This window comes from Pseudomonas sp. NBRC 111143, assembly GCF_001320965.1.
Lineage (GTDB): Bacteria > Pseudomonadota > Gammaproteobacteria > Pseudomonadales > Pseudomonadaceae > Aquipseudomonas > Aquipseudomonas machongensis.
Genome location: NZ_BCBT01000027.1, coordinates 1 through 56,814, shown reverse-complemented (window position 1 = coordinate 56,814; position 56,814 = coordinate 1). Strand labels below are relative to the sequence as shown.

Below are 56,814 nucleotides of genomic sequence, written 5' to 3'. Positions count from 1 at the left end.
TGGCCGGCTTCTTCGACGCCATCGCGGGTGGCGGCGGGCTGATCACCCTGCCGGTACTGTTCGTCGCCGGCATCGACCCGTTGGCGGCCATCGCCACCAACAAATTCCAGGCGGCCTCGGCGACGGTGTCGGCCACCGTCGCCTTCGCCCGCAAGGGCATGATCGACTGGCAACGCGGCCTGCCCATGGCCGCCATGGCCTTCGCCGGCGGCGCCCTCGGCGCGCTGTCTGTGAGCCTGGTGCCCAAGACGTTCCTGCAAGCCTGCGTGCCGGTGCTGCTGATCCTGGTTGCGGCCTACTTCGCTTTCAGCCCCAAGCCCGACGAGCACGAGCGCAAGGCGAAGATCTCCAACGCCGTGTTCTGCCTGACCGCCGCCCCGCTGATCGGCTTCTATGACGGCGTATTCGGCCCTGGGGTGGGTTCGTTCTTCATGCTCGCCTGCGTAATCCTGCTGGGTCAGCACCTGCTGCGCGCCGTGTGCAACAGCAAGCTGCTCAACGCCGCGTGCAACCTGGGCGCCCTCTCGGTATTCTCGCTGAGCGGGGCAATCATCTGGCCCCTGGCCCTGGCGATGGCCTGTGCCGCGTTCATCGGTGCGCAACTGGGCGCACGCTGCGCGGTGCATTTCGGACCCAGGCTGATCAAGCCGTTGCTGGTCTGCGTGTGCTGCATCATGGCCCTCAAGCTGCTGCTTGGCGCAGGCAACCCGCTCGGCGAATGGCTGCAACACCAGTTCCTCTAGGGAGCGCCATGGACTTCGCGAACACCTCCGAGCAACGCGGCAGCTGGCAATACGACGAACCTGCGCCGGGCACCGAATGCTTCATCGACGAAGCATTCGACGGTTATCAACAGCAGGCACGCCTGCTTTTGCCGGACAGCGAGCGCGCTCCGCCACTGTTCGTGGTCGGCGGCGCACGCTCCGACTTCACCCGCCTCAACCCGCTGCTCTATCGCCTGCAACGCCAGGGCATCGGCTCGCTGACCGGCAACCTGTCCGGCCACAGCCAGGCGAGCGAACCCGGCGCCAGCGCACCGACCCTGGCGATCAACCTGCAGGAGGCCCGGCGCTTCCACCGGCATATCGCCGAACGCTGCCGCACCCTGGTCGGCCACAGCCTGGGTGGAGCCATTGCCCTAAAGCTTGCGGCGCAACTGCCAGACATCGACAAGCTGGTGCTGATCTGCCCGGCGGTCTACCCCGATGACGCCCACGACGCGCCATTCGGGCCGGCCTTCAGCGCGGCGATCCGCAAGCCCTACGCCTTTCTCGACTGCGACAGCTACGCCTTCCTGCGCCAGTTCCAGGGGCGGGTACTGCTGGTGATCGGCGAGTACGACGGCCTCAACTCCCAGACCCACGGCCAGGGCGCCGGCACCAGCGCCGGTACCCGAATGCTGCGCGGTGTGCAGCGCTACAGCCCGATACCGGAGGAAGTCACCCATGCGCTGCTGCGCTCGGTGCCGGCACCCCATGTAGAGTGCCTGTTGCTCACCGACTGCGACCACGGCATCGCCGCACACCTGCGCGATGCACCGGAGATTGCCGATCAGGTAGCGGATGCGGTGGCGGCGTTCATTCTCGACCAGGAGTGACTGGTTCGGCACCCCACTTGTCCCGCGAACACGGGCGTAGCGCGTGCCAGGGAGCGCGGTGTCTTTTTCGCGGGCAAGCCCGCTCCCACAGCCCCCATAGCGTCTGAATACGCTGGTGTTACCTGTGGGAGCGGCGGTTCGCCGCTGCGACTTGCCCGCGAAAAAGACGCCGCGCTGGTAGAGCCGAAACCCCTATTCGATCTCGAACAACCCGTTGCTGATCGCGCCGGCGCCGAGCCGGTCGCGAATGTCGTCGTCGATGCGCGGGTCGTCCGGGCGATAGAGCTTCACCTGGCGATAGGCATTGATACGGTTGATCTCTTCACCAAGAAACTCCCACACCACGCGGGTGCAGGCAGGGTTGCGCCGGTCGCCGCTGGAGACCCCGGTCTTGAGCCCGTTGAGGCGGGTGATACGGCTCTTGAAGCTGGGGATGAGCACGGTCTGGCTCATCTCGTTGAGGGTCAGCGACTCGTAGTCGATCAGAAACACCCGATCCTGTAGTTGGAACGCTGCGCCCAGGTAGCGGCAACGCACCTCGGCATGCTGGCTGCCGGCACTGCTGCGCTCCTGGCGTTCCTGGCGCTCGAACAGGAAGCTGCCGCGCTCTTCCCACAGGTGCACCAGCGACACCAGGATCGAGCCTGGTACCGACATGCAGTTGGAATATTCGAAGTAGTAGCCGCAATAGCGAGACAGGTTGCCGGCCTGGGCATGCAAGGGCTTGAACAGCTCGCTGATCGGGTCGTCCTGCGGGCCTGACGACACCGAAGGGTTGCGCGCACCGATCAGCCGGGCGAACTGTTCCGGCGGCAGGTTCAACTCGTAATCCTCGACCCCGAAGAAATCGCCGATGCGCTTGAGGTTGTAGGTCGTCGGCTGGCTCTGCCCGCTCAGGTACTTGTTGAATTGCGCGCGATTTATCGACAGCTGTCGGCAAACCTCTGAAATAGAGCGGTAGTGACTGCAGGCGAGTTTGAGATTGGCGGCTAGAAAATCGGCCATGAACGGCGTTCCAGGTGATGCGAGTGGTGCAAGTCTAGCATCAAGTCGCACCAAAACAGAGCAACCCGCGAAATTGTAACCACAGGTGTCATGACCAACCATGCGCGCCAACGATAGCGCGCGTCTCTGTCGCCGCTGGTCACTCCACACGAAGAATAAGAATCGAGGTCATTTTCCAATGCTCGAAGCACTTAACGATTTCCTTTCAGGAAAACTGCTCATCGTCCTGATCGTCGGGCTCGGTAGCTACTTCACCATTCGTTCCCGGTTCGTCCAGTTCCGCCACTTCGGCCACATGTTCGGCGTGTTCAAGGAGTCCCTGCGCGGCCAGGCTGGCCAACTGAGCTCGTTCCAGGCCCTGATGCTGAGCCTCGCCGGCCGCGTCGGTGCAGGTAACATTGCCGGTGTCGGCATCGCCGTGACCCTGGGCGGCCCAGGCGCAGTGTTCTGGATGTGGGTCACCGCACTGGTGGGCATGTCCAGCAGCTTCTTCGAATGTACCCTGGCCCAGGTCTACAAGCGCGCCGACGGCGACGGCCTGTACCGCGGCGGCCCGGCCTATTACATTCAGCACGGCCTGAAGCTCAAGAGCATGGCGATCGTGTTCTCGATCCTGCTGCTGGTCACCTACGGCTTCGCCTTCATCGGCCTGCAGTCGTACACCGTGACCCATTCGCTGCAGAACGCCTTTGCCTTCGACCCACGCCACACCGGTATCGTCCTGGCAGTGCTGCTGGCCATCACCTTCATCGGCGGCATCAAGCGCATCGCCGCGGTGTCGGACCTGCTGGTGCCGATCAAGACCCTGGCCTACATCGGCGTGACCCTGTACGTGATCGGCACCCAGATCGAACACGTGCCTGCCATGCTGGAAACCATCTTCAAGAGCGCCTTCGGCCTCGACCCAGCCTTTGCCGGCCTGCTGGGCAGCGCCATCGTCATGGGCGTGAAACGCGGCGTGTTCGCCAACGAAGCGGGCCTGGGCAGTGCCCCCAACGTCGCGGCCGTGGCGGCAGTGAAGCACCCGGGCGCCCAGGGCGTGGTGCAGGCCTTCAGCGTGTTCCTCGACACCTTCGTGATCTGCACCTGCACCGCGCTGCTGATCCTGCTGTCGGGCTTCTACACCCCAGGCTTCGAAGGCGACGGTATCGTCCTGACCCAGAACTCGCTGGCCGCCGTGGTCGGTGACTGGGGCCGCATCTTCGTCAGCGTCGCGCTGTCGCTGTTCGTCTTCACCTGCATCCTCTACAACTACTACCTGGGCGAGAACAGCCTGCAGTTCCTGAGCCGCAACCGTGTCGTGCTGATGGCCTTCCGCGGCCTGGTGCTGGCGCTGGTGGTGTGGGGTTCGATGCAAGACCTGTCGACCGTGTTCGCCTTCGCCGACATCACCATGACCTGTCTGGCCTTCGTCAACCTGGTCGCCCTGGCCCTGCTGTTCAAGGTCGGCCTGCGCGTGATGCGCGACTACGACGCACAGCGCAAGGCCGGCATCAAGCAGCCGGTGTTCGACTCCAGCAAATTTGCCGACCTGGACCTGGACCGTGCCGCCTGGCCAGCCAATCCTCAGGCTGAAACAGCCACTGACAAAGCTGCTGGCGAACTTCAGCACCAGCGCTGATACCCTGCCCTGCCCGGCCGCCCCGCTCGTGGGCGGCCGGCTTTCCTTCGCTCCTCGCTTCGGAATCCTTCCATGGGTGCAGTCAAGAATCTCCTCGTTCTCTACACAGGTGGCACCATCGGCATGCTGCAGACCCCCGCGGGCCTGGCGCCGGCGGGTGGCTTCGATGCGCGTATGCGTGCCCACCTCGCACAGCGCAATGACGCGCCGACACTGCAATGGACCTTGCGCGAGCTCAACCCGCTGATCGACAGCGCCAACATGCAGCAGGCCAATTGGCTGGCGATGCGTGACGCCATCGTCGAGGCGGTCGAGCATGACGGCCATGACGGCGTGCTGGTACTGCATGGCACCGACACCCTGGCCTACAGCGCGGCAACGTTGTCGTTCCTGCTGCTCGGCCTGCAGGTGCCGGTCCTGCTTACCGGCTCCATGCTGCCGGCCGGTGCGCCAGGCAGCGACGCCTGGGACAACCTGGTCGGCGCGTTGCGTCAGTTCGAGCAGGGCCTGGGTAACGGCGTGCAGCTTTACTTCCACGGCCGGTTGCTGCACGGCTGCCGCGCCTCGAAACTGCGCAGCGAAGCCTTCGATGCGTTCACCGTGATGGAACGCCACCGCGAAGGCGAGCGCGCTGCACAGATCCCTGCCAGCCTGGACTACCGCCAGGTGCGCCAAGCGGTGAAGCTGGCGGTGCTGCCGGTGTTCCCGGGGCTGTGTGCAGATTACCTGCGCGGGCTGTTCGACGCGGGGGTCCAGGGCTTGCTGCTGGAGTGCTATGGCAGCGGTACCGGCCCGTCCGATGACCAGGCACTGCTCGACGCGCTGCACGGTGCGCGTCAACGCGGGGTGATGATCGTCGCGATCAGCCAGTGCCCCGAAGGCGCGGTGGTGTTCGACACCTATGCCGCCGGCAGCAAGCTGCGCGATACCGGGCTGGTCAGTGGTGGCGGGATGACTCGCGAAGCGGCGCTGGGCAAGATGTTCGCGCTGTTGGGGGCTGGGTTGGATGTGGAGGCCGCAGAGCGGTGGTTTGCATTGGACCTGTGTGGGGAGCGGGCTTAGGTTTCAGCCTGTCATGGCCTCTTCGCGGGCAAGCCCGCTCCCACAGGGATTTCCACATTTCTTGAGAATTGTGCTGTACCTGTGGGAGCGGGCTTGTCCGCGAATGGGCCTGGCGAAAATGGCGGAAGGCAGCGGGAGTCGAACCTGCCCGGGAACGGCTGCCGTCCCCAACCGGGTTTGAAGCCCGGCCGCGCCACCGGGCGCGATTGCCTTCCTTGAACTCAGGGCCTGGCCTGCTGCCGGGCCAGCGCGCTATCGGCGCGGATGTGACGTTGCTCGGCAACCCTGCGGGTCAGGCCGAGCCGGTCGAAGTACTCGAGAATCTGCACACTGCGCTTGCGACCGATGCCCAACATATCGCGAAACGCCGCCACCTGCACTACCGGCGTGTCCTGTGTCTGCCGCAACAACATCTCGGCCATGTGCTGGATCGTCTCCTGCGGGTAGAACAGATCGCGCACCACCTGGTGCAGCACTCCCAGCCGCGCCAGCTTGCGCATCAGCAGGCGCACCTGGGTTTCCTCCACCTGCTCGGCTGCAGCCAGGGTCCTGACCCAGGGCGGATCGAACGCACCTTCCAGCAAACGCGGTTGCAGACGCTCCCAGAGCGCAGTATCGGCGTCACTCAACTGCACCTTGTGATCCGGCAGGTGCAACCATGGGCCGCTGCTGGCGACTGCGCCCTCACCGAGCAACTCGTCCAGCAGGCTGACAAAGGCGGCACGCTCCAGCGGCAAGGCGCAGAAGCGGCGCAGGCGGTCGCGGTCGGGGCCAAGCTGGTCGGGCTCCTGCTCGTGGAACCGCGCCAGTTGCTCGAGCACTTCACGCCTGAGCGCCTGCCATTGCTGACGGTCGAACAGCAACGGCCCCTGGCGGGTGGCAATCACCTGGACGTCATCGGGCAACCGCCAACTGTCACGCAGACGGTTGAACTGTCGCTCCAGGCGCTGCGGGTCGAGCCCGGCGGGAGCCGCCGCCAGCAGGGCCGGCAGGGCCTGCTCCAGATCGCAGGCATCGCGCAGCACCTGCAGTTGGCGCAAGCGCGACTCGCTGCGGCGCTGCCTGCTGGGGGCGAAAGGATCGAGCACCCGACCACCGCCGAGGGTGCGCTGGGCGCGCTGGTCGCGCAGCACCAGGCGATCGCCATGCACGGCCTGCAACGGTGCGTTGAGCAGCAACTGAGCGAACATGCGTTGGCCTGCCGTCAGAGCCTCGCCCTCCAGCAGCGCCACGCGCGCCGTCACGTCCTGGGTACCGAGGTGCACATGCACCGCGCTGAAATGCTCGAAGGTGCGCGTTTCGCCCGGCAACAATGACAACTCGATATCGATACGCGAACTGGGCGCATGCAGCCACTCGGGCACCAGCCAATCCCCACGGTGCACGTGCTCCACGGCCAGGCGCTCGGCACTGATGTTCAGCGCCACGCGCTGCCCGGCCTCGGCCACCAGCGCGGCCTGGTTCTGTGCATGCAGGCCACGCACCCGCACAGCTTTGCCAGCCTTGCCCAGCAACAGGGTGTCGCCCGCGCTCACCTGCCCGGCCAGCGCGGTGCCGGTCACCACCACGCCGGCACCGGAAACGGCGAAAGCACGGTCAATTGCCAGCCGAAAGCCTCCTTGGCTCCCGCGCCGCAGCACCTGCGTGCGTGCCTCGACCAACGCCTGGCGCAGCACTTCGACGCCTTCACCGGTCACGCTGGACAAGACGAACTGCCGAGCCCCGGCATAAGGCCCGGGGGCCAGCAGCGCTTCGACTTCGTGCTGGACTTCCAGCAGTCGCGATGCCTCGACCCGGTCGCACTTGCTGATCGCCACCAGCGCCTGGGGAATGCCCAGCAGCTCGATGATCGCCAGGTGCTCACGGGTCTGCGGCATAACGCCGTCATCAGCGGCCACTACCAGCAACACCAGGTCGATACCGTGGGCGCCGGCGAGCATGTTGTGGATAAAACGCTCGTGACCGGGGACGTCGATGAAACCGGTCAACGGTTCGCCTTCGGCCAGCGCTGCATAGCGATAGCCGAGGTCGATGGTCATGCCCCGGGCGCGTTCTTCCTGACGCTGGTCGCCGGCCTGGCCGGTCAGGGCCTGGAGCAGCGCAGTCTTGCCGTGATCGATATGCCCGGCGGTGCCGACGATCACTGCACCGGCCCCAGCTGCAGCGCCGGCAACTGGGCCAGCCACTGGGTTTCGTCATCCAACTGACGCAGGTCGAGCCACAGGGCATCGTCATCGATGCGTCCGAGCACCGGCACCGGCAACTCGCGCAGTGCGCGCTCCAGCACCCTCAGGCTGCGACCACGCAGCTTCTTCGACACCTGTGGCCGCAAGCACAGCGCCGCGCTTGGCAGCCGCGCTACCGGCTGGCTGCCGCTACCGATCATGCCCAATGCGGGCTCGACCGCGACCGTCCACTGCTCGCCCAGTCGCGCGGCCAGTTCTGGCGCCAGGCGCTGCGCCTGGGTTGCGATCTCGTCCTGGGGCCGGGTCAGCAGGCGCAGGCTGGGCAAGCGTTCGGCCAGGCGGTCGGGGTCACGGTACAGCGCCAGCACCGCCTCAAGCGCCGCCAGGGTGATCTTGTCCACACGCAGCGCGCGCTTGAGCGGGTTCTTCTTGATCCTGGCGATCAGCTCCTTGCGCCCGACGATGATGCCCGCCTGCGGACCACCCAGCAGTTTGTCGCCGCTGAAGGTGACGATATCGGCGCCGTCCGCCAATGCCTGACGCACCGTCGGCTCGGCGGGCAGGCCCCAACGGGTGAGGTCGAGCAGGCTGCCGCTGCCCAGGTCTTCGAGCAGCGGCAGATCATGTTGATGGGCGATGCGCGCAAGATCGGCGGTCGGCACCTGGGTGGTAAAGCCCTGGATGCTGTAGTTGCTGCAATGCACGCGCATCAGCAGGCCGGTGCGCGGATTGATCGCCGCCTCGTAGTCGCGGGCATGGGTGCGGTTGGTGGTGCCGATCTCGTGCAGGCGCACACCGGCACGGGCCATGATGTCGGGGATGCGGAAGGCGCCGCCGATCTCGATCAGCTCGCCACGGGAGATGATCCCTTCCTTGCGCGCACCCAGGCTGTTGAGCGCCAGCAGCACGGCAGCGGCGTTGTTGTTGACCACGGTGACTGCCTCGGCGCCGGTCAACTCGCGGATCAGGCCCTCGATCAGGTCATCGCGGTCACCGCGCTTGCCGGTGGCCAGGTCGAACTCGAGGTTGAGCGGATAACGGGCGGCGGTCTGCATCGCCTGTACGGCCTCTTCCGGCAACAAGGCACGACCGAGGTTGGTGTGCAGCACAGTGCCAGTGAGGTTGAAGACCCTTCGCACCTGGCTGCGCTGCTGGATCGCCAGGCGCTCGCCGGCGCGACCGAGCAGGATTTCAGCAGCCAGTTCGACGGCACTCAACTGGCCAAGGCGAGCGGGTTCGCGCAGGTCGTCGAGCAGTTGACGCAGGCTGGCCAGGGTGGCGTCGCGGCCATGGCGATCGAGCAAGGGCTGGCAGGCGGGGTGGCGTAGCAGGGTGTCGATGGAGGGCAGGCGTGGCGCTTGATTGGCGAGGCTTGACGACATGCGGTACTACCTTGGTTGATCCGGTGTCTGTAATGGCCCTTTCGCGGGCAAGCCCGCTCCTACAGGTTGCCCGTCGTCCGCAAAGGTGGCGGGGTCAGTGCAGGAGCGGCGGTTCGCCGCTGCGACTTGCCCCTCGATAGGGGCGACTCGGTGTAGCAGTGTAGACTCTCATCCTCCTCCAGGCGCCAACATCAGGTTCGGCGCCAACCGATGAAAGCCCTCCTCGTCCAACCGGATATCCAGCGCCAGGCTGGCCAGGTCATCGGCCAACGCCTCGCCCATCGCGTCATTTTCCAGGTAGCAGTGCTTGAGGTAGGTGCTGCAACCAGGGCAGCACTCCGCCCGCAGCGGCGCCTTGCCCGGGGCATGACGATCATCCTCAAGGCTGGAGTAGCGCAAATCCTTGCTCGACTCGCAGTACACACACTTGACCCGCACCACATGCCACTCACAGGCGCACAGCGAACAGGCCAGGTAGCGCAGCCCGTTGTGCTTGCCGCGGTTGCGCACCAGGCCCGCCATCGCTGGCGAGCCGCAGCACGGACATTGCGCGAGGCTGCTGCCGGGCTTGAGCTCATCGCTGGGCAAGCCCCGCCGCCAACTGGCCCAGGCCGCCTGCAACGCAGCGCCGATGAAAGGCACCAGCGCCGCGGGCACGGCATCGTACTGACCGCTCAGCCAGGCGATACCCCAACCTTTGCGCTGGCTCTCTTCGCTGCTGCGCAGAACCTTCAGGGCATCCGCCAGGGCACCCTGCTCCGGTACCTCGAAGCGATCCAGCAGCGCCTGCAGCCAGACCAACCACGGCCCTTCGCGCACCAGGCTGTCGGCCGCCAGCGGCGGCAGGCCGTGGCTGATGCACACGCGCTGACGCTGCTCGGCGACCGGCACGCCGGAGGGTGGATTGTCGAGCAACTGCTGCTGCACCCGGCACAGGCGCGCAACCAGCCTCAGGTAGTCGCCAAGGGCATGGCCCTCGGCAAGCTGCTCCAGTCGCGCCGCGCGCAGTTCGAACAGGTTGTCGGCGGGCTGGTGGAGAAACGGCGGCATTACCGCCGACGCTTCGATCTGCCCGGGTTCGAGAATCGTGCTCAAGCGCTCATCCTTCTTTCCGTCCGGGGTTGTGCGGCGTCTTGTCGCCGGTCACGTCCCGGTACCACAGCTCATGATGTTTGCGTGCCCAGGCGCGGCTGACCCAGCCGTGCAGCATGGCGCCTACCGAGCCCTTGATCCAGATCCCGGCATAGATGTGCACGATGATGCTCAGCACCAGCACGAACGCCGCCAGGGCGTGCAGCAAGGTGGCCAGGCGAATCGCGCCGATGTCGAAGTACTGGCTGAACCAGGCGCGCCAGATCACCACGCCACTGACCAGCAGGATCAGCATGCACACGAGCAAGGTCCAGAACAGCAGCTTCTGCCCGGCGTTGTACTTGCCGATCGGCGGCACGCCTTCTTCCTCGTTGCGCATCACCCGATCGACACGGCGCAGCCACAGGCGGTCGTTGGCGGTGATGAAGTTGGCCCGCCAGAAGCGGATTACCAGCCCCAGGAAGAACACGAACATCGCCACCCCGAGGAAGGGGTGCAGGATGCGTGTCCAGGGGCCGCCACCGAACAGGTTGCTGAGCCAGAACAGTGCCGGATGGAACAGCGCCAGCCCCGACAGCCCGGCCATGAAGAACAGGATCGCGACGATCCAGTGGTTGGTCCGCTCGTTGGCGTTGTAGCGCAGGATAGGCTTGTTGTCGTTCATGGCCGCTGCTCCCCTTGCCCGCCGGGCTTGCCCGGGTCATAGACGTGCACTGCCGGATCCACCTGGTGCACGCTGGTATCGGTCGGAGCGGGATGCTCGTCCTCCTCGACCCGCTGCGGCCCGACCCGCACATAGTGGAAGAACCCGGCCAGGACCGCCGCGCCCATGGCCAGCAGCGCCAGCGGTTTGCTGATGCCCTTCCACAACCCTACCAGCGGGCTGATCACCGGCTGGTCCGGCAGGCCTGCATACAGCCTGGGTGTATCGGCGTGGTGCAGCACGTACATCACGTGGGTGCCACCGACACCGTCCGGGTCGTACAGGCCGGCGTTCTCGTAGCCGCGCGACTTGAGGTCGACGATGCGCTCGTCGGCATGCACTTTCATCTCGTCCTTGCTGCCGAAGACGATCGCCCCGGTCGGGCAGGTCTTCACGCAGGCCGGTTCCAGGCCCACGGCCACGCGGTCGGAACACAGGCTGCACTTGTAGGCCTTGTGGTCTTTCTGCGAGATCCGCGGGATGTTGAACGGGCAGCCAGTGATGCAATAACCGCAACCGATGCAGTGGTCCTGGTTGAAGTCGACGATCCCGTTGGCGTGCTTGATGATCGCGCCGGGGCTCGGGCAGGCCTTGAGGCAGCCAGGGTCGGCACAGTGCATGCAGCCGTCCTTGCGGATCAGCCACTCCAGGTTCCCGTCATCGCGCTCGTGCTCGGTGAAGCGCATCAGGGTCCAGGTGTCGGCGGTGAGGTCCTGCGGGTTGTCGTAGGTGCCGTGGTTGTGGCCGACCTCGTCACGCAGCTCGTTCCACTCCGAGCACGCCACCTGGCAGGCCTTGCAGCCGATGCACTTGGTGGTGTCGATCAGCTTGGCGACCTGCTCCTGCTGGCGTACCGAAGGCGGTACGGTCGTGGTGGCCGAGCGGGCGATGATATCTTGCTGGGCCATCAGATTTTCTCCACGTTGACGAGGAACGACTTGGACTCCGGCGTCTGGGTGTTGCCATCACCGAGGAACGGCACCAGGGTATTGGTCAGGTAGCCATGCCGGGTCGAACCGGTGAAGCCCCAGTGCAGCGGGATGCCGATCTGGTGCACGGTCTGGTTGTTGACCTGCAGCGGACGGATCCGCTTGGTCACCACCGCTACCGCCTCGATATGCCCACGCTTGCTCGACACCCGCACCCGATCTCCCGCCTTGATGCCCTTCTCGCCGGCCAGCACTTCGCCAATCTCGACGAACTGCTCGGGCTGGATGATCGCGTTCAGGCGGCAGTGCTTGCTCCAGAAGTGGAAGTGCTCGGTCAGCCGGTAGGTGGTCGCTGCGTAGGGGAACTCCTCGTGCTTGCCGAGGGTGTCCCACACCGAATCGAAGATCCGGCCTGCCGGGTTGCTGGTGGCCTTCTTGTTGTTCGGGTGCAGCGGGTTGATCCCGATCGGTGTCTCGAACGGCTCGTAGTGCTCGGGGAACGGCCCCTCGGCCATCTTGTCGATGGCGAAGAAGCGCGCCACGCCCTCGGGGTTCATGATGAACGGATTCATCCCCGCTTCAGGCGGCGAGTCGACCTTGAAGTCGGGCACGTCAGTGCCGCCCCAGGCCTTGCCGTTCCACCACACCAGGCGTTTCTTGTGCGGGTCCCACGGGTTGCCCTGCGGGTCGCTGGAGGCGCGGTTGTAGAGGATGCGGCGGTTGGCCGGCCAGGCCCAGGCCCAGTTCTGTACCTGGTGCATGCCGTAAGGGTCGCTGTTGTCGCGCCGGGCCATCTGGTTGCCTTGCTCGGTCCAGCAGCCGGCGAAGATCCAGCAACCGGATGCTGTGCTGCCGTCATCTTTCAACTGGCCGAAGCCCGACAACTGCTGACCGCCCTTGATGGCCAGGCCACTGGCATCGGTCATGTCGCTCACCGCCCAGCCGTTCATTTCCTTGGCGAGCTCTTCGGGGGAAGGCTCCTCGGGGATCTTGTACGGCCAGCTGATGTTGAGCATCGGGTCGGGGTAAGCGCCGCCTTCCGACTTGTAGCGCTCACGCAGACGCAGGAACAGCTCGCTCATGATCTGCACGTCGGTGCGCGTCTCGCCCGGGCCGTCAGCGCCCTTCCAGTGCCACTGCAGCCAGCGGCTGCTGTTGACCAACGAGCCGTCCTCCTCGGCAAAGCAGGTGGTGGGCAGGCGAATCACCTCGGTCTGGATATTGGCCGTGTCGACATCGTTGTACGGCCCGGCGTTGCGCCAGAACTCGGATGTCTCGGTGGCCAGCGGGTCCATGATCACCAGCCACTTGAGCTTGCCCAGCGCCGCGGTGACGCGGTTCTTGTCCGGCAGCGCGGCGATCGGGTTGAAACCCTGGCACATGTAGCCGTTGACCTTGCCCTGGCTCATCATCTCGAACATGCGCAGCACGTCGTAGGCCGCTACATCGAGCTTGGGCAGCCAGTCGTAGCCCCAGTTGTTCTCGGCGGTGGCGTTGGCGCCATACCAGGCCTTCATCAGGCTGACATGGAACTTGCCATAGTTCTGCCAATACGAGAGCTGGCCCGGACGCAGCGGCTTGGAGGCGCGCTTGTCGATGAACGCGGCGTAGTCCTGCTCGGCATCGCCGGCCAGCGTCAGGTACCCCGGCAGCGAGTTCGACAGCAGCCCCAGGTCGGTCAGGCCCTGGATGTTGGAATGCCCGCGCAGGGCGTTGACCCCACCGCCGGGCATGCCGACGTTGCCCAGCAGCAACTGGACCATCGCCGCACTGCGGATGATCTGCGCCCCGATCGAATGCTGGGTCCAGCCCAAGGCGTAGAGGATCGTCATGGTCTTGCCCGGCACGGCGCAGGTGGCGATCTCTTTCCAGACCTTCATCATCTGGTCCTGCGGCATGCCGCAGGTCATGCTGGCGATTTCGGGCGTGTAGCGGCTGTAGTGCTGCTTCATCAACTGGAACACGCAGCGCGGGTGCTGCAGCGTCGGGTCGACCTTGGCGAAGCCGTCCTCGCCCAGCTCGTAGCCCCAGCCGGACTTGTCGGCATAGATCCGCTTGGCCGCGTCATAGCCGCTGAACAGGCCATCTTCGAAGCCATAGTTCTCTTTGACGATGAACGACACGTCGGTGTAGTTGCGCACGTATTCGTGCTGGATCTGGTCGGTCGTCAGCAGGTAGTTGATCAGCCCGCCCATGAAGGCGATGTCGCTGCCGGTGCGAATCGGCGCGTAGTAGTCGGCCACCGAAGCGGTCCGGGTGAAACGCGGATCGACCACGATCAGGCGCGCCTTGTTGTGCGCCTTGGCCTCGGTCACCCATTTGAACCCGCAGGGGTGGGCCTCGGCTGCGTTGCCGCCCATGACCAGCACCAGGTTTGCGTTGGCGATGTCAGACCAGTGATTGGTCATCGCGCCACGGCCGTACGTCGGGGCAAGACTTGCCACCGTCGGGCCGTGTCAGACACGCGCCTGGTTGTCGAACCCCAGCATGCCGAGTGAACGGATGACTTTATGAGTCAGGTAGCCTGCTTCGCTGGACGCTGCCGACGCCGCGAGGAAGCCCGTGCTCAGCCAGCGGTTGACCGTCTGGCCCTGGGCATTCTTCTCGATGAAGTTGGCATCGCGGTCCTGCTTCATCAGCGTGGCGACGCGATCGAGTGCCTCGTCCCAGCTGACCCGCACCCATTCCTGGCTGCCCGGCTTGCGCATCTCGGGGTATTGCAGGCGGCTGGGGCTGTGGATGAAGTCGAGCAGCCCGGCACCTTTGGGGCACAGGGTGCCGCGGTTGACGGGATGATCGGCGTCGCCTTCGATGTGGATGATGTTCTGTTTGACGTTCTTGCCCGCATCGCCCTGGCTGTACAGGATCAGGCCGCAGCCGACCGAGCAGTAGGGGCAGGTGTTGCGGGTTTCTTTGGTGTGCGCCAGCTTGAAGTGGCGCACCTGCTCGGCGAACGCGGCTGTCGGGGCCATGCCCAACGCCGCGAGGCTCGAGCCTCCAAGGCCGACGGCGGCGACCTTGAAGAATTGCCGACGGTTCAGGTCCATCGTGCACTCCTGATCAGGTTTGGACGCACGGGACATTGCCGGCGCCTCTGGACTTCACGGTGGCGGTAGACAGATACCGCCAGCGTTAAGCCTAGACAAGATTCCGAGAAGTGCTATGACAAGGGTCAATGGATGCCGCCAAGGCACCTCGGCTTCCTGTAGGAGCGGGCTCGTCCCGCGATGGCGGCGGTGTGGCCAACATCGCATCGCGGAGCAAGCCCGCTCTACGAAAAAGCCCCGGACGGTCCGGGGCTTTTTCAGTTCATCCGCCTGACCTCACCCGCGCATGACACGCCAGGCCGGCACATCATCGTTGGGTTTGTAGGTCAGATCGCTCTTGTCGGTCTTCTCCACCCCGATCGCCTTGAGCCAGGTGTCCAGGTCACCCGTGCTGATCTTGCCGTCACGGCGATCGTTCTTGGCCAGGTTGTCGAGCTGATCGAAGAAGCCCTGGTTGTCGAGCAGGAAGCGCGCGGCCTTCTTCTCGGCGTCGCTGCCGTCGCCATCGGCGATCTTTTCCAGATCCTTTCTGCTGACGATGTCATCCTTGCCGTTCCAGTCGTCCCAACGGTCGCGGATGGTGTCGATGACGTCCTTGTGCTCATCGAAGAAACCGCGGCCGTAGCCATCCTCGTGGGCACCGACGATCTTGAGCCAGGTGTTGAGATCGTCGGTGCTCACCTTGCCATCCTGGCCACCCTTGCCCCACTGGGTATCGAGCTGATCGAAGAAGCCCTCGTGCTCGAGCAGGAATCGCGCCGCCGCTTTTTCCTGCTCGCTGCCGCCGCCCTCGGCGATCTTGTTCAGATCCTTCCGGCTGACGATGTCGTCCTTGCCGTTCCAGGCATCCCAATATTCACGGATGTCGTGGATCACTTCACGGTTGTCCTGGTAGAACGCCTTGTCGTAGGTGTTCAGGTGCTTGTCGTCGTCCAGGCGGTTGACCGACGAGCCGCCCTCCTGCGGCGTCTCCCTGAAGTGATCCCACTCGTCCTTCTGGTAATCGAAGATGCTCTGCCCGTCCGGCGCATCGCGACCGTCGTATTCGTAGAAGCTGTAGCGGGCATATTCGAGCTTGTCGCCCCAGTCATCCTGGGTCAGGCCGATATCGGCGAGGTCCTTGAACCACTGACCTTCCTTGTCCGTGGCCTTCTGGCGCTTCTCGTGGTCGACGAAGATACCGATGATACCGGTGATCAGCCCAAGCCCAGCAGTCACCAGGAACAGCGGTCCGGTCACACCCGCCAGGGCGCCGATGTTGGCGACCAGACCAACCGTGCCGATCACCCCGGCACCGAAACCTGCCGCCCCACTGACCACCTGCAGCGCACCGTTGGCCTTGCCCAGGGCGCTGCCGCTCTTGATGGCGTCCTTGATCGCCAGGCCGCCGACAACGATGTCGGCAATGCTCAGCAGGTCCGGGGCCACGCCGAGCACCTTGGTCAGCGAGCCACCGATCTTCGCCGCAACGCCCGGCTTGACGGGTGGCTTGTCGGTGGTCGTGAGTGCGTCCTGGACGGTGCGGGTATCGATCACGCTCGGGGTCGACGGGGTGTTGCGGATGGACTCGTTGATCGGCTCAAGCGCGTCATCGATGACATCGGCCGGTGGCGGGGTGCGGTTGTCCAACTCGTACATCTCGTTGATGGATTCGCGATCCAGCTCGAAAGTGTCCGGGTGCGGGAGCTCCCCGCTACCCACCGAGGCACCACTGCCACGGTAGTTCTCGGGATCATTCCAGATCTGGTCGAAGGACCGGCGGCTCGGCGGCGTAAGATTGCGCGACTCGAAATACTCCACGACCCCTTCGTAGATCGAGGTGACGGTGTCGGAGGAGCTGATCGAGGGTGTGCGATGAGCCGAGTCCTGGACGCGCTCGGTGAACTCGAACACCGAATCGTCATCCGGCAGATCGCCCAAGCCATTGGCCGCACGGCGCTCGCTGATGCTGTCTCTGATGATCTCGTCGGTCAGTTCCACCCCCTGGTCCTGCGCCAGCTGCGACAGGGTCTGGTAGCGCGAGTAATCCGTAGGCGGCGTTCCGCCTGCGCGGGTGACGATGTCATCGAGCAATTCGCGGCTGCCGTTGTCCTCCAGCGAGCCGAGCCCCGAAGCTTCCCCGGACAGCCTGACCTCATCCAGTACGTCACCGCCGCCGCTGTTGTGCAGCGAGCCCAGCTCGATAAGGCTGCCGACCCGATCCGCCGCAGGATCCGGCACTCCGGAAATACCTTTGTCGTGCAGGGATTTCTCGATTTTCTTGCCGAGCGAGCTTTCTTTGCCCCAGATTTCCGGCAGGGTCTTGCTCAGCCCCAGCAACTTGGCGGTGTCGGTACCGGTCAGCAGGTCGAAAACCTTGGTCTTTTCGAACTGCGCGCCAGCCCCGAGGAAGCCGATGAAGTCGCGGGCGATGGCCAGACGCTCCAGCGGCTCGTCTGCCAACTGGCCGTTCTTCGCCGACAGCGCATAGATGGCACCGCCCAATGAGCCGAACGCCGAAACGCTGCCCAGTACGCCGTACTTGTTGAGCGTCCCTATCGCCTTGGTGAAGTCGTTGCTGCTGACATCCAGCGGCTTGTACTTGCCAGTGAGCTCTTCGTTGAACTTGTCCTGGGTGATCTCACCACTGTTCAGGCGCTCGGTGAGCTTGTTGAAGTCGTCGAGCTTGGTCTTGTCGTTGAGCAGCTCGTTGTAGAACTTCTCGATGCTGTCTGCGACCCGACGTGGAATGTCGGCCGACTTGAGGATCGTCTTGACCAGCGCGCCGAAGTCTTTGTAGGCCAACTCCTTGTATTCATCGGGAATCGCTCCCGGATCACCGAGCAGGGTGTCGATCTCGGCGACGATGCTGTTCTGCTGCAACTGGGCCTCGGCCTTGCGCGCGCGCTCAGGGTCGAGCATCTCGAGGCTTGAGGTGAGGCCGGCGACTTCGGCCTTGGCCTCGGACTCCATGCCGTTCTTCTTCAGATCGGCCAGGTATTTGACGTAGTCGGGGCTGGTCAGGGTGTCGTAGAGCTGGTCGGCCAGCTTGTCCTTGTCTTCGCCACTGACCTTCTTGATCGCTTCATCGAGTTCGGCCTGGTACTCCTTGCCGATCTTGTCCTTTTCGCCGTTGCCGTTGGTGAACAGCTCATTGAGCAGCTTGTCCACGGAGTTGCCATCGAGGATGTCCTGCATGTCCTCCTTGCTCAGGGTTTCCCCGTCACCGAACTGCCGCCAGGTTTCGCCGCCGCGCGGATCCTCGATGTAAGGCGTGATGCTGTGCCCGCCCTCCATGGTCGCCTTGGCCTCGATGGCCTTGACCAGTTTGTAGACGTCGCTGTCCTTGTCCACCTTGCCGTCGTCGACCAGCTTCTTGTACTTGTCGAGCAGGTTCTTGGTGGCCAGTTCGACCACCGACATCGACTCCTTGTCGTCCTTGTCGGCCTTTTCACCAGTCTTCTTGTTGAGCAGGTCCAGGCTGTCGAGGTCGGGCAGGTCGTATTTGTCGCGCAGATCCTGGATCGAGCCCTCGCTCTTGTTGTAGTCGCTGCGCTTGGAGGCCACACGATCGTACATTTCCTTGTTCTCGAACTCGGAGACGACGTATTTCTTGCCGTCCTTGGTCTCGAACTGGATCACGCCATTGCCGAACTCGTCCGGCCAGCCGAAGGTGGAAATATCGTGGTCGGCGACGTAGGTATCGGCGCCAGCGACTTCGCGGCCATCGTCGGCGCGCTTTTCCAGGGTGTAGCGCGACAGGGCCATGGGTTGCAACGAAGCGAAGAGCTCGGGTGTCAGGGCTTTCGACACCGTCACGGTTTCGCCGTCCTTGGTGGTGTAGGTGATGACCTCGGCTGTTTCCAGATCGCCCTTCCACTCGAACTGATTGTAGTCGCCCCACTTCTTCAATTCGGTATTGCGGTCGGCGATGGCATGATCGTCTTTCATCGCAGCGATCACCTGGGCCTTTTGCCCAGGCGATTTGTTCAGCTCGAAGAGATTGGCCAGGAACTTGTAGAGCTCGGGGTTTACCGAGCGCTCGACCACCACACCCTTGCCATCCAGCTCGTAGCGAATCTTGCCATCCAGTGCCGGCTCGACCTCGGTCTTGTCCACCGGCGGCCACTTCTCGTTGTCGGTGGCGGTACGGTCGTCGTTCGCTTTTGCATTCACCTTGGCGTTGAGCACGACTCCATCGAATCGCTTGCCATCGGTTTCGGATCTTTCGCTGGAGCTCGGGTTCAGTGGTTTCACGTTCACGGTGCGGTCCTCGCGTGGCGGTAGCGTTTGGCCAAGCCCTTTCACAGATGCTTTCATGTTGTGCATCCGTGATCGGGAGCTGTCCATCGTTAGCCCATGTGGCGTGAATTGCTGTGAAACGCTGAGAATCGATGTGAACGGTAGGGAAGTTGAAACATTTATCGTTTTGGCGATGACGCGTCCTGGCTCTCGCCTGTCCTTTGCAGAGGTAATAAAAAACCCGATGAATCAAAGACTCATCGGGTTTTTTATTACCGGGCTAGCCGATGCAACAGACGCGATCAGAACGGAATATCGTCATCGAAGCTGTCGAAATCAGCGGCAGGCTGCGGAGCCTGCTGTTGCGGCGCTGGGCGCTGTTGCGCCTGCTGCGGACGCGGCGCCTGCTGGCGTGGCGCCTGGTTGTACTGTTGCTGCTGGCCACCGCCCTGGTTGTAGTTGCCGCCGCCCTGGTTGTACTGATCGCCACCCTGGCCCTGCGGACGGCCGCCGAGCAGCTGCATGGTGCCCTGCATGTCGACGATGATCTCGGTGGTGTAGCGCTTGATGCCGTCTTTTTCCCACTCGCGGGTCTGCAGCTTGCCCTCGATGTAGCACTGCGAACCCTTGCGCAGGTACTCGCCGGCGATCTCGGCAACCTTGCCGAACAGCGAGACACGGTGCCATTCGGTGCGCTCGACCTTCTGCCCCGACTGCTTGTCGGTCCACTGCTCGCTGGTGGCCAGGCTCAGGTTGGTCACGGCGTTACCGTTGGGCAGGTAGCGGACTTCGGGATCCTGGCCGCAAGTACCAACCAGAATGACTTTGTTAACCCCACGGGCCATAACGTTCTCCTAGGCTTCGCACGCCGCCGAGGCTGGATTCACCAGACGCTCGAGGGTCGCACGGTCCAAAATTTTCGTATCCAGTTTGATATAGATGGCGGCTTCTTCTGCCACCACCACGGCGTCGGTTACACCTGGCACAGCCATCAGGCGCTCGGTCAATCCGGCTTCGCGAACAGCCTCCGGTGTCAGCGGCATGCGCAGGCTGGTGACGTACGGCGGTTCGTTCATGCCCAGGGCAGATACCAGCCAGATACCACACAGTACAGCACATCCCAGGAACACCATGCCCAGGCCACCGTGCTGGTACAACCAGCCACCGATGATTCCTCCCAGCGCGGCACCCAGGAACTGGCTCGTGGAGTAAACCCCCATGGCCGTTCCCTTGCCGCCGGCGGGCGACACCTTGCTGACCAGCGAAGGCAAGGATGCCTCCAGCAGGTTGAAGGCGGTAAAGAATATCACGGTGCCGGTCACCAGTCCTCGCAAGTCGTCAGCCCATTGCCAGAAGAACACCTCGATCAGCAGCAGCACAGTGACCGCACCAACCAACACGCGCTTCATCTTGCGCTTCTTTTCGCCGTAGATGATGAACGGCACCATTGCAAAAAATGAGACGAGCAAGGCGGTCAGGTATACCCACCAGTGCTCTTCCTTGGGCAGGCCGCCACGCTCGACGAAGGCCAGCGGCAGGGCCACGAAGCTGGCCATGAGGATCGCATGGAGGATGAAAATGCTCAGGTCCAGACGCAGAAGGTCCGGATTACGCAGGGTCGGGCCGAGCGCCTGGCGTGCGACACCCGATTCGCGGTGTTGCAGTGCGCTATGCGCGCTGGGCACGACGAAGGCGATCAGGGCGATACCGACGACGGCAAGTCCTGCGGTAGCGAGAAACAATCCCGACAAGCCAAAGGCACTTGTCAGCAGCGGCCCTATCACCATCGCCACCGCGAACGACAGGCCGATGCTCATGCCGATCATGGCCATGGCCTTGGTGCGATGCTGTTCGCGGGTGAGGTCGGAGAGCAAGGCCATGACCGCTGCGGAAATCGCCCCCGCGCCCTGCAGGATGCGTCCGGCGATCACGCCCCAGATCGAATCGGCCTGGGCCGCCAGCAAGCTGCCAAGGGCGAAGATCACCAGGCCCAGGTAGATCACCGGACGGCGCCCGATGCGGTCGGAAATCACCCCGAACGGGATCTGTAGCACGGCTTGCGTCAGGCCGTAGGCGCCAATGGCCAGGCCGATCAGCGCGGGCGTGGCACCGGCGAGGTCCATGCCATAGGTGGCCAACACGGGCAGGACCATGAACATGCCCAACATACGAAAGGCAAAGACCAAGGCAAGGCCGCCTGCGGCGCGGGTTTCGCTGCCACTCATGCGCTCGTTGTGGGTGTCGTGCATGGATAAACCTCGTGTGAACCGGCGGCGATTCTATCAGTCCGACGGCTAGACGGCATATACGCGACGCTTTGCCGCGTAGCGGCAGCGCGCCGTATACTTCTTTGTTTATGCCCGCCAAGCGAGGCCGTAGTGGACAAGATCCTGATCCGTGGGGCACGTACCCACAACCTGAAGAACATCGACCTGACCCTGCCCCGGGACAAACTGATCGTGATCACCGGTCTGTCCGGTTCCGGCAAGTCGTCACTGGCCTTCGACACACTCTACGCCGAAGGTCAGCGTCGCTACGTGGAGTCGCTGTCGGCCTATGCCCGGCAGTTCCTGTCGATGATGGAAAAGCCCGATGTCGACACCATCGAAGGCCTGTCACCGGCAATCTCCATCGAGCAGAAGTCGACCTCGCACAACCCGCGTTCGACCGTCGGCACCATCACCGAAATCTACGACTACCTGCGCCTGCTCTATGCCCGCGTCGGTACGCCACGCTGCCCGGACCACGACATTCCGCTGGAAGCGCAAACGATCAGCCAGATGGTCGACCTGGTGCTCGAGCAACCCGAAGGCAGCAAGCTGATGCTGCTGGCACCCGTGGTGCGCGAGCGCAAGGGTGAGCACCTGGCGGTGTTCGATGAGCTGCGCGCCCAGGGCTTCGTTCGTGCGCGGGTCAACGGCAAGCTGTACGAACTCGACGAGTTGCCCAAGCTCGACAAGCAGAAGAAGCACAGCATCGATGTGGTGGTCGACCGCTTCAAGGTGCGCAACGACCTGCAGCAGCGCCTGGCCGAGTCCTTCGAGACCGCGCTGAAGCTGGCCGACGGTATCGCCCTGGTGGCGCAGATGGATGACGAAAGCGCCGAGGACATGATCTTCTCCGCCCGCTTCGCCTGCCCGGTCTGCGGCCATGCGATCAGCGAGCTCGAACCCAAGCTGTTCTCCTTCAACAACCCGGCTGGCGCCTGTCCGACCTGCGATGGCCTGGGCGTGAAGCAATTCTTCGACACCAAGCGTCTGGTCAACCACGAGCTGACCCTGGCCGAAGGCGCGATCCGCGGCTGGGACCGGCGCAACGTCTACTACTTCCAGATGCTCGGCTCGCTGGCGGCGCATTACGGCTTCAGCCTCGACGAGCCGTTCGGCCAGCTCTCGGCCGACCACCAGAAGGTAATCCTGCAGGGCAGCGGCAAGCAAAGCGTCGACTTCAAGTACCTCAACGACCGCGGCGACATCGTCAAGCGCTCGCACCCGTTCGAAGGCATCGTGCCGAACCTGGAGCGCCGCTACCGCGAGACCGAATCGGCGACCGTACGCGAGGAGCTGGCCAAGTTCCTTGGTACCCAGCCGTGCCCGGACTGCCGCGGCACCCGCCTGCGTCGCGAAGCGCGCCATGTATGGGTGGGCGAAAAAACCCTGCCGGCAGTCACCAACCTGCCGATCGGCGATGCCAGCGAGTACTTCGCCGCCCTGACGCTCAGCGGTCGACGCGGAGAAATTGCAGCGAAGATCCTCAAGGAGATCTGCGAGCGCCTGCAGTTCCTGGTCAACGTCGGCCTGGACTACCTCACCCTCGACCGTAGCGCCGAAACCCTTTCGGGTGGCGAGGCCCAGCGGATCCGCCTGGCCAGCCAGATTGGCGCCGGCCTGGTGGGGGTGATGTACATCCTCGACGAGCCGTCGATCGGCCTGCACCAGCGTGACAACGACCGTCTGCTCGCCACGCTCAACCACCTGCGCGACCTGGGCAATACGGTGATCGTGGTGGAGCACGACGAGGACGCCATCCGCCTGGCCGACTATGTCGTCGACATCGGCCCGGGCGCCGGGGTGCATGGCGGGCAGATCGTCGCCGAAGGCTCACCACAGGAGGTCATGGCGCACCCCGACTCGGTGACTGGCATGTACCTGTCCGGTCGCAAGAAGATCGCCGTGCCGGCCAAACGCACGCCACGCAACAAGAAGCTGTCGCTCAAGCTCAAGGGGGCACGCGGCAACAACCTGCAGAACGTCGACCTGGAAGTGCCGATCGGCCTGCTGACCTGCGTCACCGGTGTGTCCGGCTCGGGCAAGTCGACGCTGATCAACAACACCCTGTTCCCTCTCGCAGCCACCGCGCTCAATGGTGCCAGCAGCCTGGAAGCGGCAGCGCACACCAGCATGGACGGCCTGCAGCACCTGGACAAGGTGGTCGACATCGACCAGAGCCCGATCGGCCGCACACCGCGCTCGAACCCGGCCACCTACACCGGCATTTTTACGCCGATCCGCGAACTGTTCGCTGGCGTGCCGGAGTCGCGTTCGCGGGGTTATGGCCCTGGGCGCTTCTCGTTCAACGTCAAGGGCGGGCGCTGCGAAGCGTGCCAGGGCGATGGCCTGATCAAGGTGGAAATGCACTTCCTGCCGGATATCTACGTGCCGTGTGATGTGTGCAAGAGCAAGCGCTATAACCGCGAGACGCTGGAGATCAAGTACAAGGGCAAGAATATCCACGAGGTTCTGGAAATGACCATCGAGGACGCACGCGAGTTCTTCGACGCGGTCCCGGCGTTGGCGCGCAAGCTGCAGACACTGATGGACGTGGGCCTTTCGTACATCAAGCTAGGACAGTCGGCTACGACGCTTTCAGGCGGTGAGGCGCAGCGGGTGAAGCTGTCGCGCGAGTTGTCCAAGCGCGACACCGGCAAGACCCTCTACATCCTCGACGAGCCGACCACCGGCCTGCACTTCGCCGACATCCAGCAGTTGCTGGACGTGCTGCATCGCCTGCGCGATCACGGCAACACCGTGGTGGTGATCGAGCACAATCTGGACGTGATCAAGACCGCCGACTGGCTGGTGGACCTGGGGCCGGAAGGTGGCTCCAAGGGCGGCCAGATCATCGCCAGCGGCACGCCCGAGGAACTGGCCAAGATGAAGCAGTCGTATACCGGGCATTACCTGAAGCCCCTGCTGGAACGCGACCGGGCCTGACGAAAAAAGCCCCTGGCATGCAAATGCCAGGGGCTTTTCTCTCTATGCGTGCCCTCTGCAGGGACGTTACATCTGCGATTGCAGGTAATTCTGCAGCCCGATGGACTTGATCAGGCCCTGCTGCTTCTCCAGCCAGTAGGTGTGATCTTCCTCGGTATCGGCCAGTTGCGCGCGCAGGATATCGCGGCTGATGTAGTCCTTGTGCAGCTCGCACAACTCGATGCCCTTGCACAATGCGGCGCGGACCTTGTACTCCAGGCGCAGGTCGGCAGCGATCATGTCAGGCACGGTGGTGCCCACGTCGAGGTCATCCGGGCGCATGCGCGGGGCGCCTTCGAGCATAAGAATGCGGCGAATCAGGGCATCGGCGTGCTGCGCCTCTTCTTCCATCTCGTGGTTGATGCGTTCGTAGAGCTTGGCCAAGCCCCAGTCTTCGTACATGCGCGAGTGAATGAAGTATTGGTCACGTGCCGCCAGTTCGCCCGTCAGCAACGTGTTGAGGTAATCGATTACGTCCGGGTGACCTTGCATCGCCCTGATTCTCCCTGAGTGAAAGCTTGATAAGGAGATAGTGTGAACCATGACTTCTTCAAGGTCACTGAAAAATGCGCAATTTGTGTGAAAAAAGCGGGCAAACCGTAGTGATTTTCATTGAAAAACCGCCCAAATGAGGGCGGTTCTCCTTATCACTTCGACTTAGGCCAGCTTGATGCCCAAGGCGTTCGCAATCCCCTCGCCGTAAGCAGGATCTGCCTTGAAGAAGTGTTGCAACTGACGCTGCACCACATCTTCGCTGACGCCTTGCAGGGTGCCGGCAATGTTGTTTATCAACAGGACTTGCTGCTCGGCGTTCATCAAGCGGAACAGCGCACCTGCATGGCTGTAGTAGTCATTGTCCTCACGGTGGTCGTAACGATCCGCCGCACCATTGAGGGCCAACGCAGGCTCGGCATGACGAGGAGACTGCTTGGGCGCATCGGCGTAGCTGTTCGGCTCGTAGTTCGGAGCGCTGCCGTAGCTGCCCATGGTCATCGCCCCATCGCGCTGGTAGCTGTGCACCGGGCTACGTGGCGCATTCACCGGCAAATGCTGGTGATTGGTACCAATGCGGTAGCGGTGGGCATCAGCGTAGGCGAATACGCGCCCCTGCAGCATGCGATCTGGAGACAGGCCAACACCTGGCACCATGTTGCTCGGCCCGAACGCGGCCTGCTCGACTTCAGCGAAGTAGTTGAGCGGGTTGCGATTGAGTTCCAGCACACCTACCTCGATCAGTGGGTAGTCCTTCTGCGACCAGGTCTTGGTGACGTCAAAGGGGTTCTCGGCACGATTGGCCGCTTCTTCTTCGCTCATCACCTGGATGCAGACGGTCCAGCGCGGGTAGTCACCGCGATCGATCGCTTCGAACAGGTCACGTTGCGCGTAGTCTGGATCGGTACCCGCGATACGTGCCGCATCGGCCGGGGCCAGGTTCTTGATACCTTGCTGGGTCTTGAAGTGCCACTTGACCCAGGTGCGCCGGCCATCGGCGCTCAGCAGGCTATAGGTATGGCTGCCGAAACCGTGCATGTGGCGGTAGCCGTCCGGAATACCCCGATCAGAGAACAGGATGGTGACCTGGTGCAGCGCCTCGGGCGAATGTGACCAGAAGTCCCACATCATCTGGGCGTTCTTCAGGTTGGTCTGTGGATGACGCTTCTGGGTGTGGATAAAGTCCGGGAATTTCAGCGGATCGCGAATGAAGAACACGGGGGTGTTGTTGCCGACGATGTCCCAGTTACCTTCTTCGGTGTAGAACTTGACGGCAAAACCACGTGGGTCACGCTCGGTGTCAGCCGAACCACGTTCGCCTCCGACAGTGGAGAAACGCAGGAAGGTTTCGGTCTGCTTGCCGATGCTCTCGAACAGACGAGCGCTGGTGTATTGAGTGATGTCGCGAGTGACGGTGAAGGTGCCGTAAGCGCCCGACCCCTTGGCGTGTACGCGACGTTCAGGGATGTTCTCGCGATTGAAGTGGGCCAGCTTCTCGATCAGATGGAAGTCGTCGAGCAGCAGCGGGCCGCGTGGGCCTGCCGAACGGGAATTCTGGTTATCGGCTACAGGTGCACCGCTGGCGGTAGTAAGAATCTTGCTCATGGGCTCTCCTTATCGGTCTCGAAATGCCGGCTAATCGGCCTGAGAGCAAGTATGGGTGCGCAACATGACAAGATCTAATTTATAGATATGCTTATATCGATAGTTTTTTACAATTCATTAAGACACAAAAAACCGGGCACTAGGCCCGGTTTCTTGTAGCAGACAGACGTCTTACTCGGCAGCTTCTACAGCACCACCGACCGGACGATCAACCAGCTCGACGTACGCCATAGGCGCGTTGTCGCCAGCGCGGAAACCGCACTTCAGGATGCGCAGGTAGCCGCCCTGACGGGTGGCGTAACGCTTGCCCAGGTCGTTGAACAGCTTGCCAACAGCGGATTTCGAACGGGTACGGTCGAAAGCCAGACGACGGTTGGCGACGCTATCTTCCTTGGCCAGGGTGATCAGCGGCTCGGCAACGCGGCGCAGTTCCTTGGCTTTCGGCAGGGTGGTTTTGATCAGCTCGTGCTCGATCAGCGACACTGCCATGTTCTGGAACATAGCCTTGCGGTGAGAGCTGGTACGGCTCAGGTGACGTCCACTTTTACGATGACGCATGATTCATTCCTTACCAAACACTACGTTCGGTGATTACGACGATCAGGCAGTCGCCTTGTCGTCTTTCTTAAGACTTGCAGGCGGCCAGTTGTCGAGGCGCATGCCGAGAGACAGACCACGGGAGGCCAGGACGTCCTTGATTTCGGTCAGGGACTTCTTGCCCAGGTTAGGAGTCTTCAACAGCTCTACTTCGGTACGCTGAATCAGGTCGCCGATGTAGTAGATGTTCTCCGCCTTGAGGCAGTTGGCCGAACGTACAGTCAGTTCCAGGTCGTCAACCGGGCGCAGCAGGATCGGATCGATCTCGTCTTCCTGCTCGACCACGACCGGCTCGCTGTCACCTTTGAGGTCGACGAACGCGGCCAGCTGCTGTTGCAGGATGGTCGCGGCCCGACGGATGGCCTCTTCAGGGTCCAGGGTGCCGTTGGTTTCCAGATCGATAACCAGCTTGTCCAGGTTGGTACGCTGTTCAACACGGGCGTTCTCGACCACGTAGGCGATACGACGCACCGGGCTGAACGAAGCGTCCAGCTGAAGACGGCCAATGCTGCGGCTTTCATCTTCGTCAGTCTGACGGGAATCGGCCGGCTCGTAACCGCGACCACGAGCTACGGTGAGCTTCATGTTCAGGGCGCCGTTGGACGCCAGGTTCGCGATTACGTGATCGGGATTGACGATCTCGACATCGTGATCCAGCTGAATATCGGCAGCGGTAACCACCCCCGAACCCTTTTTCGACAAGGTCAGCGTAACTTCGTCACGACCGTGCAGCTTGATCGCCAGGCCTTTGAGGTTCAACAGGATTTCAATGACGTCTTCCTGTACACCTTCGATCGCGGAGTACTCATGGAGTACGCCATCGATCTCGGCCTCGACTACTGCACAGCCAGGCATGGAGGACAACAGGATGCGACGCAGCGCGTTGCCCAGGGTATGGCCGAAACCACGCTCGAGAGGCTCGAGCGTGATCTTGGCGCGGGTTGGACTGACTACCTGCACGTCGATGTGACGGGGAGTCAGGAACTCATTTACCGAAATCTGCATGGATGCACCTATTTTCTAGCCCTTACTTGGAGTAGAGCTCGACAATCAGGTTTTCGTTGATGTCGGCGGACAGATCGCTGCGAGCAGGAACGTTCTTGAAAACGCCCGACTTTTTAGCAGAATCAACGTCTACCCACTCAACGCGGCCACGCTGGGCGCACAGTTCAAGGGCTTGAACAATGCGCAGCTGGTTCAGCGACTTCTCACGAACCGCGACCACGTCACCCGGACGAACTTGGTAGGATGGAATGTTTACGGTCTTGCCGTTAACGCTGATCGCTTTGTGCGAAACCAGCTGACGGGATTCGGAACGAGTCGAACCGAAGCCCATACGGTAAACGACGTTGTCCAGGCGGCATTCCAGCAGTTGCAGCAGGTTCTCACCAGTAGCGCCTTTTTTCGAGGCTGCGACTTGGTAGTAACCGCGGAACTGGCGCTCCAGGACACCGTAGATACGGCGGACTTTTTGTTTCTCGCGCAGCTGGGTACCGTAGTCGGACTGACGGCCACGGCGCTGGCCGTGGATACCTGGGGCTGCTTCGATGTTGCACTTCGATTCCAGAGCGCGAACGCCGCTCTTCAGGAACAGGTCAGTGCCTTCACGGCGAGACAGTTTGCATTTTGGACCAATGTAACGTGCCATTTATCTGTCTCCTGATTACACGCGACGCTTCTTCGGCGGACGGCACCCGTTATGCGGGATTGGCGTCACGTCGGTGATGCTGGCGATCTTGTAGCCGCAGCTGTTCAGTGCACGAACGGCGGACTCACGACCTGGACCTGGACCCTTGACGTTTACGTCGAGGTTCTTCAGACCGTATTCCAGCGCAGCTTGACCAGCACGCTCAGCAGCGATCTGAGCTGCGAACGGGGTGGATTTGCGCGAACCACGGAAACCCGAACCACCGGAGGTCGCCCAGGACAAAGCATTGCCCTGACGGTCGGTGATGGTCACGATGGTGTTGTTGAAAGACGCATGGATGTGGGCGATGCCATCAACCACTGTCTTTTTGACTTTTTTACGAGGACGAGCAGCAGGTTTTGCCATGTCTATATTCCTGGGCGATTACTTGCGGATCGGCTTACGCGGGCCCTTACGGGTGCGTGCGTTGGTCTTGGTGCGCTGACCGCGAACCGGCAGACCTTTACGATGACGCAGGCCGCGGTAGCAACCCAGGTCCATCAAGCGCTTGATCTTCATGTTGATGTCACGGCGCAGGTCACCTTCGGTGGTGAACTTCGCGACTTCGCCACGCAGGGTTTCGATTTGCTCGTCGCTCAGATCCTTGATCTTAGCGGCTGGATTTACACCAGCGTCTGCACAGATTTTCTGTGCAGTTGTGCGACCGACACCATAGATGTAGGTCAGCGAGATAACAGTATGCTTGTTATCTGGAATGTTGACGCCTGCAATACGGGCCATTCAGTGGGACTCCAATTGACAGCTACCTACGCCCCGGAAGCCAAGAAATAGGGCGCGAGATAATATCGCTGTAGAAACGAATAATCAACCCAGCAGCACACTAGCTGCTGGGTTTGAAGCGCAGATCACACTCAGCCTTGGCGCTGCTTGTGACGCGGTTCCGCGCTGCAGATCACGCGCACGATACCTTCGCGACGAATGATCTTGCAGTTGCGGCACAGCTTTTTCACCGATGCACGAACTTTCATTACCGACTCCTCGAACCTTAGGGGTCTATCAGCGCAGCAGACCGCTGCCACCGTAGCCTTTCAGGTTGGCTTTCTTCATCAGGGATTCGTACTGGTGCGAAACGAGGTGCGATTGTACTTGGGACATGAAGTCCATCACAACCACTACCACAATCAGCAACGAGGTCCCGCCAAGGTAGAACGGCACGTTTGCTGCCACCACCAGGAACTGGGGCAGAAGGCAGACGGCCATCATGTAAAGAGCACCGAACATGGTCAAACGGGTCAGAACGCCATCAATGTAGCGCGCCGACTGCTCACCAGGACGGATACCCGGAATAAAGGCACCGGACTTCTTCAGGTTTTCCGCTACGTCTTTCGGGTTGAACATCAACGCTGTGTAGAAGAAGCAGAAGAAGATGATCCCTGCACTAAACAGCAGAATGTTCAACGGCTGACCAGGAGCGATCGACTGCGAGATGTCCTGCAGCCAGCCCATACCCTCGGACTGACCGAACCAGGCACCCAGCGAAGCCGGGAACAGCAAGATGCTGCTCGCGAAAATGGCAGGAATGACGCCCGCCATGTTCACTTTCAGCGGCAAGTGGCTGGTCTGCGCAGCGAAGACCTTGCGGCCCTGCTGACGCTTGGCGTAGTGAACGGCGATACGACGCTGACCACGCTCAATGAACACCACGAAACCGATAATCGCTACTGCAAGCAAACCGATAGCGACCAGGGCGAAGATGTTGATATCGCCTGTGCGCGCAGACTCGAAAGACTGCCCGATTGCTCTCGGAAGACCGGCAACGATACCTGCGAAGATCAACATCGAGATACCGTTGCCCACACCGCGCTCGGTGATCTGCTCGCCGAGCCACATCATGAACATTGCGCCAGCCACGAAGGTGGAGACGGCAACGACATGGAAGCCCAAGCCAGCAGAAAACGCCACGCCCTGGTTGGCCAGGCCAATGGACATGCCAATGGCTTGAACCAGCGCCAGGATAACGGTGCCGTAGCGGGTGTACTGGCTGATCTTGCGACGGCCAGCTTCACCTTCCTTCTTCAACTGCTCCAGCTGAGGGCTGACTGCGGTCATGAGCTGCATGATGATCGATGCCGAGATGTACGGCATGATCCCCAGTGCAAAGATGCTCATGCGCTCCAGCGCACCACCGGAAAACATGTTGAACAAGCTAAGAATGGTCCCCTCATTCTGTCGAAACAGATCCGCCAGACGGTCTGGATTGATGCCAGGCACCGGGATATGTGCGCCGATCCGATAGACGATGATCGCCATGAACAGAAAGCGCAGACGAGCCCAGAGTTCCGACATCCCGCCCTTACCGAGCGAAGAGAGAGCACCTTGCTTAGCCATTTATTCCTCGAACTTGCCGCCAGCTGCTTCGATAGCCGCACGCGCACCTTTGGTGACGGCGATGCCCTTGATAGTGACTGCGCGAGTGACTTCGCCGGACAGCATGATTTTCACACGCTGTACATGCTGGCCAATCACGTTGGCGTCTTTCAGGGACTGTACGGAGATCACGTCGCCTTCCACCTTGGCCAGCTCGGACAGGCGCACTTCGGCGCGATCCATGGCTTTCAGGGAAACGAAGCCGAACTTCGGCAGACGACGGTGCAGCGGCTGTTGACCGCCTTCGAAGCCCGGAGCGATGGTGCCACCGGAACGGGAGGTCTGACCTTTGTGACCACGGCCACCAGTCTTGCCCAAACCGCTACCGATACCACGACCCGGACGATGCTTCTCGCGACGGGAACCCGGCGCTGGACTCAGATCATTGAGTTTCATCGATTAACCCTCGACGCGCAGCATGTAGTAAGCCTTGTTGATCATCCCGCGATTCTCGGGAGTATCCTGGACTTCTACAGTGTGACCGATGCGACGCAGACCCAGGCCTTTAACGCACAGGATGTGGTTAGGCAGGCGGCCGGCGGTGCTCTTGATCAGCGTTACTTTTACGGTTGCCATGATCAGAAGATCTCCTCAACGCTCTTGCCGCGCTTGGCAGCAATGGATTCAGGAGATTGCATGGCTTTCAGACCCTTGAAGGTGGCGTAAACCACGTTCACTGGGTTGGTCGAACCGTAGCACTTGGCCAGAACGTTCTGGACACCAGCAACTTCCAGGACAGCACGCATTGCGCCGCCGGCGATGATACCGGTACCTTCCGAAGCAGGCTGCATGTAAACCTTCGAGGCGCCGTGGGCAGCCTTGGTGGCGTACTGCAGGGTGGTGCCCTTCAGGTCAACCTGGATCATATTGCGACGGGCAGCTTCCATGGCTTTCTGGATCGCGGCAGGTACTTCGCGCGATTTGCCACGGCCGAAGCCGACGCGACCTTTGCCATCACCTACCACGGTCAGCGCGGTGAAGGTGAAGATACGGCCGCCTTTAACGGTTTTAGCAACGCGGTTAACTTGAACCAGCTTCTCGATGTAGCCTTCGTCGCGCTTTTGATCGTTATTTGCCATAACTTAGAACTCCAGTCCGCCTTCACGAGCAGCATCGGCCAGCGCCTTGACGCGACCATGGTACTTGAAGCCGGAACGGTCAAAGGCAACTTGAGATACACCGGCGGCTTTCGCACGCTCAGCTACCAGCTTGCCAACCTTAGTGGCCGCGTCGATGTTGCCGGTGGCGCCATCACGCAGTTCTTTGTCCAAGGTCGAGGCGCTTGCCAGAACCTTGCTGCCGTCGGCCGAAATGACCTGGGCATAGATGTGCTGCGAGGAGCGGAACACGCACAGACGCACGGCTTCGAGCTCGTGCATTTTCAGGCGTGCTTTGCGAGCGCGACGCAGTCGAATAACTTTTTTGTCGGTCATTTGCTAGGCCCTACTTCTTCTTGGCTTCTTTACGACGGACTACTTCGTCCGCGTAACGCACACCCTTGCCTTTGTAAGGCTCTGGCGGACGGAAGTCGCGGATTTCAGCGGCCACCTGACCCACCAGCTGCTTGTCGATACCCTTGATCAGGATGTCGGTCTGGCTTGGGGTTTCAGCGGTGATACCGGCTGGCAGTTCGTAGTCCACTGGATGCGAGAAGCCCAGAGCCAGGTTCAGGATGGTGCCCTTGGCCTGTGCCTTGTAACCAACACCGACCAGCTGGAGCTTGCGCTCGAAGCCTTGGCTTACGCCCTGGACCATGTTGTTCACCAGAGCACGGGTGGTACCGGCCATGGCACGAGCTTGCTGGTCACCGTTGCGAGCGACGAAGCGCAGCTCGCCGGACTCTTCGGTAACTTCAACAGACGAGTGAACGTTCAGTTCGAGAGTGCCCTTGGCACCCTTCACCGAAAGCTGCTGGCCGGCGAATTTGACTTCGACACCGGATGGCAGCTTAACGGGGTTCTTAGCGACGCGAGACATGCCTATCTCCCCTTAGAACACTGTGCACAGAACTTCGCCACCGACACCGGCAGCGCGCGCAGCGCGATCAGTCATCACACCTTTGTTGGTGGAGACGATAGACACGCCCAGACCGCCACGTACTTTCGGCAGGTCGGAGACGGACTTGTACTGGCGCAGGCCTGGACGGCTGGAGCGCTTCAGTTCCTCGATGACCGGACGGCCTTCGAAGTACTTCAGTTCGATCGACAGGGAAGGCTTGGCTTCGCCACTGACCTGGTAGCCAGCGATGTAACCTTCGTCCTTCAGAACTTTGGCAACCGCGACCTTCAGAGTGGAGGAAGGCATGCTTACGACGGACTTTTCAGCCATCTGGGCATTACGGATGCGAGTTAGCATGTCCGCTAACGGGTCCTGCATACTCATGGGCTAGATGCTCCTGATACAAGAATTATTAGCCTTGCGGCTATCACAACCACCTGACCGCCCCGGGCAAAAAACCCAGGCTCAGGTGAGCCGGTCATTCTAGACACAAGACAGAAACGAAACAAGCCCCACGAGGGGGCTTGTTTGTTGGCGATGTCACCGGCGGTCGGAAGATTGCTCCCCCTACGCCGGGATCACACCTGCAGCGATTACCAGGAGGCCTTGACCAGACCTGGTACGTCACCGCGCATTGCAGCTTGACGCAGCATGTTACGGCCCAGGCCGAACTTACGGTAAACACCGTGAGGACGACCGGTCAGGCGGCAACGGTTGCGCAGACGCGAAGCGCTGGCATCACGAGGCTGCTTCTGCAGAGCGACAACGGCAGCGAAACGCTCTTCTGGAGAGGCGTTCAGGTTGACGATGGTCGCTTTCAGCTCGGCACGCTTTTTGGCGTACTTGGCTACCGTGAGCTGACGCTTCAGCTCGCGATTTTTCATGCTCTTCTTGGCCATTTTCCTACTCCAATCAGTTGCGGAACGGGAACTTGAATGCACGCAGCAGAGCGCGGCCTTCGTCGTCCGAACGAGCAGTGGTGGTCAGGGTGATGTCCAAACCGCGCAGAGCATCGATCTTGTCGTAGTCGATTTCCGGGAAGATGATCTGCTCTTTCACGCCCATGCTGTAGTTGCCACGACCATCGAAGGACTTGGCATTCAGGCCGCGGAAGTCGCGAACCCGAGGCAGGGAGATCGCCAGCAGGCGGTCCAGGAACTCGTACATCTTGTCGCTACGCAGGGTCACCTTGACGCCGATCGGCCAGCCTTCACGGACTTTGAAGCCCGCGATGGATTTACGAGCGAAAGTCACGACCGGCTTTTGACCGGTGATCTTTTCCAGGTCGGCAACTGCGTGCTCGATGACTTTCTTGTCGCCGATCGCTTCGCCCAGACCCATGTTCAGGGTGATCTTGGTAACGCGCGGAACTTCCATCACGTTCGACAGCTTAAGTTCTTCCTTAAGCTTGGGAGCGATTTCGTTCCGGTAAATCTCTTTCAGTCGTGCCATGGTCTTCTACCTAGCAGTGTTCAAGCATCAACCGCTTTTTGGGTCGACTTGAAGACACGAATTTTCTTACCGTCTTCTACTTTGAAACCAACGCGGTCAGCCTTGTTGGTTTCGCCATTGAAGATGGCAACGTTGGAAGCGTGCAGAGGCGCTTCTTTCTCGACGATACCGCCCTGAACGCCTGCCATCGGGTTCGGCTTGGTATGACGCTTGACCAGGTTGACACCACCGATGACCAGACGGTCATCAGCGAGAACCTTCAGCACCTTACCGCGCTTACCCTTGTCTTTGCCGGCGATCACGATGATCTCGTCGTCACGACGAATCTTTTGCATGTCGGATCTCCTTACAGCACTTCAGGGGCGAGCGAGACGATCTTCATGAACTTCTCGTTACGAAGTTCACGGGTCACTGGCCCGAAGATGCGGGTACCGATCGGCTCTTGCTTGTTGTTCAGCAGAACAGCAGCGTTGCCGTCGAAACGAATGATGGAACCGTCAGCGCGACGTACACCGTGACGGGTACGAACGACAACAGCGGTCATCACCTGGCCTTTCTTGACCTTACCGCGAGGAATCGCTTCCTTGACGGTAACTTTGATGATGTCACCGATGCCGGCGTAACGGCGGTGCGAACCGCCGAGCACCTTGATGCACATGACGCGACGAGCGCCGCTGTTATCGGCCACATCGAGCATGGATTGAGTCTGAATCATAAAATTTCTCCGACCCCTAGCCCTTAGACTTCAACAGCGCGTTCGAGGACTTCAACCAGTGCCCAGGACTTGGTCTTGGCCAGCGGACGAGTTTCGGTAATCGAAACCTTGTCGCCGATCTTGCACTGGTTGGTTTCGTCGTGCGCGTGCAGCTTAGTCGAACGCTTAACGTATTTACCGTAGATCGGGTGCTTAACGCGACGCTCGATCAGAACGGTGATGGTCTTGTCCATTTTGTCGCTGACGACACGGCCAGTCAGCGTACGGACGGTTTTTTCAGCTTCAGCCATGATCACTTACCTGCCTGCTGGTTGAGCACAGTTTTCACGCGAGCGATGTCACGCTTAACTTGCGAGAGCAGGTGCGACTGCCCCAACTGGCCAGTTGCTTTCTGCATACGCAGATTGAACTGGTCGCGCAGCAAGCCGAGCAGTTGCTCATTCAGTTGCTGTGCCGATTTTTCACGAAGTTCATTCGCTTTCATCACATCACCGTCCGCTTAACAAAGGAGGTGGCGAGAGGCAGCTTTGCAGCAGCCAGGGCGAAAGCTTCGCGCGCCAGCTCTTCAGAAACACCCTCGATCTCGTACAGGACTTTGCCTGGCTGGATCTGGGCAACCCAGTACTCCACGGAACCCTTACCTTTACCCATACGAACCTCGAGAGGCTTCTTGGTAACCGGCTTGTCCGGGAATACACGGATCCAGATCTTGCCGCCACGTTTTACGTGACGGGTCAGCGCACGACGCGCCGACTCGATCTGGCGGGCGGTGAGACGACCGCGAGCGACAGCTTTCAGAGCGAACTCGCCGAAGCTGACCTTGCTACCGCGCAGTGCCAGACCACGGTTGTGGCCGGTCATCTGCTTGCGGAATTTTGTACGCTTTGGTTGCAACATTTGGCGTACCCCTTACTTAGCAGCTTTTTTACGAGGCGCTGGTGCTTGCGGCTTCAGCTCTTCCTGGCGACCACCAATTACTTCGCCTTTGAAGATCCAAACCTTCACACCGATCACACCATAGGTGGTGTGAGCTTCGTAGGTGTTGTAGTCGATATCGGCACGCAGGGTGTGCAGAGGCACACGACCTTCGCGATACCACTCAGTACGGGCGATCTCGGCACCGCCGAGACGACCGCTCACCTGGATCTTGATGCCTTTGGCACCAATACGCATGGCGTTTTGTACGGCGCGCTTCATGGCGCGACGGAACATAACGCGGCGCTCCAGCTGCTGGGCAACGCTTTGCGCAACCAGCATGGCGTCGAGTTCCGGCTTGCGGATCTCTTCGATGTTGATGTGCACAGGCACACCCATCTGCTTGGTCAGGTCCTGACGCAGCTTCTCTACATCCTCACCCTTCTTGCCGATAACAATACCGGGACGAGCGGTGTGGATGGTGATGCGTGCAGTTTGAGCCGGACGATGAATATCGATACGGCTTACGGACGCGCTTTTTAGTTTGTCTTGGAGGTACTCACGCGTTTTCAGATCCTTCAACAGGTAATCTGCGTAAGTAGCACCGTCTGCGTACCAGACGGAGGTGTGCTCCTTGACGATTCCCAGGCGAATGCCAGTGGGATGTACTTTCTGACCCATCTGATCGACTCCGTTACTTGTCCGCAACCTTGACAGTGATATGGCAAGACCGCTTGACGATGCGATCAGCGCGGCCTTTGGCACGCGGCATGATGCGCTTCAGCGAACGCCCTTCGTTGACGAAAACGGTGCTGACCTTCAGGTCATCAACGTCTGCGCCTTCGTTGTGTTCGGCGTTGGCAACGGCCGACTCGAGGACTTTCTTCATGATTTCAGCGGCTTTTTTGCTGCTGAAGGCCAACAGGTTGAGCGCTTCGCCCACCTTCTTCCCGCGGATCTGGTCGGCGACCAAGCGGGCTTTCTGGGCGGAGATTCGAGCGCCCGACAACTTAGCGGCTACTTCCATTTCCTTACCCCTTAACGCTTGGCTTTCTTGTCAGCCACGTGCCCGCGATAGGTGCGGGTACCGGCGAACTCGCCCAGTTTGTGGCCGACCATGTCTTCGTTCACGAGAACTGGGACGTGTTGGCGACCGTTGTGTACCGCGATGGTCAGACCGACCATTTGTGGCAGGATCATCGAACGGCGCGACCAGGTTTTCACTGGCTTGCGATCGTTCTTCTCCACCGCCACTTCGATCTTCTTCAGCAGGTGAAGATCGATAAAAGGACCTTTTTTCAGAGAACGTGGCACTGTCGTATCCCTCTAGTTACTTGCGACGACGGACGATCATGTTGTCGGTACGCTTATTACCACGGGTTTTCGCACCCTTGGTTGGGAAGCCCCATGGCGATACCGGATGACGACCACCGGAGGTACGACCTTCACCACCACCATGTGGGTGGTCAACCGGGTTCATGGCAACACCACGAACGGTTGGGCGAACGCCGCGCCAGCGTTTGGCACCAGCTTTACCCAGCGAACGCAGGCTGTGCTCGGAGTTCGAGACTTCACCCAGGGTCGCACGGCATTCAGCCAGTACTTTGCGCATCTCACCGGAGCGCAGACGCAGAGTCACGTAGGCACCTTCACGAGCGATCAGCTGAGCCGAAGCACCAGCGGAACGAGCGATCTGTGCACCTTTACCCGGCTTCAGTTCGATGCCGTGAATGGTGCTACCTACCGGGATGTTGCGCAGTTGCAGGGAGTTACCGGCCTTGATTGGGGCCAGGGCACCTGCGATCAGCTGGTCGCCAGCGCTCACGCCTTTAGGGGCGATGATGTAGCGACGCTCGCCGTCTGCGTAGCACAGCAGGGCGATGTGAGCAGTACGGTTTGGATCGTATTCCACGCGCTCGACAGTGGCTGGAATGCCATCTTTGTCGTTGCGACGGAAGTCGACCAGACGGTAATGCTGCTTGTGACCACCACCAACGTGACGAGTGGTAATGCGGCCATTGTTGTTACGACCACCAGACTTCGATTTCTTCTCGAGCAGCGGTGCGTGAGGAGCGCCTTTGTGCAGCTCCTTGTTGACCACCTTGACCACGAAACGGCGGCCAGGGGAAGTCGGTTTGCATTTAACGATTGCCATGATGCACCCCTTCCTTACTCAGCACTGCTGCTGAAATCGAGATCTTGGCCTGGCTGAAGGGAGACGATCGCCTTCTTCCAGTCATTACGCTTGCCCAGACCACGTGCGGTACGCTTGGTTTTACCCAGGACGTTGACAGTCGACACGTTTTCAACTTTTACGTTGAACAGGCCTTCGACAGCTTTCTTGATTTCCAGCTTGGTTGCATCGGTAGCAACCTTGAATACGAACTGGCCTTTTTTCTCAGCCAGAACGGTAGCCTTCTCGGAAACGTGCGGGCCAAGGAGGACTTTGAATACGCGTTCCTGGTTCATCCCAGCAGCTCCTCGAATTTCTTCACGGCGGAGACAGTGATCAACACTTTCTCGTAGGCGATCAGGCTGACCGGGTCGGAACCCTGGACGTCACGTACGTCGACGTGCGGCAGGTTACGAGCAGCCAGGTACAGATTCTGATCAACTGCGTCCGAAACGATCAGTACGTCGTTCAGGCCCATGCCGTTCAGCTTGTTCAGCAGGTCTTTGGTTTTCGGCGCTTCGACAGCGAAGTCCTGAACCACGACCAGACGATCGCTACGCACCAGCTCGGAGAGGATGGAGCGCAGTGCTGCGCGGTACATCTTCTTGTTGAGCTTCTGCGAGTGATCCTGAGGGCGAGCTGCGAAGGTGACACCACCGCCACGCCAGATCGGACCACGAGTGGTACCGGCACGAGCACGGCCAGTACCCTTCTGACGCCATGGGCGCTTACCGCCACCGGCTACGTCAGAGCGGGTCTTCTGCTGCTTGGTGCCCTGACGGCCGCCGGCCATGTAGGCCACGACTGCTTGGTGTACCAGCGTCTCGTTGAATTCGCCACCGAAAGTCAGTTCGGAAACTTCGATCGCCTGAGCGTCATTTACATTGAGTTGCATGTCAGTTTCCCCTTAACCGCGAGCCTTGACAGCCGGACGCACAACCACGTCGCCGCCAGTAGCGCCTGGAACGGCACCCTTGATCAGCAGCAGGTTGCGTTCAGCGTCTACGCGTACTACTTCCAGGGACTGTACAGTCACGCGCTCAGCGCCCATGTGACCGGACATCTTCTTGCCCTTGAATACACGACCAGGAGTCTGGCACTGGCCGATGGAGCCAGGGACACGGTGCGATACGGAGTTACCGTGGGTGTTGTCCTGACCACGGAAGTTCCAACGCTTGATGGTACCGGCGAAGCCTTTACCTTTGGACTGACCGGTTACGTCTACCAGCTGGCCTGCAGTGAAGAGTTCAGCTTTGATCAGATCGCCAGCCTGGAAATCGCCTTCTTCAAGACGGAACTCCCAGACACCGCGACCAGCGGCAACGTTAGCCTTGGCGAAGTGACCTGCCTGAGCGGCAGTCACACGCGAAGCACGACGCTCGCCGACAGTGACTTGCACTGCACGGTAGCCATCGGTTTCTTCAGTTTTGAACTGGGTGACACGATTCGGCTCGATCTCGATGACCGTGACCGGAATGGAGACACCTTCTTCGGTGAAAATGCGGGTCATACCGCACTTGCGACCGACTACACCAATAGTCATGTTGTAAACCTCATGAGTGTACGGGGCTTTCACCCGCTATGGCCGCCCATTTCAGAGCGTTACACGACTCAGACCGAAGTCTTAGCCGAGGCTGATCTGCACTTCCACACCTGCCGCGAGATCAAGCTTCATCAGCGCATCAACGGTTTTATCCGTTGGCTGGACGATGTCCAGAACGCGCTTATGAGTGCGAATCTCGTACTGGTCACGCGCGTCTTTGTTGACGTGCGGGGAGACCAGAACGGTGAAACGCTCTTTGCGGGTAGGCAGTGGAATTGGACCACGCACTTGTGCACCAGTACGTTTCGCGGTTTCCACGATTTCCTGGGTGGATTGGTCGATCAGGCGATGGTCGAAAGCCTTCAACCTGATACGGATTTGCTGATTTTGCATTGGATTTCAGACTCCAGGCTGTTCCCAACGGACGCACTACGCCCGCTAAAAGGAGGCGTGATTCTATAGACGCCCCTATTTAGTGTCAACCCAATAAAAAAAACCCCCGCTAAGCGGGGGTTTTTTCAATCGGTCGAGTGATTACTCGATGATTTTGGCTACGACGCCGGCGCCGACGGTACGACCGCCTTCACGGATGGCGAAGCGCAGACCGTCTTCCATTGCGATGGTCTTGATCAGGGTGACAGTCATCTGAATGTTGTCACCTGGCATTACCATTTCAACGCCTTCCGGCAGTTCGCAGTTACCGGTCACGTCAGTGGTACGGAAGTAGAACTGAGGACGGTAGCCTTTGAAGAACGGAGTGTGACGACCGCCTTCTTCCTTCGACAGAACGTAGACTTCTGCGGTGAACTTGGTGTGCGGCTTGACCGAACCTGGCTTGACCAGAACCTGGCCACGCTCAACGTCGTCACGCTTGGTACCACGCAGCAGAACGCCGCAGTTCTCGCCAGCACGACCTTCGTCCAGCAGCTTGCGGAACATCTCAACACCGGTGCAGGTGGTGGTGGTGGTGTCACGCAGACCAACGATTTCCAGCGGATCCTGAACGCGGACGATGCCACGCTCGATACGGCCGGTAACAACGGTACCACGACCCGAGATCGAGAATACGTCTTCGATCGGCATCAGGAATGGCTGGTCGATGGCACGAACTGGCTCAGGAATGTAGGCATCCAGAGTTTCTACCAGCTTCTTGACAGCGGTAGTGCCCATTTCGTTGTCGTCTTTGCCTTCCAGCGCCATACGAGCCGAACCGATGATGATCGGGGTGTCGTCGCCTGGGAAGTCATAGGTGGACAGCAGGTCGCGAACTTCCATCTCGACCAGTTCCAGCAGCTCAGCGTCGTCTACCAGGTCAGCCTTGTTCAGGAAGACCACGATGTACGGAACGCCTACCTGACGGGACAGCAGGATGTGCTCACGGGTTTGTGGCATCGGACCATCGGCAGCCGAGCAAACCAGGATCGCGCCGTCCATCTGGGCAGCACCGGTGATCATGTTCTTCACGTAGTCAGCGTGACCTGGGCAGTCAACGTGAGCGTAGTGACGAATGTTCGAGTTGTACTCGACGTGAGCGGTGTTGATGGTGATACCGCGCGCTTTTTCTTCCGGAGCCGAGTCGATCTTGTCGAACTCAACGACTGCCGAACCGAAAACCTCGGAGCAGACGCGAGTCAGAGCTGCGGTCAGAGTGGTCTTACCGTGGTCAACGTGGCCGATAGTGCCGACGTTAACGTGGGGAAGGGAACGATCAAATTTTTCTTTAGCCACGACAGTGAACCTCTTGCCTAAAGGGGATTAGCCTTGTTTTTTAACGAGTGCTTCGACGATGTTCGACGGAGCTTCGGCGTATTTGGAGAATTCCATGGAGTAGCTTGCGCGACCCTGAGACATGGAACGAACGTCGGTCGCGTAACCGAACATCTCTCCGAGCGGTACCTCAGCAGTGATTACCTTGCCGGACACCGAGTCTTCATTACCCTGGATCATCCCGCGACGACGGCTCAGGTCACCCATCACGTCACCCAGGTAATCTTCCGGGGTTACAACTTCGACCTTCATGATCGGCTCAAGCACCACGCCACCGCCCTTCTGGGCCAGCTGCTTGGTCGCCATCGAAGCGGCGATTTTGAACGCCATTTCGTTGGAGTCGACGTCGTGGTACGAACCGTCGAATACCGTAGCCTTCAGGCCGAGCAGCGGATAGCCGGCAACAACGCCGTTTTTCATCTGCTCTTCGATACCCTTCTGGATCGGGGCGATGAATTCCTTAGGAATCACACCACCAACGACTTCGTTGGTGAACACCAGACCTTCGGTGATGTTGCCCTTCTCGTCCACGTCCGGCTCCGAGAAACGGATCCAGCAGTGACCGAACTGACCACGACCACCCGACTGACGAACGAACTTGCCTTCGATCTCGACGTTGGACTTGGTGATCTTCTCGCGGTACGAAACCTGCGGCTTGCCGACGTTGCACTCGACGTTGAACTCGCGCTTCATGCGGTCAACGAGGATGTCCAGGTGCAGCTCACCCATACCGGAGATGATGGTCTGGCCGGTTTCTTCGTCGGTCTTGACGCGGAACGACGGGTCTTCCTGGGCCAGCTTGCCCAGAGCGATACCCATCTTCTCCTGGTCAGCCTTGGTTTTCGGCTCTACGGAGAGCGAAATTACCGGCTCAGGGAAGTCCATACGCTCGAGGATGATCGGCTTGTCGGCGTTGCACAGGGTGTCACCGGTGGTGACGTCCTTCATGCCGATCAGAGCAGCGATGTCGCCAGCGCGTACTTCTTTGATCTCTTCACGCTGGTTGGCGTGCATCTGCACCATACGACCGACACGCTCTTTCTTGCCCTTGACCGAGTTGATGACGGAGTCACCGGAGGTCAGGAAGCCCGAGTAGACGCGGACGAAGGTCAGAGTACCCACGAACGGGTCGGTGGCAATCTTGAACGCCAGGGCCGAGAACGGCTCGTTGTCGTCAGCAGGACGCTCGTCGTACTGCTCTGGAGTGACTTCATCCTTCGGCACGTCGATCAGATCAGGGTGAATACCCTTGATCGCTGGGATCTCGGTTGGCGCAGGCAGGAAGTCAATGACGGCGTCGAGAACCAGGGGAACGCCCTTGTTCTTGAACGAGGAACCGCAGACAGCAGGAACGATCTCGCTCGCCAGGGTACGGGCGCGCAGACCAGCCTTGATGTCTTCGACGGACAGGTCACCCTCTTCGAGGTACTTGTTCATCAGCTCTTCGTTGGCCTCGGCAGCAGCCTCGACCATGTTGCTGCGCCATTCGTTGGCCAGGTCCACCAGCTCGGCAGGAATCTCTTCCTCGCGATAGGTGGTGCCTTTGTCGTCATCGTTCCAGTAGATGGCCTTCATCTTGATCAGGTCAACCTGACCCTGGAAGTCATCTTCAGCACCGATGGCCAGCTGGACCGGAACCGGGGTGTGACCCAGGCGGTTCTTGATCTGGCCGACAACGCGCAGGAAGTTGGCACCGGCACGGTCCATCTTGTTCACGTAGACAACACGTGGAACGCCGTACTTGTTGGCCTGACGCCATACGGTTTCGGACTGAGGCTCAACGCCGGAGGTACCGCAGAACACGACGACCGCGCCGTCGAGTACACGCAGCGAACGCTCTACTTCAATGGTGAAGTCAACGTGGCCGGGGGTATCGATGACGTTTACGCGGTAGTTGTCGTACTGACCACGGGAGCCTTTCCAGAAGGTGGTAACGGCAGCGGAGGTAATGGTGATACCGCGCTCCTGCTCCTGCACCATCCAGTCGGTGGTCGCGGCGCCATCATGCACCTCGCCCATCTTGTGGCTCAGACCTGTGTAGAACAGGATCCGCTCGGTAGTGGTGGTCTTGCCCGCGTCAACGTGGGCACAGATACCAATGTTACGGTAGCGGTTAATTGCTGTAGTACGAGCCATAAAGCCCTCGCAAAATGATTGATGCTTGAATTAGAAGCGGTAGTGCGAGAACGCTTTGTTGGCTTCGGCCATACGGTGCACGTCTTCACGCTTCTTGACTGCAGCACCCTTGCCTTCGGCAGCATCCAGCAGTTCGCCGGCCAGGCGCAGGGCCATCGACTTCTCGCCGCGCTTGCGGGCGTAGTCTACGAGCCAGCGCATTGCCAGAGCGTTACGACGGGATGGACGAACTTCAACCGGAACCTGGTAAGTGGCACCGCCGACACGACGGGACTTTACTTCGACCAGCGGAGCGATGGCGTCGAGAGCTTTCTCGAAGATTTCCAGGGGGTCGCTGTTCTTGCGTGCTTTGACAGTATCCAGGGCACCGTAAACGATGCGCTCGGCTACGGCCTTCTTGCCGCTTTCCATCACGTGGTTCATGAACTTGGCGAGGATCTGAGATCCGTATTTCGGATCGTCAAGGATCTCACGTTTTGCTGCTACACGACGTCTTGGCATGATAAGCCCTCAAACGGTCTTCAGGTTAGCCCGGGACGCGGGTCTTCGACCCCTGCCCGACCTTACTCTTATCGACTCAAATAAATGGATGTCTGCAAACGACCGATTACTTCGGACGCTTGGTACCGTACTTCGAACGGCCCTGGTTACGGCCTTTGACGCCCGAAGTATCCAGAGAGCCGCGAACGGTGTGGTAACGAACACCTGGCAAGTCTTTTACACGGCCGCCACGGATCAGGACGACGCTGTGCTCTTGCAGGTTGTGGCCTTCACCGCCGATGTACGAGGAAACCTCGAAACCGTTGGTCAGACGCACACGGCATACTTTACGCAGTGCCGAGTTAGGTTTTTTCGGCGTGGTGGTGTACACACGGGTGCACACGCCACGACGCTGCGGGCAGTTCTGCAGCGCAGGAACGTCGGACTTCTCGACCGAACGCTTGCGCGGCTGACGTACCAGCTGGTTGATAGTTGCCATCTACTAGCTCCACTGATTGTCTTGCGACTCTATTGTCTTGCAAGAAAGCCAAAAATTGGCGAGACGGAGCCTCACCAAATTTAAGGGTACAAAAGTCTAAAGAGGATCTTGCACCCAGTCAAGACAAGGCCCCGACCCTTCCTGCCCGATCATCGGCAACAAATCATGTCACCGAGACTCGGGAGGAAGGGGCCGGGGCCCCGCCTCTTCTTAGTTACCGCTGGAGTTCAGCGCTTCGGTCAGTGCGGCTTCCACCTCACTGGCGCTCACACGCAGCGGCTTGTCGGCATCACGGCGACGCTTGCGCTCGCTGTGGTACGCCAGACCGGTACCGGCCGGGATCAGACGACCCACGACCACGTTCTCTTTCAGGCCACGCAGGTAGTCGCGCTTGCCGGTTACCGCCGCTTCGGTCAGTACGCGGGTGGTTTCCTGGAAGGAAGCCGCGGAGATGAACGACTCGGTCGACAACGACGCCTTGGTGATACCCAACAGGACACGGGTGAACTTGGAGATGAACTTGTCTTCGCCAGCCAGACGCTCGTTCTCTACCAGTACCTGGGTCAGCTCCATCTGGTCGCCCTTGATGAAGCTGGAATCGCCCGACTCGCTGATCTCGACCTTGCGCAGCATCTGGCGCAGGATGGTCTCGATGTGCTTGTCGTTGATCTTCACGCCCTGCAGACGGTAAACGTCCTGGATCTCGTTGACGATGTATTTCGCCAGCGCGCTGACACCCAGCAGACGCAGGATGTCGTGCGGATCACTTGGACCGTCGGAGATGACTTCGCCGCGGTTTACCTGTTCGCCTTCGAAGACGTTCAGGTGGCGCCACTTCGGAATCAGCTCTTCGTACGGATCGCTGCCGTCGGTCGGCGTGATGACCAGGCGACGCTTGCCCTTGGTCTCTTTACCGAACGCGATGGTACCGCTGACTTCAGCCAGGATCGACGCTTCCTTCGGACGACGCGCTTCGAACAGGTCGGCAACGCGCGGCAGACCACCGGTGATGTCACGGGTCTTCGACGTTTCTTGCGGGATACGCGCGATAACGTCACCGACGCCGATCTGGGCACCGTCAGCCACACCGACGAGGGCGTTGGCCGGCAGGAAGTACTGAGCCGGCACGTCGGTACCCGGCAGGTACAGATCCTTGCCGTTGGCATCGACCATCTTGATGGCCGGACGGATTTCCTTGCCAGCAGCAGGGCGATCCTTGACGTCCAGGACTTCAATGTTGGTCAGGCCGGTCAGTTCGTCGGTCTGGCGCTTGATCGTGATGTTTTCTTCCATGCCCACGAAGGTCACGGTACCTTTCAGTTCGGTAACGATCGGGTGGGTGTGCGGGTCCCACTTGGCGACGATGGCGCCAGCTTCGACCTTCTCACCTTCCTTGACCGAAATCACGGCACCGTAAGGCAGCTTGTAGCGCTCACGCTCACGACCGAACTCGTCGGCAATGGCCAGCTCGCCGGAACGCGATACCGCGACCAGGTTGCCATCGGCACGCTCGACCTGCTTCAGGTTGTGCAGACGTACCATACCGCCGTTCTTCACCTGGACGCTGTCGGCAGCCGAGGTACGGCTTGCAGCACCACCGATGTGGAAGGTACGCATGGTCAGCTGGGTACCCGGCTCACCGATCGACTGTGCAGCGATGACGCCGACAGCTTCACCGATGTTCACCTGGTGACCACGAGCCAGGTCACGACCGTAGCACTTGGCGCAGATGCCATAGCGGGTTTCGCAGCTGATCGGCGAACGCACGATCACTTCGTCGATGCTGTTCAGCTCGATGAACTCGACCCACTTCTCGTCGACCAGGGTGCCAGCAGGAACGATGACGTCCTCGGTACCAGGCTTGAACACGTCGCGGGCGATGACACGACCCAGAACACGCTCACCCAGCGGCTCTACAACGTCGCCACCTTCGATGTGCGGCGTCATCAACAGGCCCTGGTCGGTGCCGCAGTCGATCTCGGTCACGACCAGATCCTGCGCCACGTCTACCAGACGGCGAGTCAGGTAACCGGAGTTCGCAGTCTTCAGTGCGGTATCCGCCAGACCTTTACGAGCACCGTGGGTCGAGATGAAGTACTGCAGTACGCTCAGACCTTCACGGAAGTTCGCAGTGATCGGCGTCTCGATGATCGAGCCGTCCGGCTTGGCCATCAGACCACGCATACCCGCCAGCTGACGAATCTGTGCAGCGGAACCCCGCGCACCCGAGTCAGCCATCATGTACATCGAGTTGAAGGACTCTTGCTCGACTTCCTTGCCCTCACGGTCGATGACCTTCTCTTTCGAAAGGTTGGCCATCATCGCCTTGGACACTTCGTCGTTCGCCTTCGACCACAAGTCGATGACCTTGTTGTACTTCTCGCCCTGGGTAACCAGGCCGGAGGCGTACTGGCTCTCGATTTCCTTCACTTCATCGGTGGCAGTACCGATGATGCGGGCTTTTTCGTCCGGGATAACGAAGTCGTTAACACCGATCGAGACGCCGGAAATGGTCGAGTAAGCGAAACCGGTGTACATCAGCTGGTCAGCGAAGATCACGGTCTCTTTCAGACCAACCACGCGGTAGCACTGGTTGATCAGCTTGGAGATCGCCTTTTTCTTCATGGGCTGGTTGACCACGTCGTACGGCAGACCTGCCGGAACGACCTGGAACAGCAGCGCACGGCCAACGGTGGTGTCGACGATACGGGTGTTCTTGGTGACGCTGCCATCACGGTCTTTCACGGTCTCGTTGATACGGACCTTGATTTTCGCGTGCAGGGCAGCCTCGCCGGCGCGGAATACGCGGTCGACTTCCTGCAGGTCGGCGAACACGCGACCTTCGCCCTTGGCGTTGATGGCTTCGCGGGTCATGTAGTACAGACCCAGTACGACGTCCTGCGAAGGAACGATGATCGGCTCACCGTTGGCTGGCGACAGGATGTTGTTGGTCGACATCATCAGCGCGCGCGCTTCGAGCTGGGCTTCCAGGGTCAGCGGCACGTGAACGGCCATCTGGTCACCGTCGAAGTCGGCGTTGTACGCAGCACAGACCAGCGGGTGCAGCTGGATCGCCTTGCCTTCGATCAGCACCGGCTCGAACGCCTGGATACCCAGACGGTGCAGCGTCGGTGCACGGTTCAGCAGGACGGGGTGTTCGCGGATGACTTCGGCGAGAACGTCCCAGACCTCTGGCAACTCGCGCTCGACCATCTTCTTGGCCGCCTTGATGGTGGTCGCCAGACCACGCATTTCCAGCTTGCCGAAAATGAACGGCTTGAACAGCTCGAGGGCCATCTTCTTCGGCAGACCGCACTGATGCAGACGCAGGGTCGGGCCTACGGTAATTACCGAACGACCGGAGTAGTCCACGCGCTTACCGAGCAAGTTCTGACGGAAGCGACCTTGCTTACCTTTGATCATGTCGGCCAGCGACTTCAGCGGACGCTTGTTCGAGCCAGTGATGGCGCGACCGCGACGGCCGTTGTCGAGCAGGGCATCGACTGCTTCCTGCAGCATGCGCTTTTCGTTGCGCACGATGATGTCCGGCGCCGACAGATCGAGCAGGCGCTTCAGACGGTTGTTACGGTTGATCACCCGACGATACAGGTCGTTCAGGTCGGAGGTCGCGAAGCGGCCACCATCCAGCGGAACCAGCGGACGCAGGTCCGGCGGCAGCACTGGCAGGACGGTCAGGACCATCCACTCAGGCAGGTTGCCCGAGCCCTGGAAAGCTTCCATCAGCTTCAGGCGCTTGGACAGCTTCTTGATCTTGGTTTCCGAGTTGGTTTGCGGAATTTCTTCACGCAGACGGCCAATCTCGTGCTCCAGGTCGATCGCGTGCAGCAGCTCGCGGACAGCCTCGGCACCCATGCGGGCGTCGAAGTCGTCACCGAACTCTTCCAGCGCTTCGAAGTACTGCTCGTCGTTCAGCAGCTGACCCTTCTCGAGGGTGGTCATGCCTGGATCGATCACCACGTAGCTCTCGAAGTAGAGCACGCGCTCGATGTCACGCAGGGTCATGTCCATCAGCAGGCCGATACGGGACGGCAGCGACTTCAGGAACCAGATGTGGGCGACCGGCGAGGCCAGTTCGATGTGCGCCATGCGCTCACGACGAACCTTGGCCAGGGCAACTTCAACGCCGCACTTCTCGCAGATCACACCGCGGTGCTTGAGGCGCTTGTACTTGCCGCACAGGCACTCGTAGTCCTTGACTGGGCCAAAGATCTTGGCGCAGAACAGGCCGTCACGCTCAGGTTTGAACGTACGGTAGTTGATGGTTTCCGGCTTCTTAACTTCACCGAACGACCACGAACGGATCATTTCAGGCGACGCCAGACCGATGCGGATGGCGTCGAACTCTTCGACTTGACCCTGGTTTTTCAGCAAATTCAGTAGGTCTTTCAAGGCCTTTCCTCCTGGCGGAGCAGGAAGCGGGCTATACCAGCCCCGCTCCCCTTCGCGTCACGTGTTATTCGGTTTCCAGATCGATATCGATACCGAGCGAACGGATCTCTTTGATCAACACGTTGAAGGACTCGGGCATGCCCGGCTCCATACGGTGATCGCCATCCACGATGTTCTTGTACATCTTGGTACGGCCGTTCACGTCGTCCGACTTCACTGTGAGCATTTCTTGCAGGGTGTATGCCGCGCCGTATGCTTCCAGCGCCCACACTTCCATCTCCCCGAAACGCTGACCACCGAACTGCGCCTTACCACCCAACGGCTGCTGGGTAACCAGGCTGTAGGAACCAGTGGAACGCGCGTGCATCTTGTCGTCCACCAAGTGGTTCAGCTTGAGCATGTACATGTAACCAACGGTCACAGGACGCTCGAACTTGTTGCCGGTACGGCCGTCGAACAGCACCATCTGGCCGCTCTCTGGCAGGTCGGCCAGCTTCAGCATGGCCTTGATCTCACGCTCCTTGGCACCGTCGAAGACAGGCGTCGCCATCGGCACACCTTTCTTGAGGTTGTTGGCCAGGGCGAAGATCTCTGCGTCGGAGAACTCGTCGAGGTTTTCCTGACGACCACCGATCTCGTTATAGATCTCGGTCAGGAAGGTACGCAGCTCGGCTGCCTTGCGCTGTTCTTCGATCATGCGGTCGATCTTCTCGCCCAGACCTTTGGCCGCCAGGCCCAGGTGGGTTTCGAGAATCTGACCGACGTTCATACGCGAAGGTACGCCCAGCGGGTTCAGTACGACGTCGACCGGAGTACCGTTGGCGTCGTGCGGCATGTCTTCTACCGGCATGATCACCGAGACGACACCCTTGTTACCGTGACGACCGGCCATCTTGTCACCCGGCTGGATGCGACGGCGGATTGCCAGGTAGACCTTGACGATCTTCAGTACGCCTGGAGCCAGGTCATCGCCCTGCTGCAGCTTGCGCTTCTTGTCTTCGAACTTGTCGTCCAGCAGACGGCGACGATCGACGATGTACTGCTGAGCCTTTTCCAGCTGCTCGTTCAGTGCATCTTCGGCCATGCGCAGTTTGAACCACTGGCCGTGCTCCAGACCGTTCAGTACGTCGTCAGTGATCACGGTGCCTTTCTTCAGGCCCGCACCACCGTCGACCACCTGGCCGTTCAGAGCCGAACGCAGACGCTCGAAGGTTGCGCCTTCGACGATGCGGAACTCTTCGTTGAGGTCCTTGCGGATCTCGTCCAGCTGCATCTTCTCGATGGCCAGGGCGCGGCTGTCGCGCTCGACGCCATCACGGGTGAAGACCTGTACGTCGATGACAGTGCCCTTGGTGCCGGTCGGCACGCGCAGGGAAGTGTCTTTGACGTCGCTGGCCTTCTCACCGAAGATCGCACGCAGCAGTTTCTCTTCCGGCGTCAGCTGGGTCTCGCCTTTCGGAGTGACCTTGCCGACCAGGATGTCACCGGCGCCGACTTCGGCACCTACGTAGACGATACCGGCTTCGTCCAGCTTGTTCAGCGCAGCCTCACCCACGTTCGGGATGTCCGCGGTGATTTCCTCTGGGCCAAGCTTGGTGTCACGCGCCACACAGGTCAGTTCCTGGATGTGGATCGTGGTGAAGCGGTCTTCCTGAACCACACGCTCGGACAGGCAGATGGAGTCTTCGAAGTTGAAGCCGTTCCACGCCATGAACGCGATGCGCATGTTCTGGCCCAGTGCCAGTTCACCCATATCGGTGGACGGACCGTCAGCCATGATGTCGCCACGCGCAACCACATCACCCTTGCTCACCAGCGGGCGCTGGTTGATGCAGGTGTTCTGGTTCGAACGGGTGTATTTGGTCAGGTTGTAGATATCCACACCTGCTTCACCGGTCTCGACTTCGTCGTCAGCTACACGCACGACGATACGACTGGCGTCGACCGAGTCGATCACACCACCACGGCGAGCCACGACGCAGACGCCGGAGTCACGGGCGACGTTGCGCTCCATGCCGGTACCTACCAGCGGCTTGTCGGCACGCAGGGTCGGTACAGCCTGACGCTGCATGTTCGAACCCATCAACGCACGGTTGGCGTCGTCGTGCTCGAGGAACGGAATCAGCGAGGCAGCAACGGAAACAACCTGCTTCGGCGAAACGTCCATCAGGGTGACGTCTTCCGGCGCCTTGACGGTGAATTCGTTCAGGTGACGGACCGCTACCAGCTCGTCGATCAGGTGCTTCTGCTCGTTCATCGCAGCCGAAGCCTGGGCGATGACGTGATCAGCTTCTTCGATCGCCGACAGGAACACGATGTCGTCGGTGACCACACCCTCTTTCACCACACGGTACGGGCTTTCCAGGAAGCCGTACTGGTTGGTGCGGGCGTAGGCCGCCAGGGAGTTGAACAAACCGATGTTCGGACCTTCCGGCGTTTCGATCGGGCACACGCGGCCGTAGTGGGTCGGGTGTACGTCACGGACTTCGAAGCCGGCGCGCTCACGGGTCAGACCGCCAGGGCCGAGTGCGGAGACACGACGCTTGTGGGTGATCTCGGAGAGCGGGTTGTTCTGGTCCATGAACTGCGAGAGCTGGCTGGAACCGAAGAACTCCTTCACCGCCGCCGCAACCGGCTTGGCGTTGATCAGGTCCTGCGGCATCAGGCCTTCGCTTTCGGCCATCGACAGACGCTCTTTGACCGCACGCTCGACGCGCACCAGGCCAACGCGGAACTGGTTCTCGGCCATCTCGCCGACACAACGCACGCGACGGTTACCCAGGTGGTCGATGTCGTCGACGATGCCCTTGCCGTTACGGATGTCGACCAGGGTCTTCAGTACATCGACGATGTCTTCCTTGCTCAGCACGCCCGAACCTTCGATCTCGGTGCGACCGATACGACGGTTGAACTTCATGCGGCCTACGGCGGACAGGTCGTAACGCTCGGCGCTGAAGAACAGGTTGTTGAACAGGGTCTCGGCGGCGTCCTTGGTTGGTGGCTCGCCTGGACGCATCATGCGATAGATTTCGACCAACGCTTCCAGCTGGTTGCTGGTGGTATCGATCTTCAGCGTGTCGGCGATGAACGGACCGCAATCGATGTCGTTGGTGTACAGGGTCTCGATGCGGACGACCTGGGCCTTGGCGATCTTGACCAGCAGATCGGTGGTCAGCTCGGTGTTGCACTCGGCCAGGATTTCACCAGTTGCCGGGTGCACGATGGCCTTGGCAGTGGTACGGCCAATCATGTACTCGAGCGGAACGTCCAGCTGCTTGACGCCAGCCTTCTCGATCTGGTTGATGTGGCGCGCAGTGATACGGCGGCCTTGCTCGACGATGACCTTGCCGGTCTCGTCGGTAATGTCCATTACCGCAACTTCACCGCGCAGACGCTGGGCAACCAGCTCCAGGCTCAGCTTCTCACCGGAAACGTGGAACACGTTGGTGGTATAGAAGGTGTCCAGGATCTCTTCGGTGCTGTAGCCCAGCGCGCGCAGCAGTACGGAGGCCGGCAGCTTGCGGCGACGGTCGATACGGACGAACACGCAGTCCTTCGGATCGAACTCGAAGTCGAGCCAGGAGCCGCGGTAAGGAATGATGCGAGCGGAGTACAGCAGCTTGCCGGAGCTGTGAGTCTTGCCACGGTCGTGGTCGAAGAACACACCAGGCGAACGGTGCAGCTGGGAAACGATCACACGCTCGGTACCGTTGATAACGAAGGTACCGTTCTCAGTCATCAGGGGAATTTCACCCATGTAGACTTCTTGCTCTTTGATGTCCTTGATCGCTTTGTTCGACGATTCCTTGTCGAAGATGATCAGGCGCACCTTGACCCGCAGTGGGACCGCGAAGGTCACGCCACGCAGGACACATTCCTTCACATCGAAGGCAGGCTCGCCCAGGCGATAGCCTACGTACTCCAGGGCAGCATTGCCGGAGTAGCTGATGATCGGGAATACCGATTTGAAGGCCGCATGCAGACCGACGTCGCGGAACTGATCCTTGGATGCTCCCGCCTGCAGGAATTCGCGATACGAATCCAGCTGGATGGCCAGGAGATACGGCACATCCATGACGTCCGGCAACTTGCTAAAGTCCTTGCGGATACGTTTTTTCTCAGTGTATGAGTAAGCCATCAGCGTTCCCCAGCTTGGTCACCTGCTTGTTTGGCTTCTCCCGGCGGGAGCAGCCAGAAAATCGTGCAAACCCCTTGGTTTGCGCCACCCACATGGGTGTCTTGCAGCTCATTATCGGGGCCGACATGATCGGCCACCAATAACGGAAAAAGGCCGGTGGCACAGGCCACCAGCCATCAGCCCTACGCTTGACGCTCAGGCTGCAGTCGCAAAGTCGAAATTACTTCAGCTCGACTTTAGCGCCAGCTTCTTCCAGCTTCTTCTTAGCGTCTTCAGCGGCTTCTTTCGAAACGCCTTCAGCTACAACCTGAGGAGCGCCATCGACTTTCTCTTTGGCTTCTTTCAGGCCCAGACCGGTCAGTTCGCGAACGGCTTTGATGACGTTCACTTTCTTGTCGCCGGCTTCAACCAGGACAACGTTGAACTCGGTCTGCTCTTCAACAACGGCGGCGGCAGCAGCTGGGCCAGCGGCAACAGCGGCAGCAGCGGTAACGCCGAAGGTTTCTTCCATTGCTTTGATCAGTTCAACAATTTCCAGAACGGTTTTCTGGCCGATTGCTTCGATGATTTGCTCGTTAGTCAGAGACATGACTATGAATTCCTGTATTGGGGGACAGCCTTACACGGCCATCAAATTAAACGTTTGATTTCGAGAGAAGCTACGCCGCCTTAGGCAGCAGCGGCTTCTTTCTGGTCGCGCAGAGCTGCCAGGGTACGAGCCAGCTTGCTGGTTGCACCTTGGATTACGCTCATCAGCTGTGCGATAGCCTCGTCGCGAGTTGGCAGGGTTGCCAGCACGTCGATCTGGTTAGCGGCAAGGAACTTGCCGTCGAACGCAGCTGCCTTGATCTCGAACTTGTCCTGACCCTTGGCGAATTCCTTGAACAGACGAGCAGCAGCGCCCGGGTGTTCGTTGGAGAACGCAATCAGGGTAGGGCCGGTGAAGGCGTCGTTGAGGACACTGAATTCAGTGTCAGCAACAGCGCGCTTGAGCAGGGTGTTACGTACGACACGCACGTATACGCCAGCTTCACGAGCCTCTTTACGGAGTCCGGTCATTGCGCCTACAGTCACACCACGGGCATCGGCCACGACAGCGGACAGAGCGACTTTGGCAGCCTCGTTGACTTCAGCGACGATGGCCTTCTTGTCTTCGAGTTTAATTGCCACGGGTTTACTCCTGGTTTCTACCGTTTCATCTGGCCGAGGCCGGATGTCGTTTTGGTGTCTGATTCGCGAGCGAATCGGGAGCACCATCTGCGTAGGCTTGTGTTTTAAGACTTGCGTCGCCTACGGTCTTGGATAGCCCCCGCCAGGCAGGGACCCCAATCTTGTTGCAGTCGGCGCGCTCGAGAGACCGCGCCGACTTTGCATTACACGTTCAGCGAGCTCTGATCGATGATCAGACCTGGGCCCATGGTGGTGCTCAGGGTAACGCGCTTGACGTAGATACCTTTCGAGGAAGCCGGCTTGATACGCTTCAGATCAGCGATCAGGGCTTCAACGTTTTCCTTCAGCTTGTCAGCTTCGAAGCCGATCTTGCCAACGGAGGTGTGGATGATACCGTTCTTGTCGGTACGGTAGCGAACCTGACCAGCCTTGGCGTTTTTCACGGCAGTGGCTACGTCAGGGGTCACGGTACCGACTTTCGGGTTAGGCATCAGGCCACGAGGACCCAGAACCTGACCCAGCTGACCGACAACGCGCATGGCATCCGGGGATGCGATGACGACGTCATAGTTCAGGTCGCCGCCTTTCATTTCGGCAGCCAGATCGTCCATACCTACGCGGTCAGCGCCGGCAGCCAGAGCGGCCTCGGCAGCTGGACCCTGGGTGAAGACAGCAACGCGTACGGTCTTGCCAGTGCCGTGCGGCAGCACAGTAGCGCTACGAACGACCTGGTCGGATTTACGCGGATCAACACCGAGGTTTACGGCGATGTCGTACGACTCGACGAATTTGGCAGCCGGCAGCGAAGCCAGCAGGGTAGCGGCCTCTTCGAAGTTATAGGCCTTGCCTGCTTCGATTTTCTCGGCGATTGCCTTTTGACGCTTGGTCAGCTTAGCCATTACACACCCTCCACGTTCAGGCCCATGCTGCGGGCAGAGCCAGCGATGGTGCGTACAGCTGCATCCAGGTCAGCGGCGGTCAGATCAGCCTGTTTTGCCTTGGCGATATCTTCCAGCTGAGCGCGGGTGACGGTACCGACCTTGACGGTGTTCGGACGGGCCGAACCACTGGTCAGGCCAGCAGCTTTCTTCAGCAGAACCGAGGCAGGGGTGCTCTTGGTTTCGAAGGTGAAGCTACGGTCACTGTAAACAGTGATGATCACAGGAGTCGGCAGGCCGGCTTCTTGACCCTGAGTACGGGCGTTGAAGGCCTTGCAGAATTCCATGATGTTCACACCGTGTTGACCCAGTGCTGGACCAACGGGTGGGCTTGGGTTGGCCTGGCCGGCCTTTACTTGCAGCTTGATGTAAGCCTGAATCTTCTTAGCCATGAGCTACTCCAAAATCGGGTTCGAACGCCTGGTGGCTCCCCGGATGACTTGCGTTTTATCCCAGTGACGACAAAACCCCGCAGCACATAGGGCTGCGGGGTATGGGATGCGTCGCTCAGTTAGACCTTCTCGACCTGACTGAACTCAAGCTCTACCGGAGTAGAGCGACCGAAAATGAGCACTGCGACCTGCAGACGGCTCTTCTCGTAGTTAACCTCTTCGACGCTACCGTTGAAGTCGGCGAATGGACCGTCAATGACGCGAACCACTTCACCCGGCTCGAACAGCGTCTTCGGCTTCGGCTTGTCACTGCCGTCGGCAACGCGACGCAGAATAGCTTCTGCCTCTTTATCGGTGATCGGCGCGGGCTTGTCCGCGGTACCACCAATGAAACCCATGACGCGAGGGGTATCCTTGACCAAGTGCCAAGTCCCTTCGTTCATTTCCATCTGCACCAGGACATAGCCCGGGAAGAATTTACGCTCACTCTTGCGCTTCTGGCCGTTGCGCATTTCGACGACTTCTTCGGTCGGAACGAGAATCTCGCCAAACCCATCTTCCATGCCTGCCAGCTTTACGCGCTCGATGAGGGAGCGCATGACATGCTTCTCGTAACCCGAGTAAGCATGCACAACATACCAACGCTTAGCCACGAGACACCCTTAGCCAACAATCAAGGAAACCAACCAGCCGAGCAGGGAATCCAGACCCCACAACAGCAGCGCCATCACGAGGACCACAGCCACCACGATCAACGTAGTCTGGGTAGTCTCCTGGCGGGTTGGCCACACGACTTTACGGATCTCGGCACGAGCTTCCTTCGCCAGCGTAAAGAACGACTTACCCTTCGCAGTCTGCAGAGCAACGAAGCCTGCGACAGCCGCCAGGGCGAGCAGCGCGAGAACGCGATACAGGATAGGAGCGGCGGAGTAATACTGATTACCCACGACACCTACGACAACCAATGCAACTACAGCCAGCCACTTGAACAGATCAAAACGCGATTCTTGGGCTTCAGTTTTGGGAGTCATCGGGGAGGATCCTGTAAGAAGAAAGCCAATCACACCGAGGTGAATGGCAGGTCAGGAGGGAATCGAACCCCCAACCTACGGTTTTGGAGACCGTCGCTCTGCCAATTGAGCTACTGACCTGTAACGCTGTATCAGGCCGGCCATTATGCCGGCCTGATTTAGATAAATCAACTACTTATTCAATAATCTTC

General features: G+C 60.4%; 57 protein-coding genes and 2 tRNA genes (1 of these 59 only partly in view). 5 read left to right on the top strand and 54 right to left on the bottom strand.

Translation table 11 applies throughout. From position 1 onward, the window contains the following. Positions 1-743, top strand: the 3' portion of a protein-coding gene (locus APH44_RS16100; RefSeq protein WP_054893581.1) for a TSUP family transporter. The gene continues 52 nt to the left of window position 1, outside the view; the window shows 743 of its 795 coding nt (coding positions 53-795); its start codon lies beyond the left edge, outside the window; the stop codon is at positions 741-743. 8 nt (positions 744-751) lie between these two features. After that, positions 752-1,597 carry an alpha/beta hydrolase gene (locus APH44_RS16095; protein ID WP_054893580.1) on the top strand — a complete coding sequence of 282 codons (846 nt, stop codon included), beginning with the start codon at positions 752-754 and terminating at the stop codon, positions 1,595-1,597. A 192-nt stretch (positions 1,598-1,789) separates the two neighbouring features. Here APH44_RS16095 and APH44_RS16090 read toward each other — a convergent pair whose 3' ends face one another. After that, a complete protein-coding gene (locus tag APH44_RS16090; protein ID WP_054893579.1) occupies positions 1,790-2,602 on the bottom strand; it encodes a helix-turn-helix transcriptional regulator in 813 nt (270 codons plus the stop codon). A 178-nt stretch (positions 2,603-2,780) separates the two neighbouring features. Between APH44_RS16090 and APH44_RS16085 the strand changes: the two genes are divergently transcribed. Then, positions 2,781-4,223 carry a sodium:alanine symporter family protein gene (locus APH44_RS16085; RefSeq protein ID WP_054893578.1) on the top strand — a complete coding sequence of 481 codons (1,443 nt, stop codon included), beginning with the start codon at positions 2,781-2,783 and terminating at the stop codon, positions 4,221-4,223. A gap of 72 nt (positions 4,224-4,295) precedes the next feature. After that, complete coding sequence (locus APH44_RS16080; protein ID WP_054893577.1) at positions 4,296-5,285, top strand: asparaginase; 990 nt, start codon at positions 4,296-4,298, stop codon at positions 5,283-5,285. 119 nt (positions 5,286-5,404) lie between these two features. Here the strand turns inward: APH44_RS16080 and APH44_RS16075 are convergent. The 10 genes from APH44_RS16075 to APH44_RS16025 form a co-directional block, all read right to left on the bottom strand. Then, a tRNA-Sec gene (locus tag APH44_RS16075) sits at positions 5,405-5,500 on the bottom strand. Positions 5,501-5,506: 6 nt separating this feature from the next. Continuing rightward, positions 5,507-7,429 (bottom strand): selenocysteine-specific translation elongation factor, encoded by a 1,923-nt coding sequence (gene selB / locus APH44_RS16070; protein WP_054893607.1) that lies wholly within the window; start codon positions 7,427-7,429, stop codon positions 5,507-5,509. Next, on the bottom strand, positions 7,426-8,853 hold the full coding sequence (selA, locus tag APH44_RS16065) for an L-seryl-tRNA(Sec) selenium transferase (RefSeq protein ID WP_054893576.1): 1,428 nt from the start codon (positions 8,851-8,853) through the stop codon (positions 7,426-7,428). The genes selB and selA overlap by 4 nt, the downstream gene beginning before the upstream one ends. A 168-nt stretch (positions 8,854-9,021) precedes the next feature. Next, positions 9,022-9,948 (bottom strand): formate dehydrogenase accessory protein FdhE, encoded by a 927-nt coding sequence (gene fdhE / locus APH44_RS16060; protein WP_054893575.1) that lies wholly within the window; start codon positions 9,946-9,948, stop codon positions 9,022-9,024. Between the two features lie 4 nt (positions 9,949-9,952). Continuing rightward, positions 9,953-10,609 carry a formate dehydrogenase subunit gamma gene (locus APH44_RS16055; RefSeq protein WP_054893574.1) on the bottom strand — a complete coding sequence of 219 codons (657 nt, stop codon included), beginning with the start codon at positions 10,607-10,609 and terminating at the stop codon, positions 9,953-9,955. Then, positions 10,606-11,556 (bottom strand): formate dehydrogenase subunit beta, encoded by a 951-nt coding sequence (gene fdxH, locus APH44_RS16050; protein ID WP_054893573.1) that lies wholly within the window; start codon positions 11,554-11,556, stop codon positions 10,606-10,608. Before fdxH ends, APH44_RS16055 begins: the two co-directional genes overlap by 4 nt. Then, positions 11,556-14,624: a formate dehydrogenase-N subunit alpha gene (gene fdnG / locus APH44_RS16045; protein ID WP_153186827.1), complete on the bottom strand. Its 3,069-nt coding sequence runs from the start codon at positions 14,622-14,624 to the stop codon at positions 11,556-11,558. The genes fdxH and fdnG overlap by 1 nt, the downstream gene beginning before the upstream one ends. A 276-nt stretch (positions 14,625-14,900) precedes the next feature. Next, complete coding sequence (locus tag APH44_RS16035; protein ID WP_156343763.1) at positions 14,901-18,923, bottom strand: hypothetical protein; 4,023 nt, start codon at positions 18,921-18,923, stop codon at positions 14,901-14,903. Between the two features lie 224 nt (positions 18,924-19,147). Continuing rightward, positions 19,148-19,690, bottom strand: coding sequence for a single-stranded DNA-binding protein (locus APH44_RS16030; RefSeq protein ID WP_054893569.1), 543 nt, complete (start codon positions 19,688-19,690; stop codon positions 19,148-19,150). A gap of 9 nt (positions 19,691-19,699) precedes the next feature. After that, on the bottom strand, positions 19,700-21,094 hold the full coding sequence (locus APH44_RS16025; protein WP_054893568.1) for an MFS transporter: 1,395 nt from the start codon (positions 21,092-21,094) through the stop codon (positions 19,700-19,702). A gap of 129 nt (positions 21,095-21,223) precedes the next feature. Between APH44_RS16025 and uvrA the strand changes: the two genes are divergently transcribed. Next, a complete protein-coding gene (gene uvrA / locus APH44_RS16020; protein ID WP_054893567.1) occupies positions 21,224-24,058 on the top strand; it encodes an excinuclease ABC subunit UvrA in 2,835 nt (944 codons plus the stop codon). Positions 24,059-24,124: 66 nt separating this feature from the next. On the opposite strand, the gene bfr is transcribed toward uvrA, so the two are convergent. The 43 genes from bfr to APH44_RS15805 form a co-directional block, all read right to left on the bottom strand. Continuing rightward, entirely contained in the window at positions 24,125-24,589 is a 465-nt protein-coding gene (bfr, locus tag APH44_RS16015; RefSeq protein ID WP_054893566.1) for a bacterioferritin, read from the bottom strand. A gap of 165 nt (positions 24,590-24,754) precedes the next feature. Further along, a complete protein-coding gene (locus APH44_RS16010) occupies positions 24,755-26,194 on the bottom strand; it encodes a catalase (RefSeq protein ID WP_054893565.1) in 1,440 nt (479 codons plus the stop codon). Positions 26,195-26,365: 171 nt separating this feature from the next. Beyond that, on the bottom strand, positions 26,366-26,752 hold the full coding sequence (rplQ, locus tag APH44_RS16005; protein WP_003255451.1) for a 50S ribosomal protein L17: 387 nt from the start codon (positions 26,750-26,752) through the stop codon (positions 26,366-26,368). Between the two features lie 42 nt (positions 26,753-26,794). Then, the gene (gene rpoA, locus APH44_RS16000) at positions 26,795-27,796 is read right to left on the bottom strand and encodes a DNA-directed RNA polymerase subunit alpha (RefSeq protein ID WP_003255452.1); all 1,002 of its coding nucleotides are present in this window, start codon (positions 27,794-27,796) and stop codon (positions 26,795-26,797) included. A 22-nt stretch (positions 27,797-27,818) separates the two neighbouring features. Next, the gene (gene rpsD, locus APH44_RS15995) at positions 27,819-28,439 is read right to left on the bottom strand and encodes a 30S ribosomal protein S4 (protein ID WP_054893564.1); all 621 of its coding nucleotides are present in this window, start codon (positions 28,437-28,439) and stop codon (positions 27,819-27,821) included. 15 nt (positions 28,440-28,454) lie between these two features. Then, positions 28,455-28,844, bottom strand: coding sequence for a 30S ribosomal protein S11 (gene rpsK, locus APH44_RS15990; RefSeq protein ID WP_003255454.1), 390 nt, complete (start codon positions 28,842-28,844; stop codon positions 28,455-28,457). Positions 28,845-28,862: 18 nt separating this feature from the next. Next, complete coding sequence (gene rpsM, locus APH44_RS15985; protein WP_003255457.1) at positions 28,863-29,219, bottom strand: 30S ribosomal protein S13; 357 nt, start codon at positions 29,217-29,219, stop codon at positions 28,863-28,865. Positions 29,220-29,350: 131 nt separating this feature from the next. After that, a complete protein-coding gene (gene rpmJ / locus APH44_RS15980) occupies positions 29,351-29,467 on the bottom strand; it encodes a 50S ribosomal protein L36 (protein WP_011531897.1) in 117 nt (38 codons plus the stop codon). Between the two features lie 28 nt (positions 29,468-29,495). Beyond that, positions 29,496-30,827, bottom strand: coding sequence for a preprotein translocase subunit SecY (secY, locus tag APH44_RS15975; RefSeq protein ID WP_003255459.1), 1,332 nt, complete (start codon positions 30,825-30,827; stop codon positions 29,496-29,498). Next, positions 30,828-31,262 (bottom strand): 50S ribosomal protein L15, encoded by a 435-nt coding sequence (rplO, locus tag APH44_RS15970; RefSeq protein ID WP_054893563.1) that lies wholly within the window; start codon positions 31,260-31,262, stop codon positions 30,828-30,830. Positions 31,263-31,265: 3 nt separating this feature from the next. Continuing rightward, positions 31,266-31,442 carry a 50S ribosomal protein L30 gene (gene rpmD / locus APH44_RS15965; protein WP_029614570.1) on the bottom strand — a complete coding sequence of 59 codons (177 nt, stop codon included), beginning with the start codon at positions 31,440-31,442 and terminating at the stop codon, positions 31,266-31,268. A 2-nt stretch (positions 31,443-31,444) separates the two neighbouring features. Then, positions 31,445-31,945, bottom strand: coding sequence for a 30S ribosomal protein S5 (gene rpsE / locus APH44_RS15960; protein ID WP_003255465.1), 501 nt, complete (start codon positions 31,943-31,945; stop codon positions 31,445-31,447). 3 nt (positions 31,946-31,948) lie between these two features. After that, a complete protein-coding gene (rplR, locus tag APH44_RS15955; RefSeq protein ID WP_023629183.1) occupies positions 31,949-32,299 on the bottom strand; it encodes a 50S ribosomal protein L18 in 351 nt (116 codons plus the stop codon). Positions 32,300-32,309: 10 nt separating this feature from the next. Beyond that, positions 32,310-32,843: a 50S ribosomal protein L6 gene (rplF, locus tag APH44_RS15950; protein ID WP_027594874.1), complete on the bottom strand. Its 534-nt coding sequence runs from the start codon at positions 32,841-32,843 to the stop codon at positions 32,310-32,312. A 12-nt stretch (positions 32,844-32,855) separates the two neighbouring features. Beyond that, a complete protein-coding gene (rpsH, locus tag APH44_RS15945; RefSeq protein ID WP_023382627.1) occupies positions 32,856-33,248 on the bottom strand; it encodes a 30S ribosomal protein S8 in 393 nt (130 codons plus the stop codon). A 209-nt stretch (positions 33,249-33,457) separates the two neighbouring features. Continuing rightward, positions 33,458-33,763 (bottom strand): 30S ribosomal protein S14, encoded by a 306-nt coding sequence (gene rpsN / locus APH44_RS15940; protein ID WP_013970638.1) that lies wholly within the window; start codon positions 33,761-33,763, stop codon positions 33,458-33,460. Positions 33,764-33,776: 13 nt separating this feature from the next. Continuing rightward, complete coding sequence (rplE, locus tag APH44_RS15935; RefSeq protein ID WP_003255474.1) at positions 33,777-34,316, bottom strand: 50S ribosomal protein L5; 540 nt, start codon at positions 34,314-34,316, stop codon at positions 33,777-33,779. 20 nt (positions 34,317-34,336) lie between these two features. Then, on the bottom strand, positions 34,337-34,651 hold the full coding sequence (gene rplX / locus APH44_RS15930; RefSeq protein WP_003255476.1) for a 50S ribosomal protein L24: 315 nt from the start codon (positions 34,649-34,651) through the stop codon (positions 34,337-34,339). Between the two features lie 11 nt (positions 34,652-34,662). Beyond that, positions 34,663-35,031, bottom strand: coding sequence for a 50S ribosomal protein L14 (gene rplN / locus APH44_RS15925; protein ID WP_011063774.1), 369 nt, complete (start codon positions 35,029-35,031; stop codon positions 34,663-34,665). A gap of 23 nt (positions 35,032-35,054) precedes the next feature. Next, complete coding sequence (gene rpsQ / locus APH44_RS15920) at positions 35,055-35,321, bottom strand: 30S ribosomal protein S17 (protein ID WP_023534981.1); 267 nt, start codon at positions 35,319-35,321, stop codon at positions 35,055-35,057. A 2-nt stretch (positions 35,322-35,323) separates the two neighbouring features. Next, positions 35,324-35,515 carry a 50S ribosomal protein L29 gene (gene rpmC, locus APH44_RS15915; RefSeq protein WP_002555481.1) on the bottom strand — a complete coding sequence of 64 codons (192 nt, stop codon included), beginning with the start codon at positions 35,513-35,515 and terminating at the stop codon, positions 35,324-35,326. Next, on the bottom strand, positions 35,515-35,928 hold the full coding sequence (gene rplP / locus APH44_RS15910) for a 50S ribosomal protein L16 (RefSeq protein WP_009397508.1): 414 nt from the start codon (positions 35,926-35,928) through the stop codon (positions 35,515-35,517). The genes rpmC and rplP overlap by 1 nt, the downstream gene beginning before the upstream one ends. Before the next feature lie 12 nt (positions 35,929-35,940). Beyond that, complete coding sequence (rpsC, locus tag APH44_RS15905) at positions 35,941-36,627, bottom strand: 30S ribosomal protein S3 (RefSeq protein WP_003255481.1); 687 nt, start codon at positions 36,625-36,627, stop codon at positions 35,941-35,943. A 13-nt stretch (positions 36,628-36,640) separates the two neighbouring features. Continuing rightward, positions 36,641-36,973 (bottom strand): 50S ribosomal protein L22, encoded by a 333-nt coding sequence (rplV, locus tag APH44_RS15900; RefSeq protein ID WP_003103908.1) that lies wholly within the window; start codon positions 36,971-36,973, stop codon positions 36,641-36,643. 11 nt (positions 36,974-36,984) lie between these two features. Next, positions 36,985-37,260 carry a 30S ribosomal protein S19 gene (rpsS, locus tag APH44_RS15895; protein ID WP_010486981.1) on the bottom strand — a complete coding sequence of 92 codons (276 nt, stop codon included), beginning with the start codon at positions 37,258-37,260 and terminating at the stop codon, positions 36,985-36,987. A gap of 16 nt (positions 37,261-37,276) precedes the next feature. Then, positions 37,277-38,101 carry a 50S ribosomal protein L2 gene (rplB, locus tag APH44_RS15890; protein ID WP_029614573.1) on the bottom strand — a complete coding sequence of 275 codons (825 nt, stop codon included), beginning with the start codon at positions 38,099-38,101 and terminating at the stop codon, positions 37,277-37,279. Between the two features lie 14 nt (positions 38,102-38,115). Beyond that, entirely contained in the window at positions 38,116-38,415 is a 300-nt protein-coding gene (gene rplW / locus APH44_RS15885; protein ID WP_003255484.1) for a 50S ribosomal protein L23, read from the bottom strand. Next, positions 38,412-39,014, bottom strand: a complete 603-nt coding sequence (gene rplD / locus APH44_RS15880; RefSeq protein ID WP_009397517.1) for a 50S ribosomal protein L4 — start codon at positions 39,012-39,014, stop codon at positions 38,412-38,414. The genes rplW and rplD overlap by 4 nt, the downstream gene beginning before the upstream one ends. A 12-nt stretch (positions 39,015-39,026) precedes the next feature. Then, the gene (gene rplC / locus APH44_RS15875; RefSeq protein ID WP_054893562.1) at positions 39,027-39,662 is read right to left on the bottom strand and encodes a 50S ribosomal protein L3; all 636 of its coding nucleotides are present in this window, start codon (positions 39,660-39,662) and stop codon (positions 39,027-39,029) included. 81 nt (positions 39,663-39,743) lie between these two features. Continuing rightward, positions 39,744-40,055: a 30S ribosomal protein S10 gene (gene rpsJ, locus APH44_RS15870; RefSeq protein WP_003186070.1), complete on the bottom strand. Its 312-nt coding sequence runs from the start codon at positions 40,053-40,055 to the stop codon at positions 39,744-39,746. A 141-nt stretch (positions 40,056-40,196) separates the two neighbouring features. Beyond that, positions 40,197-41,390, bottom strand: coding sequence for an elongation factor Tu (tuf, locus tag APH44_RS15865; RefSeq protein WP_010951775.1), 1,194 nt, complete (start codon positions 41,388-41,390; stop codon positions 40,197-40,199). Between the two features lie 27 nt (positions 41,391-41,417). After that, entirely contained in the window at positions 41,418-43,565 is a 2,148-nt protein-coding gene (fusA, locus tag APH44_RS15860; protein ID WP_054893561.1) for an elongation factor G, read from the bottom strand. Positions 43,566-43,595: 30 nt separating this feature from the next. Continuing rightward, positions 43,596-44,066 (bottom strand): 30S ribosomal protein S7, encoded by a 471-nt coding sequence (gene rpsG, locus APH44_RS15855; RefSeq protein ID WP_003246741.1) that lies wholly within the window; start codon positions 44,064-44,066, stop codon positions 43,596-43,598. 106 nt (positions 44,067-44,172) lie between these two features. Continuing rightward, positions 44,173-44,544 carry a 30S ribosomal protein S12 gene (gene rpsL, locus APH44_RS15850; RefSeq protein ID WP_003255492.1) on the bottom strand — a complete coding sequence of 124 codons (372 nt, stop codon included), beginning with the start codon at positions 44,542-44,544 and terminating at the stop codon, positions 44,173-44,175. A 210-nt stretch (positions 44,545-44,754) separates the two neighbouring features. Continuing rightward, complete coding sequence (rpoC, locus tag APH44_RS15845; RefSeq protein ID WP_054893560.1) at positions 44,755-48,954, bottom strand: DNA-directed RNA polymerase subunit beta'; 4,200 nt, start codon at positions 48,952-48,954, stop codon at positions 44,755-44,757. A gap of 64 nt (positions 48,955-49,018) precedes the next feature. Continuing rightward, a complete protein-coding gene (rpoB, locus tag APH44_RS15840) occupies positions 49,019-53,092 on the bottom strand; it encodes a DNA-directed RNA polymerase subunit beta (RefSeq protein ID WP_054893559.1) in 4,074 nt (1,357 codons plus the stop codon). Positions 53,093-53,312: 220 nt separating this feature from the next. Beyond that, a complete protein-coding gene (gene rplL / locus APH44_RS15835; protein WP_054893558.1) occupies positions 53,313-53,681 on the bottom strand; it encodes a 50S ribosomal protein L7/L12 in 369 nt (122 codons plus the stop codon). 80 nt (positions 53,682-53,761) lie between these two features. Beyond that, positions 53,762-54,262, bottom strand: coding sequence for a 50S ribosomal protein L10 (gene rplJ, locus APH44_RS15830; protein ID WP_029614620.1), 501 nt, complete (start codon positions 54,260-54,262; stop codon positions 53,762-53,764). 203 nt (positions 54,263-54,465) lie between these two features. Beyond that, entirely contained in the window at positions 54,466-55,161 is a 696-nt protein-coding gene (gene rplA / locus APH44_RS15825; protein ID WP_054893557.1) for a 50S ribosomal protein L1, read from the bottom strand. Beyond that, the gene (gene rplK, locus APH44_RS15820; protein WP_003255500.1) at positions 55,161-55,592 is read right to left on the bottom strand and encodes a 50S ribosomal protein L11; all 432 of its coding nucleotides are present in this window, start codon (positions 55,590-55,592) and stop codon (positions 55,161-55,163) included. Before rplK ends, rplA begins: the two co-directional genes overlap by 1 nt. Before the next feature lie 119 nt (positions 55,593-55,711). After that, a complete protein-coding gene (gene nusG, locus APH44_RS15815) occupies positions 55,712-56,245 on the bottom strand; it encodes a transcription termination/antitermination protein NusG (RefSeq protein WP_003255501.1) in 534 nt (177 codons plus the stop codon). Between the two features lie 9 nt (positions 56,246-56,254). After that, positions 56,255-56,623 carry a preprotein translocase subunit SecE gene (secE, locus tag APH44_RS15810; protein ID WP_054893556.1) on the bottom strand — a complete coding sequence of 123 codons (369 nt, stop codon included), beginning with the start codon at positions 56,621-56,623 and terminating at the stop codon, positions 56,255-56,257. A 44-nt stretch (positions 56,624-56,667) separates the two neighbouring features. After that, positions 56,668-56,743, bottom strand: a tRNA-Trp gene (locus APH44_RS15805). Positions 56,744-56,814 lie beyond the last annotated feature (71 nt).

Bases quoted from the DNA above. Each gene is read 5' to 3' on its own strand.
- rplD (WP_009397517.1), bottom strand. From the start codon at position 39,014: ATGCAACTCAATGTAAATGACGCTCAGGCGATCGAAGTTTCCGAACTG.
- rplL (WP_054893558.1), bottom strand. From the start codon at position 53,681: ATGTCTCTGACTAACGAGCAAATCATCGAAGCAATCGGCCAGAAAACC.
- rpsD (WP_054893564.1), bottom strand. From the start codon at position 28,439: ATGGCACGTTACATTGGTCCAAAATGCAAACTGTCTCGCCGTGAAGGC.
- rplF (WP_027594874.1), bottom strand. From the start codon at position 32,843: ATGTCTCGCGTCGCTAAGAACCCCGTTAAGCTGCCATCCGGTGTCGAA.
- rplV (WP_003103908.1), bottom strand. From the start codon at position 36,973: ATGGAAGTAGCCGCTAAGTTGTCGGGCGCTCGAATCTCCGCCCAGAAA.
- rplQ (WP_003255451.1), bottom strand. From the start codon at position 26,752: ATGCGTCATCGTAAAAGTGGACGTCACCTGAGCCGTACCAGCTCTCAC.
- rplC (WP_054893562.1), bottom strand. From the start codon at position 39,662: ATGACTATTGGTGTAGTCGGTCGCAAGTGCGGTATGACCCGCATTTTC.
- bfr (WP_054893566.1), bottom strand. From the start codon at position 24,589: ATGCAAGGTCACCCGGACGTAATCGATTACCTCAACACGTTGCTGACG.
- fdxH (WP_054893573.1), bottom strand. From the start codon at position 11,556: ATGGCCCAGCAAGATATCATCGCCCGCTCGGCCACCACGACCGTACCG.
- APH44_RS16030 (WP_054893569.1), bottom strand. From the start codon at position 19,690: ATGGCCCGTGGGGTTAACAAAGTCATTCTGGTTGGTACTTGCGGCCAG.
- rplE (WP_003255474.1), bottom strand. From the start codon at position 34,316: ATGGCACGACTGAAAGAGATTTACCGGAACGAAATCGCTCCCAAGCTT.
- APH44_RS16010 (WP_054893565.1), bottom strand. From the start codon at position 26,194: ATGAGCAAGATTCTTACTACCGCCAGCGGTGCACCTGTAGCCGATAAC.
- rplW (WP_003255484.1), bottom strand. From the start codon at position 38,415: ATGAACCAGGAACGCGTATTCAAAGTCCTCCTTGGCCCGCACGTTTCC.
- rpoB (WP_054893559.1), bottom strand. From the start codon at position 53,092: ATGGCTTACTCATACACTGAGAAAAAACGTATCCGCAAGGACTTTAGC.
- fusA (WP_054893561.1), bottom strand. From the start codon at position 43,565: ATGGCTCGTACTACAGCAATTAACCGCTACCGTAACATTGGTATCTGT.
- rplP (WP_009397508.1), bottom strand. From the start codon at position 35,928: ATGTTGCAACCAAAGCGTACAAAATTCCGCAAGCAGATGACCGGCCAC.
- APH44_RS16055 (WP_054893574.1), bottom strand. From the start codon at position 10,609: ATGAACGACAACAAGCCTATCCTGCGCTACAACGCCAACGAGCGGACC.
- rpmC (WP_002555481.1), bottom strand. From the start codon at position 35,515: ATGAAAGCGAATGAACTTCGTGAAAAATCGGCACAGCAACTGAATGAG.
- selA (WP_054893576.1), bottom strand. From the start codon at position 8,853: ATGTCGTCAAGCCTCGCCAATCAAGCGCCACGCCTGCCCTCCATCGAC.
- APH44_RS16080 (WP_054893577.1), top strand. From the start codon at position 4,296: ATGGGTGCAGTCAAGAATCTCCTCGTTCTCTACACAGGTGGCACCATC.
- rplN (WP_011063774.1), bottom strand. From the start codon at position 35,031: ATGATTCAGACTCAATCCATGCTCGATGTGGCCGATAACAGCGGCGCT.
- rpsC (WP_003255481.1), bottom strand. From the start codon at position 36,627: ATGGGTCAGAAAGTACATCCCACTGGCATTCGCCTGGGAATCGTCAAG.
- rplO (WP_054893563.1), bottom strand. From the start codon at position 31,262: ATGAAACTCAATGATCTGAGTCCAGCGCCGGGTTCCCGTCGCGAGAAG.
- APH44_RS16085 (WP_054893578.1), top strand. From the start codon at position 2,781: ATGCTCGAAGCACTTAACGATTTCCTTTCAGGAAAACTGCTCATCGTC.
- rpoA (WP_003255452.1), bottom strand. From the start codon at position 27,796: ATGCAGATTTCGGTAAATGAGTTCCTGACTCCCCGTCACATCGACGTG.
- rpsM (WP_003255457.1), bottom strand. From the start codon at position 29,219: ATGGCCCGTATTGCAGGCGTCAACATTCCAGATAACAAGCATACTGTT.
- rplA (WP_054893557.1), bottom strand. From the start codon at position 55,161: ATGGCTAAGCTGACCAAGCGTCAAAAGGCAATCGCCGAGAAAATCGAA.
- rpsJ (WP_003186070.1), bottom strand. From the start codon at position 40,055: ATGCAAAATCAGCAAATCCGTATCAGGTTGAAGGCTTTCGACCATCGC.
- rpsE (WP_003255465.1), bottom strand. From the start codon at position 31,945: ATGGCAAATAACGATCAAAAGCGCGACGAAGGCTACATCGAGAAGCTG.
- rpsQ (WP_023534981.1), bottom strand. From the start codon at position 35,321: ATGGCTGAAGCTGAAAAAACCGTCCGTACGCTGACTGGCCGTGTCGTC.
- rpsL (WP_003255492.1), bottom strand. From the start codon at position 44,544: ATGGCAACTATCAACCAGCTGGTACGTCAGCCGCGCAAGCGTTCGGTC.
- rpmJ (WP_011531897.1), bottom strand. From the start codon at position 29,467: ATGAAAGTTCGTGCATCGGTGAAAAAGCTGTGCCGCAACTGCAAGATC.
- rpmD (WP_029614570.1), bottom strand. From the start codon at position 31,442: ATGGCAACCGTAAAAGTAACGCTGATCAAGAGCACCGCCGGCCGCCTG.
- rplK (WP_003255500.1), bottom strand. From the start codon at position 55,592: ATGGCTAAGAAGATTCAGGCTTACATCAAGCTGCAAGTAAAGGCCGGC.
- rpsH (WP_023382627.1), bottom strand. From the start codon at position 33,248: ATGAGTATGCAGGACCCGTTAGCGGACATGCTAACTCGCATCCGTAAT.
- APH44_RS16025 (WP_054893568.1), bottom strand. From the start codon at position 21,094: ATGCACGACACCCACAACGAGCGCATGAGTGGCAGCGAAACCCGCGCC.
- APH44_RS16035 (WP_156343763.1), bottom strand. From the start codon at position 18,923: ATGAAAGCATCTGTGAAAGGGCTTGGCCAAACGCTACCGCCACGCGAG.
- APH44_RS16090 (WP_054893579.1), bottom strand. From the start codon at position 2,602: ATGGCCGATTTTCTAGCCGCCAATCTCAAACTCGCCTGCAGTCACTAC.
- secY (WP_003255459.1), bottom strand. From the start codon at position 30,827: ATGGCTAAGCAAGGTGCTCTCTCTTCGCTCGGTAAGGGCGGGATGTCG.
- rpsN (WP_013970638.1), bottom strand. From the start codon at position 33,763: ATGGCCAAGAAGAGCATGAAAAATCGCGAGCTGAAGCGTCAGCTCACG.
- rpsG (WP_003246741.1), bottom strand. From the start codon at position 44,066: ATGCCAAGACGTCGTGTAGCAGCAAAACGTGAGATCCTTGACGATCCG.
- rplR (WP_023629183.1), bottom strand. From the start codon at position 32,299: ATGACCGACAAAAAAGTTATTCGACTGCGTCGCGCTCGCAAAGCACGC.
- rplB (WP_029614573.1), bottom strand. From the start codon at position 38,101: ATGGCAATCGTTAAATGCAAACCGACTTCCCCTGGCCGCCGTTTCGTG.
- rplX (WP_003255476.1), bottom strand. From the start codon at position 34,651: ATGCAAAAGATTCGTCGTGACGACGAGATCATCGTGATCGCCGGCAAA.
- rpsK (WP_003255454.1), bottom strand. From the start codon at position 28,844: ATGGCAAAACCTGCTGCTCGTCCTCGTAAAAAAGTCAAAAAGACAGTG.
- secE (WP_054893556.1), bottom strand. From the start codon at position 56,623: ATGACTCCCAAAACTGAAGCCCAAGAATCGCGTTTTGATCTGTTCAAG.
- APH44_RS16095 (WP_054893580.1), top strand. From the start codon at position 752: ATGGACTTCGCGAACACCTCCGAGCAACGCGGCAGCTGGCAATACGAC.